Origin of the sequence: Sphingomonas sp. (genome assembly GCF_050725575.1) — a bacterium.
Lineage (GTDB): Bacteria > Pseudomonadota > Alphaproteobacteria > Sphingomonadales > Sphingomonadaceae > Sphingomonas.
Genome location: NZ_JBOHHW010000039.1, coordinates 1 through 52,868 on the forward strand (window position 1 = coordinate 1; position 52,868 = coordinate 52,868).

Below are 52,868 nucleotides of genomic sequence, written 5' to 3' on the forward strand. Positions count from 1 at the left end.
AGGCTGGTGAAGATATCGCCCGGGCGCCAGCCGGCAGATGTCGCGGCGAGCGGCAGTTGCGCACCTTTGCGGGCCATGAACGCCCGCAGGTTCGGCACCCGGCGATGGTCGATGTTGCGATCCGGCCTGCGCAGTCCCCAGCGCTTCGGATAGGCGCCGAAATGCGCGCGCATATCGGCATTGACCAGCGCCTGCAGATCGACGCCGAACGCATCGCGATAGGCGCGGATCAGGACGTCGGTGCACACGCCCTTGGCACGCGATACGTCGCCATTGGGAAAGGCCAGCACGCTATAGGCGGGATCATAGGCCAAAGTGACGCCGACCTGGCGCCGCGCCGCCGCGATCAGCGCCGCCGCCGTCCTGCGCGTCGCCTGCGCCTGGAGCGGCCAGGCCGCACAGGCCGACAGGCCCAGCAGAACGGCGCGACGATCGAGTTCAACCACGGCGCGGGGAAAGGTGGGGCGGGTCAGCGCGGTTCGTCATCGCGCGAAGACTCGCCGGCGCGGTAGCCGTCATAAGACTGGCAGGCATTGGGATCCTTGCGGCACGCCTTCTCCGCCTTTTGCCGCTCGCGGCCTTCGCGTTCTTCCTGCTTGCGCATCTTGCGGCCGTAATTGCGGTCGGCCTCGCTCTGGCTGGTGGTCGACCAGTCGACTGCCTTGCCCGCAACCTTGACCGGCGCAGTGACGACACTCGCGACGGTACGAACGCAACCGCCCGACAGGAGCGGAAGCAGGGCGATGGACGCGATGATCAGCTTGCGCATTGTCTGCCTCATGGTTGGTGCGGACGCTTGCTCGCATCGCGCGCTTCGGCGCCGATCTGGGGAAAATCCGTGAAGAACCCGTCGACGCCGTCATTGATATACAACGCGATTTCGTCCGAAAGACGGCCATGTGTTGCAGGGTTGACACCGTTCTTCAGGCTCGGCGGGAGGAAGAAATTCTCCGCGCGGAAGGTCCAGGGATGGACGCGCAGCCCCGCCCGGTGCGCATCCGCGATCAAACTGCTCGGTGCCGCATCGCCATTGCGGATCATCGCCTTGGACGGGCCGATGCCATAGGCATAGGCGGCGACCGCCTTCAGCCCCGCCGGCGTCACCATCTCCTTATAGCTCGCCACCGCCTTGTCGGCCGGGCCACCGGCGGCATCCATCAACTGGATCAGGCGGATGCCGGTCAGTTTGTGCAGCCGCTTGAGATTATCGACCTCGAAGGACTGGATGAACACCGGTGCATCGGCACCGCCCCAGCCGGCGGCTTTCAGCTCGGTGGCGAGCTTTTCTTCCATCGGCAGGCCGATCGATGCGAAATAGCTCGGATGCTTTGTTTCGGGATAGATGCCGATTGTCCGGCCAGTCGTCTTTGACCGCGCCTTGGCCAGCGCAATAATCTCGGCCAGGGTCGGAATCTCGAACTGGCCGTCATATTTGGCATTGTCCGGGCGCAGCTGCGGCAGGCGTTCCTTGGCACGCAGCGTCTTCAGTTCGGCAAGCGTGAAGTCCTCGGTGAACCAGCCGCTATGGCTTTCGCCATCGATCACCTTGACCTTCTTGCGATCGGCGAACTCGGGATGTGTCGCAACGTCGGTCGTGCCGGTGATGTCATTCTCGTGCCGCGCAACGAAGACATTGTCCCTGGTCAGCACCAGATCGGGCTCGATGAAGTCGGCGCCTTGCTCGATCGCCAGCGTGTAGGACGCGATGGTGTGTTCGGGACGCAACCCGCTCGCGCCGCGGTGGGCGATGATGATGGGCGCGCTGTGATCCTTGGCCATGGCCTTATCCTGCATGGTCGTAACGCCCATGGCCAGCACGACCATAGCGGAAGCGACGAGACGAGTAACTGTGGCGGTGGTGAAATATGTCATTGCGCTGCCAATCCCGGATACCGATTTCATCAAAGGCGTTGCCCCTGCCTCACGCCCGGGCTCATGCAGCAGGATGATGACATATTGACGATAAGCAAGTTGCCGCCGGCCGGGCTCGCCGCAATATATCCTGTCCTGTGTTGCGGAGTGCCTGCGTGCGGCGTGAATGTCACGATGCGCAATCCATTTGAATCACGAGATATCATTGATGGCCGATAACGATACCGTCCTTGCCGCCGCCACCGCCTGGAAAGGCGCGCCGATGGCGCTTGCCACGGTTGTCTCGACCTGGGGCTCCGCGCCGCGCCCCAAGGGCAGTCATATGCTCGTCCATGCCGATGGCCGGTTCGAGGGGTCGGTGTCGGGCGGGTGCGTCGAGAGCGACATCCTGACCACTGCTGCCGAGGTGATCGCGGGCGCGCCGTTCGTGATGAAACAATACGGCGTGGAGGATGCCGCCGCCTGGGAAGTCGGCCTGCCGTGCGGCGGGCAGATCGCGGTGATGGTGCAGCCGGTCTCCGCGGCCGGCTTCGATCCGGAGCTGTTCGATCGCATCGCCGAAGCGCGCGACACAGGCCAGGCGCTGAGCGTCGCGACCGATCTCGGCAGCGGCACGAGTTCGCTGCGCGAGATCGAGGGCGCGGCGTTCGTCAATCGCTACGATCCGCCGCGCCGCCTGCTGATCATCGGCGCGGTGCAGATCGCCCAGGCGCTGGCAGGCCTCGCGCGTGAGCTTGGCATTGACACGGTGGTGATCGATCCCCGCGCGCGTTTCCTGACCGCGGAACGCTTCCCGGGCGTCACGCTTGACGATCGCTGGCCCGACGAAGCGGTGGCGGCCTATGCCCCGGGACCATCGACCGCGGTGGTGACGCTCAGCCATGACACCAAGATCGACGACCCGGCGCTGATCGCGGCACTGGCGACCAAAGCCGCCTATGTCGGCGCGCTCGGATCGCGGCGGAGCCATGCCGCGCGGCGCGAGCGGCTCGCGGCAGCGGGGCTGGGCGAGGCGGATCTCGACCGCATCGATGCACCGGTCGGGCTGGATATCGGCGCGATCGGGCCGGCCGAGATTGCCCTGTCGATCGCCGCCGCGATGGTCGGAGCCTTCAACGCGCCGCGGCGTTAGAACCGGCAGGAGAAGCCGATGATCGCCGTCAACCGCACTGTCCTGATCCTGCTCGCCGCCGGCCGATCGGTGCGGTTCGGCGACAAGGACAAGCTGGAGCAGGAGTTCCTGCACAAACCGCTCGCCTTTCATGTCGTGACCGCGCTGGAGGGCATGCCGTTCCTTGGTCGCATCGCGGTCACCAGCAACACCCGGCTCGACTTCGCGGCGCGCGGCTACCGCGTCATTCCCAACGATACGCCGAAGGGCAATCTGTCGAGCTCGATCCGCCTCGGCGTCGCCGCGGCGCGCGAGCTGGATCCCGATGCGGTGCTGTTCGCGCTCGCTGATATGCCGCGCGTCACCGCGTCGCTGGTCCATAGCCTGCTCGACACGGCCGACGGCCCCGACTCGGTGGTCGCATCGAGCGACGGCCGGCATCCGCGCCCGCCCGCCGTGTTCGGCATCGACCAGTGCGAGGCGCTGCTGGCGCTGCAGGGCGATTATGGCGCGCGCGAAATGGTTCGCGCCGGCAAGCATGTCGTCGCACCGGTCAATGAGTTGATCGATATCGACACGCCCGAAGACCTGGAGCGGCTGCGCGCCCTGGTCCGGCCTATTCGTGGCGTAAAGCGTCAATCGGATTGAGGCTCGCCGCGCGCCGCGCCGGGAAATAGCCGAACACCACGCCGATCACCGCCGAGATGCCGAAAGCGATCAGGTTGATCTGGGGCACGAAGAGATAATCGACCTTCATCACCGGCGCGAGCGAGACCACCGCGATCTGCGCGATGACCAGCCCGATCAGCCCGCCGAGCATCGACAGCGCGACCGCCTCGACCAGGAATTGCAGCAGCACCTCGTTCGCCACCGCGCCGATCGCGAGGCGGATGCCGATCTCGCGCGTCCGCTCGGTCACCGACACCAGCATGATGTTCATGATGCCGATTCCGCCGACGATCAGGCTGATCGCGGCAACCGCCGTCACGATGCTGGTGAGCAGGGTGGTGGTGCCGGTCAGCGTATCGGAAATCTGTTTGGTGTCGAAGATGTTGAAGTCGTCATCCTTGCTGCCGGTGATGTTGCGCCGTTCGCGCAGCAGGTCGGTGATCGAGGACTGCACCGCCGTGGTCGAATAGGCCTGGTCGACCCCGACCAGCATCAGCCGGATGTCGCGATTGCCCGTAAAGCGGCGCTGCACCGCCTTGATCGGCATGATCACGACATCGTCCTGATCGCCGCCAAAGCCGGCCTGGCCACGGGTCGAGAGGATGCCGATCACATCGCACGAGATGCCGCCAAGCCGGATGCGTTCCCCGACCGCCGCGCCGCCCCGGAACAGGTTGGTGCGCACGGTGCTGCCGATGATGCACACTGCCTTGCCTGCCTGCTCCTCAGCCCGCGTGAAGGTACGTCCCGAGGTCAGCGGCCAGGGCTGAACCTGGAAATAGGCCCCGGTCGTGCCGTTGATCGTGGTCGACCAGTTGGCGCCTTCATAGATCGCAGTGGCGGTCGACTGGGCTTGCGGCGCGACGGCACTGACGCCGGCGATCTGGCGCGAGATCGCATCGACATCCTCCTGCTTGAAATCGGGCGGCCTCGGCCCGCCGCCGCCGCGGCCGAAACCCTGGCCGGGGCGGATTTGCAGGATGTTGGTGCCGAGCGCCGAGATCTGCTTCTGCACCGCAGCCGTGGTCGCCTGGCCGAGCGTGACCATGGTCACCACCGCCGCGACGCCGATGATGATGCCGAGCGCAGTCAGGATCGAGCGCAGCTTGTGCCGCAGGATCGACCGGATCGCGAGGAGGAAGGTGGTGCCGAGCATCAGATCGTCACTTTCTCGCCCTGATGGTGTTGCGCCTCGATCCGCTCGACCAGCCCGTCCTTGAAATGCACCACGGTGCGGGCGAAGGCGGCCATGTCGGGTTCGTGGGTGACCATCAGCACGGTGATGCCATTCTCGCGGTTGAGGTCGCTGAGCAGTTCCATGATCTCGACCGAGCGTTCGGAATCGAGGTTACCGGTTGGCTCGTCGGCGAGAAGGACGTCAGGCGAGGTGACGATCGCGCGGGCAATGGCGACGCGCTGCTGCTGACCGCCGGACAGTTCGGCCGGGGTATGATCCCACCACTGCGCCAGCCCGACCTTGTCGAGCGCGGCCATCGCCGCATCGTGACGCTGTTTCTTGGGGTCGCCGCGATAGAGCAACGGCAGTTCGACATTCTCGAGCGCAGTGGTGCGCGCGAGCAGGTTGAAGCCCTGGAACACGAAGCCGAGATATTTGCGGCGCAGCAGCGCGCGCTGGTCGCGGCCGAGCGTTTCGACATGATGGCCGCGAAATTCGAAGGTGCCCCCGGTCGGCACGTCGAGACAGCCAAGGATGTTCATCGTCGTCGACTTGCCCGATCCCGACGCGCCCATCACCGCGACGAAATCGCCCGCCTGGATGTCGAGGTCGATGCCCTTCAGCGCCTGGAACGCGGTCGCCCCTTCGCCATAGGTCTTGGTGACGCCGCGCAGCCGGATCAGCGGTTCGGTGTTACTGGCCACTGCGCTGCCCACCGCCGCCGCCAGCACCGCCCCCGCCGCCCGAGCGCCGGCGCTGACCGCCGCCCGAGGAAGCCTTGTCGCCCGATGCGAGCTGGCCGGTGATCACGTCCATGCCCGGCTTCAGGTTGCCACCGGTCACTTCGGTGACCGAGCCATTGGTCTCGCCAGTGGTGATGTCGATCGCCTTGGGCGTGCCGTCGGTGTCCTTGATATAGACCGTCTGATGCCCGCCGCGGCCGATCGTCGCGGTGCGCTCTCCACCCCCGCCGCCGCCACGGCCACCACGGCGCGGCCGGGTCGGGACAAGCGCGCCGGCGATGCCGCCACTCGGACTGGCACTGGGCCCGGACGTGTCGGGCTTGAAGCGCAAGGCGGCGTTGGGAACGAGCAGGACATTGTTCTTGGCCGTGGTCACGATATCGGCGGTCGCGGTCATGCCCGGGCGCAGATCGAGCTTGGGGTTCGCCACGGTCAGCGTCGCGCCATAGGAGACGACCTGCGCAGTGGTCGTGCTGGCGGTCGTGGTGGTGGTCTGCGCGCTCAGATTGGAGCCGAGGTCAACGCGCGTGATGTCGGCGGGAAAGGTCTGGCCCGGAAAGGCATCGACGGTGAAGCTGGCCTTCTGGCCTTGCTTGACTGACCCGACATCGGCCTCGTCGATCGCGACCTCAAGCTTCATTGCCGACAGATCCTCGGCGATGACGAACAGAGTCGGCGTGCTGAACGACGCAGCGACGGTCTGGCCCGGCTCGATCTGGCGCGCGAGCACCACGCCATTGACCGGTGAGCGGATCACGGTCTTCACCAGCTGAGTCGCGTTGGACGACAGCGTCGCCTGGGCCGACTGGACATTGGCCTGGGCCGCGCGGAGGTTCGCCACGGCGCGCGAGCGATCGGCGATCGCCTGCTCCATCTCGGTCTTGGCCGGGACGCGGCCACCCGACAACCGGCTGACTTCCTGCAGCCGCTGAAGCTGCGCGCCCGACTGGGCAAGCGTTGCCTGCGCCTGAGCCACGGCGGCGACATTGGCGGCAAGCGCGGCCTTGCTCTGGTTGACGGTGTCCTGGAAGCGCGACGGATCGACCAGCGCCAGCGGCTGCCCGACCACGACACGGTCGTTGACGTCGACCACCACCTTGGTAACCAGACCCGACAATTCCGAGCCGACCTGGACCTGATTGGTCGGGGCAAGCTTGCCGGTCGCCGAGACGGTGACCTGGAACGAACCCTGCGCGGCCTTTTCGGTGGTATATTCGACCGGCGCCGTTCCCGCCAGCCAGCTCCTGAGCAGCAGCGCGAGCAGCACCACGCCGACCGCGATCAGCACCCATTTCAGGTAGCGGCGCCAGGCCGGCTGCTGCTTCACACCGAGGAACTCGTCGAGATTGGTGTCGGCCATGGCTTATTCCTGAATCTTGTCGGCTTGCGGGGTTTCGGCGCTGTTCCAGCCGCCACCCAGTGCGAGATAAAGCTGCACGAGCGCCTGGGCCTGGTCCGCCTTGGCGCCAGCCAACCCGTTCTGCGCCGAGAGCAGCGAGCTCTCCGACGTGTTGAGTGTGGTGATGTCGGTCAGGCCGGCACGATATTGGCTGCGCGCGAGGATCGCGGCATTGTTCGACGCGTCGAGCTGGATCGCGAATTCGCGCTGGCGCGCCTTCGCCGTGTCGAGCGCGGTCAGCGCATTCTCGACATCCTCGAGCGCGGTCAGCACAGTCGATTTATAGGCGGCAAAGGCGCCGTCGGCCGCGGCCTTGTTGGCGCGCACCACCGAGCGGTTGCGCCCGCCGTCGAAGATCGTCTGAGCGATCGTCGCGAACAGCCGGCCAGTGATGACATCGGCAAGCGAACTGAACAGTCCCGCATTGGTGCTGATGCTGCCGCCAATGCTGAGCGCGGGATAGAGCTGTGCCTCGGCCACGCCGATCCGCGCGGTCGCCGCGGCGAGGTTGCGTTCCGCCGAACGCACATCGGGACGCTGGCGGATGATGTCGGCGGGGACGCCGACCGGCACCGCGGACGGGCCGGCGGGGATCGGCGCGACGGCGGCAAGCTCAGCCTTCAGCGCGCCCGGCGCCTGCCCGGTGAGCACACCGAGCCGGTTGGCGGCCTGTTGGTAATTCTGTTCGAGCGTGGGGATCTGCGCGGCGGTCTGGGCACGCTGCGCACGCGCTTGTTCACTGTCGAGCGACGAGACCAGCCCGGCCTGGACGCGGAAGCCGGCGATTTCGAGATTATCGTCCTGGATGGTGAGCGATCCGCGCGCGATGGCCAAGCTGGCCTGGGCGGCCCGCGCGAGAACATAGTTGCGCGCCACTTCGGAGGCGATCGAGGTCTGCACCGAGGCGAGATCGAAGCCGCTCGCCTCATAGGCGCCGCGCGATGCCTCGACCGAGCGCCGCACCCCGCCGAAGATATCGGCCTGGTAGGACACATCGCCCGAGATGGAATAATTCTGGTTGACGATCCCGGCATTGGTCACGCTGCCGAAGCTCTGCCCCTTCAGATTGAAGTTGCGTGAATAGCCCGCCGACGCATCGACGCTGGGCAGCAGATCGGCACGCGACTGGACCAGCGACTCCCGCGCCTGGCGCAACCGCGCCACGGCCTGGGCGATGTCGAGATTGTCGCGCCGCGCCCGCTCAACGATCGAGTTGAGCAGCGGATCGTTGAGATTGGTCCACCAGGTCGCGATGTCAGGCAGCGCACCCGCCGGCGCCGGGGTCGAATAGGCATCCGGCACGCCGAGCGACGCGCTGGCCGGCGGCGTATAGTTCGGGCCGACCGCGCACGCCTGAAGCGGCAGGGCGATGACGAGCAGCAGAGAGATGCGCGAACTAAGCATGGTGTTCAAATGGTCGCCGTGTTGCCTTTGGTCCATCGATTTATTGTCGCAATTTGTCGCTTGCGCGAGTGTGAACGGTTTCGGCCGCCGCTTCGGCAGCCCGATCATGCAGGCATTTTTTTGCTGTTCATGCTGTTATTTTCCACGAGATTTTTTCCATGCTGTTAAGTTGGATTTTCAGCGAAAAATTTCCGTTTATTTTCAATAGTATAGTGCGGACCCATGCTGTTATTTAATAACAGCATGGGAACAGCGCATAACAGCATGAAAACAGCATGCTGTTTCTGCCGGAACAGCAGGCCGATTGTTCCAATTCCGTACAGTTCAAAAGGCACCTTCGGCGTCAGCCTACCTTGTTTGATAAAGCTATTGAATCGACGCCACGTGAACGGCAGTGCGGGACGACAACTGGCATGCTGGCCGGCAATCATGGGGGCGGTTGAACATGATCCTGACTGTATTGGCGATGCTTGTGTTGCAGCAGGACGTGTCGGCAAAGCCAGTCACGCAGCCCTCACCAGCCGCCGCCGTTGCACCCGACACTTGCGGCTCGATCCTCGCAGGCACGGCGCTTCAGATCGAAGTTGTGGATGCCATAGGGTCGAAGACCGCGAAGATCGGAGACTTCTTCAAAATCCGCCTGGCCGAACCGCTGATCCTCGATGGCAAGACGATCCTGACGGCCGGAATACAAGGCGTTGGCGAAATCATCCACGCGTCGCATCCCCGCTTCATGACCAACAAGGTTGGTGAATTGATCGTTGCGGCGCGATACCTTGATCTCGGTGACAAGCGGTTGCCTTTGCGCGGCTTTCGCATCGATCGAGCCGGGGCCTATCATATCACCATTCTATCTCGTATCGGCCCGATCCCAAATGCTCAGAATGTAGATATTCCCGCTGGCAGCATAGCCACGGCGAAGGTAGCGGGCAGCTGTATCCCACTGCCTCGTATCAATGAACAACAGGAGGTTCCCAAATGAGATTCAAGCCGATCGTGATTTCGCTTCTCATACCCTTAACGCCGGTGCTTGCGCAGAATCCGGACACAGCAACGCCAGCGCAATCGACGGCCGCGAATGCATCAACTCAACCTCCGGCAGGATCGGCCGGCATGTTCGGCGCCCCGCCCGCAAACCAGGGCCAGATCATCTTCTACCGTCCCGGGGGCCTGCTTATGGCGCCGGGTTGCATGGTCCGCGAAGGAGAGGGGTCCAGCGAGGTGCGCCTCTCAAAACTGACCCAGAACCGGTATTTCGTCCATTACGCAGATCCCGGCACTCACCGGTACTGGGCGAAGAACCTGTCAAAGGACGCCGTCAATCTGGAGATCGAAGCAGGCGAAACCTATTTTGTGAGATGCGAGATCGCGGTGGGACTCATGTCGGGTAACCCCAACCTTGCTCCGTCGAACGCCGCCGAATTCGACAGTTACAAGGACAAGCTCAAACCAATGGACAAAAAAGGCGGTTAAGGCCTGCGCCCGGCCGATGCTCCGGGCAAAGCTGTCCTGGACGATGGGATGATTTTAGTCGGACAACCGGGTGCAATCATTCCATCTCCAGAATAATCTCGTCCACCGCCAGGCTGTCGCCGGGCTTGGCATTGACCGATTTCACCGTGCCGGCCTTTTCCGCACGCAGGATATTTTCCATCTTCATTGCCTCGACCACGGCGAGCGGCTGGCCGGCCTCGACCTTGTCGCCGGCCGCGACGTCGAGCCGCATGAGCAGGCCGGGCATCGGGCAAAGCAGGAATTTCGACAGATCGGGCGGGATCTTCTCGATCAGATGCTCGGCATAGGGCGCGACATGCGCAGGCAGGACGCGGGCGATGTGCGCCGCGCCGCGCGTGGTCAGTTTGAAGCCACCGCGAGTCTTCGCGATCCGCACCGACAGATCCTCATCGCCGATCTCGGCATGCACGACGCGGTCGCCGGGGGTATATTCCAGCGCGATGTCGAGATCTTCGCCGTCAACCGTGACGCCATCGGTCGAGATCGACACGATATGCTCCGCGCCATCGATCTTCACTGACCAGTCGGCCGGCGGGCGGAGACGCTTGCCGAGCTGGCCGTCGATGCGGCGCGCGCGATCCGCTTCCGCCGTGGCGGCAAAGGCAGCGATCGCCGACAGGTCGCGCAACAGTTCGGTGTCGGCAGGCGCGCCGTGGAAGCCGTCGGGATATTCCTCGGCAATGAAGCCGGTGGTGATATTACCCTCACGGAAGCGCGGATGCTGCATCAATGCCGAGACGAAATCGATATTATTGCCCGGCCCGTCGATCTCGAACGCGTCGAGCGCAGCGATCTGCTGGTCGATCGCTTCGATCCGGGTCGGTGCCCAGGTGATCAGCTTGGCGATCATCGGGTCGTAGAACATCGATACCTCGCCGCCCTCGCGCACGCCGTCATCGACCCGGATATAGGCCGGGCCGTCCGCATCGACCGGGCCATAAGCCGGCCGGGCATCCTCGGGCGGATTATACCGCACCAGCCGCCCGATCGAGGGCAGGAAGCCGCGATAGGGATCCTCGGCATAGATGCGGTTCTCGATCGCCCAGCCGGTCAGCGTCACATCGTCCTGGGTGAAGCCGAGCGGCTCACCGGCGGCGACGCGGATCATCAGCTCGACCAGGTCGAGGCCAGTGATCGCTTCGGTCACCGGGTGTTCGACTTGCAAACGCGTGTTCATTTCGAGGAAGTAGAAGCCCTGGCCGGTCGTATCGGCGCCCGAGACGATCAGTTCGACCGTACCGGCGGAGAAATAGCCGACTGCGCGTGCCAGCGCGACCGCCTGTTCGCCCATCGCCTTGCGCATCTCGGGCGTGACGAAGGGTGACGGCGCCTCCTCGACCACTTTCTGGTGGCGGCGCTGAATCGAGCATTCGCGCTCGCCGAGATAGACGATGTTGCCGTGTTGATCGCCCATCACCTGGATTTCGATGTGGCGCGGGCTTTCGATGAATTTCTCAATGAACACGCGGTCGTCGCCGAAGCTGGCGAGCCCCTCGCGCTTGGTCGCCTCGAACCCTTCGCGCACATCCTGTTCGCTATAGGCCAGCCGCATGCCCTTGCCGCCGCCGCCGGCCGAGGCCTTCATCATCACCGGATAGCCGATCTCGGCGGCAATCTTCACCGCTTCGTCGGTGTCGGCGATTTCACCCAGGAAACCGGGCACGACATTGACGCCGGCCGCCTTGGCGAGCTTCTTGGATTCGATCTTGTCGCCCATCGCGGCGATCGCGTTGGGCGGTGGGCCGACAAAGGCGATGCCGGCCTCGGCACAGGCTTTGGCGAAGCTCTCGCGCTCGGACAGGAAGCCGTAGCCGGGATGGATGCAGTCCGCGCCGGTTTCCTTCGCGGCGAGCAGGATCAGGTCGGCGAGCAGATAGCTTTCGCCCGCCGGCGGCGGCCCGAGCCGGACCGCTTCATCCGCCATCAGCACATGCGGCGCGCGCGCATCGGCGTCGGAATAGACCGCGACGGTGGCGATGCCCATTTTCTTGGCGGTACGCATGACGCGGCAAGCAATTTCGCCACGATTGGCGACCAGGATTTTCTTGAACACTAGCGTAATCTTTCCCGAAATAGCCGCATCGCAATCCAAATATACGACAGAACAGCAATTGAAATCACAACCAGAGATGGGCCGCTATCGGAGCCGGGCCGCATAAAAAAGGCCCCCGACAAAAGACCCCAAGCCATAAAAAACCCAAAGAACCATATCACGGCCAATATGCCGAGCCCGACAAGCAGCGCACCGACTCTGGCGGCTTTCTGCAATTGCCTCACATCGCCGCCCATGTTCGGACTGCAACATGCGGGTTACTGCCGGTAAAGAGCGGGTTCGCCCTCACTTCCAGATCAACTCGCGCAATTGCGCCGTCCGCGCCTCGCTCAACCGCGCCTTGCACTGCGCCTGCGCCATGGGCTGCGCCGAGCCGCCAGCGAACTGGCCGCCCTCGATCACGCATTGGGTGTCGCGAAACTTGAGCCAGGCGCGCTGGCTGGCGAGCAGCGCCGGGGCATAGCCGAAACCGCCGCCGCGCGACGTGTTCTGCGCGTCGCGCCGCTTCATATAGGCATAGGTGGCATTCCACTGCCGCGTCATCTCGGCATCGGCGCGCTGCGCGGCGGCGCCGGCGCATTGCGTCATATCCGCCTGAGTTTGCGGATCGGCGCAATTGAGGGGAGCCGCGGCGAGCAGCAGGGTGATCAGCAGCATGTCTTTTCCAATCGCATGGGTTCAACGCCCTCCATCGACCGAATGCCCAGCTTGGCGAATAGCGCCACGGTGACACGCATGACACGGCAGGCCATGTCGTCGCGGTTGGCGATCGGCATCCTCTTGACCATCAACTCTTCCTGGACCGTAAGGTCAGCAGATAGGCAAAGACCACGGCAAGTTCGATCGCCAGCCACCGCCACCAGATGACCCCGATTTCTGCATCCCGAAGTACGGAGCAGCCGTCGTCGCGACACTCGCCCAGGGTTTGGCCCATGAACAACAGGAATGACCAGCCGCCCCACACAATCGTGACGATCGCGAGCAATATGGCGGCCAGGGATTTGCTCATGGTGCTGTCTCGATACCGCCGGCACGCATCGGCTCTTCACCGACCATCGGTTTCAGTCCCAGCTTGCTGAACAGCGCCGCATCGGCATCGTCGCCGGCATTGCCGGTGGTGAGCAGCTTGTCGCCGGTGAAGATCGAATTGGCGCCGGCCATGAAGCACAGGGCCTGGGTCGCGTCGGACATGCTTTCGCGGCCGGCCGACAGGCGCACCATGCTCATCGGCATGGTGATGCGCGCGACCGCAACGGTGCGGACGAATTCGATGTCATCGATCTTCGCGAGCGGCGTATCGGCCAGCATATTGCCGAGCACCGTGCCCTTGACCGGCACCAGCGCATTGACCGGCACGCTTTCGGGATGACGCGGCAAGGTCGCGAGCGCATGGATGAAGCCGACCCGGTCGCTGCGGGTTTCGCCCATGCCGACGATGCCGCCGCAGCACACGTTGATCCCGGCTTCACGCACATTTTCCAGCGTGTCGAGCCGGTCCTGGAAGGTGCGCGTGGTGATGATATCGCCGTATTTTTCCGGCGCGGTATCGATATTGTGGTTGTAGTAATCGAGTCCCGCTTCGGCGAGCTGCTGCGCCTGATGCGGCTCGAGCATGCCAAGCGTCATGCAGGTTTCCAGGCCCATCTGGCGCACGCCCTTCACCATTTCGATGATCGCGGGCATGTCGCGGTCCTTGGGATTGCGCCAGGCGGCGCCCATGCAGAAACGCTGCGATCCGGCATCGCGTGCCTGCGCCGCCGATTGCAGCACGGCGCGGACATCCATCAGCTTGGTCGCCTTGAGGTCGGTCTCGGCACTGGCGGACTGATTGCAATAGCCGCAATCCTCCGGGCAGCCACCGGTCTTGATCGACAGGAGGGTGCAGAGCTGGACCTCGCCCGGTGCGTGATGCGCGGCATGGACCTGGGCGGCGCGCATCACCAGTTCAGTGAAGGGCAGATCGAACAGCGCGGCGATGTCTTCGCGAGTCCAGTCGGTGCGAGTGCCGTCACCCCGGACTTGTTCCGGGGTCCACTCCTCCTCTTGAGAGGCCATGAATTGTTGCACGGTGGTGTTCGAGCGAGATTGCACGCCCCGCGTGCAATCTTGGCTTGCCGGGGGCAAGCCAACGCTCGAACACGGAACAAGTCCGGGGTGACGAAGGGTATCACTCATTCTGCTGCGTCCTCTATCGGGGGCATATTGTGCCCGAGCAGCCGGAGCACTTCGCCGGCTGCGTTGACCAGGTTGGTGCCCGGCCCGAAAATTCCCTGCACGCCCGCGTCGCGCAGATATTGATAATCCTGCGCCGGGATCACCCCGCCCGCGATCACCTTGATATCGCTGCGGCCCGCATCGCGCAGATGCCCGATCAGTTCGGGAATCAGCGTCTTGTGCCCTGCCGCCAGCGACGAAGCGCCGACCACGTCAACGTCCGAACTGATCGCAAGATCGGCGGCTTCCTTGGGCGTCTGGAACAGCGGGCCGGGCACGACCTCGAACCCGAGATCGCCGAATGCCGAGCTGACCAGATTGGCGCCGCGGTCATGGCCGTCCTGGCCCATTTTCGCGACGAGCAGGCGCGGCCGGCGGCCCTTGCGCTGCGTGAGCGAGCCGACCCCGTCGAGCAGGCCCTGCCAGCGCTTGTCGAATTCATGCGCGCCGCCATAAATGCCCGAGACCGGGGTCGGCTTGGTGCCATAACGGCCGAACACATCTTCCATCGCCTGGCTGATCTCACCCAGCGTCGCGCGCTGGCGGGCGCAGTCGACGGCGAGGCCAAGGACGTTCTCGGTACCGCGCGCGCCTTCGCGCAACGCATCGAGCGCGGCGCGGCATTTATCCTCGTCGCGGCCCGCCTTGGATGTCTTGATGCGGGCGATCTGCGATTCTCGCACCGCCACATTATCGACGTCGAGAATGTCGATCGCATCCTCCTCGGCCAGCTTGTACTTGTTGACGCCAACGATCACGTCCTCGCCCATATCGACGCGCGCGGCGCGACCGGCCGAGGCTTCCTCGATCATCGCCTTGGGCCAGCCGGCGGCGACCGCCTTGGCCATGCCGCCTTCGCTCTCGACGCGCTCGATGATTTCCCAAGCCTTGTCGTAGAGCTCCTGCGTCAGGCTCTCGATGTAATAGGAGCCGCCGAGCGGATCGACGACCTTGGTCATGCCCGTCTCTTCCTGGATCACGATCTGCGTGTTGCGCGCGATGCGGGCGGAGAAATCGGTCGGCAGCGCGATCGCTTCGTCAAGCGCATTGGTGTGCAGCGACTGCGTGCCGCCAAGCATTGCCGCCATCGCCTCGATCGTGGTGCGGATGACATTGTTGTACGGATCCTGCTCGGTCAGCGACACGCCCGAGGTCTGGCAGTGCGTGCGCAGCATCTTCGAGCGCTCGTCCTTGGCGCCGAGATCCGTCATTACGCGGTGCCACAGCTTGCGCGCGGCGCGCAGTTTGGCGACCTCCATGAAGAAGTTCATGCCGATCGCGAAGAAGAAGGACAGCCGTCCGGCAAAGGCATCGAGATCGAGCCCCGAGGCCATTGCGGCCTTGGCGTATTCGCGCCCGTCGGCAATGGTGAAAGCGAGTTCCTGCAGCTGCGTCGCCCCGGCTTCCTGCATGTGATAGCCGGAGATCGAGATCGAGTTGAACTTCGGCATGTGCCGCGAGGTATAGCCGATAATGTCCGAGATGATCCGCATGCTCGGCTCGGGCGGGTAGATGTAGGTGTTGCGGACCATGAACTCCTTGAGGATGTCGTTCTGGATCGTGCCGTCGAGCAGCTCCTGCGGCACGCCCTGTTCCTCGCCCGCGACGATGAAGAAAGCGAGGATCGGGATCACCGCGCCGTTCATGGTCATCGACACGCTCATCTTGTCGAGCGGGATGCCGTCGAACAGGATCTTCATGTCGTCGATCGTGTCGATCGCCACACCGGCCTTGCCCACATCGCCGGTGACGCGCGGATGGTCGCTGTCATAGCCGCGATGCGTGGCGAGATCGAACGCGACCGACAGGCCCTTCTGCCCGGCGGCGAGGTTGCGGCGGTAAAAGGCGTTCGACGCCTCGGCGGTGGAGAAGCCGGCATATTGCCGGATCGTCCAGGGCCGGCCGGCATACATCGATGCGCGCACGCCGCGGGTGAACGGCGCAAAACCGGGCAGGCCGGGATCGATCTCCGCTACATCCTCCGCGGTGTAGAGCGGCTTGACCGTGATGCCCTCGGGCGTCGGCCAGTTGAGATCCTTGCCCTTCACTTCCTTGGCGGCTGCGGCCTGCCATTGTTCGAGCGTCGGCCCGGCTGTCGATTTGTCGGTCATTGCAGATCTTCCATTGCCGTCCAGCCGAAGCGCGACGCCGAGAGATCCGCTTCGAACGCATGGACATTGCCGCCGCCGGGATGGCCGCCCGCCGCCGCCTGATCATGGCGCCGGTCGATCGGATCGCCGGCGATGGCGCATTTCAGCAGCGTGCCGACGCCGCCATGGCCGACGAACAACACTGTCTCGTCATCGGCGCGGTCGGCCAGGCTGCGCCGGACGGCGCGCGCGATCCGTGCCTGCGCGTCGATCGCGCGCTCCCAGCCGCGAACCGACTGGGCGGGTTGCGCGAAGAACTGGTTCGCGGTCGCTTCGAACTCGTCGGGCGGCAGGAAGCCGGTCGCGCTGCGGTCATTCTCGTGCATGGCGGCGACCAGTTCCACCGTCGCGCCGGTCAGCGGCGCGAGAATCTCCGCCGTTTCGATCGCCTTGCGCTCGCCGCTCGAGACGATGCGGCGGACGCTCGCCAGCCATTCGCGACCGGCGAGCGCGGACAGCCGTTCGCGGCCAGCGTCCGACAATCCCCAATCGGGGACCGGGATGGCCGGATCGACCCTGACCTGCGGGTGGGAAAGATAATAGGCGATCGCCACGGCCGGTTCTCAGGCGCCTTTGAAGATGGGTTTGCGCTTCTGGAGGAAGGACATGCCGCCCTCCATCGCATCGGCGCTGCCCCCGGCGATACGCTGGCCATTGGCCTCTCTGGTCAGCGCCTCGGCATAGGTGCCGTCCATTGCGGCGGCGATGTTGCGGCGCATGATGCCGAGTGCGAGCGTCGGACCGGCGGCAAGACGGTCGGCCAACGCCAGCGCTTCGTCGAGCAGCACCGCGTCGTCGACGCATTTATGGATCAGACCCCAGCTTTCCGCCTTCTCCGCGCCGACCTTCTCGCCGAGCAGCATCATCTCGGTCGCGCGCGCCTTGCCGACCAGCCGGGTCAGCATCCAGGACGCGCCGCCATCCGGCACCAGCCCGATATTGACGAACGCCTGAAGGAAATAGGCCGAGCGCCCCGCCAGCACGAAATCAGCGCACAGGGCGATCGAACAGCCGATGCCGGCGGCCGGCCCGTTGACCGCGCTGACGATCGGCACGTCGAGTTCGGCCAGCTTGATCATGGTCGGGTTATAATGACGGGTGAGCGCGGCATAGGATCCGCGCCCGCTGTCGATCGATCCCTCGCCCCGCGCCTGCAGGTCAGCGCCGGAGCAGAAAGCGCGGCCGGCGCCAGTGATGACGATCGCGCGCGCGCCATCGAGATGGTCGAGCGCCACGCCGATCTCATCCGCCATTTGCGGCGGCGCGGCATTGAGCCGCTCGGGCCGGTTGAGCGTGATCTGCATCACGTTGCCGCGCCGCTCGGTCAGGATCGTTTCGAAATCGGGCACTCTTTTCTCCGTCTCAATGACCGCCAGAAGGCGCTTCCATCAACTCGACCAGCAGGCCGCCAAAATCCTTGGGATGGACGAACACGATCGGCGTGCCGTGCGCACCGATGCGCGGTTCGCCCAGCACGGTTGCGCCCTTCGCCTTCAGATCGGCGACCGCCTGATCGATATCGGGCACCTCGAAACAGACATGGTGCTGGCCGCCGGCCGGGTTCTTCTTCAGAAATCCGGCGATCGGCGAATTGTCGTCATAAGGTTCGATCAATTCGATCTGTGTGTTGGGCGTGTCGATGAAACACACTTTCACGCCCTGTGCGGGCAGATCGAACGGCGCGCCGATCACGGTCGCGCCGAGCAGGGTGCGATAGGTCTCGACCGATTTCTCGATCGAGGGCGTCGCGACCCCGACATGGTTGAGACGGCCGATCGTCATGCGCTGCGCCTCACTTCTTGGCCGGCGGTGCGGGTGGCGGTACCGTGCCAAGCGTATAGCCACAGGCGGTCAGCACTTGCCGGACCGGCGCATCGGTCGCCGGACCATCAAAGGTCGCGGAGAAGGCGAAGTTTGCCGAGTTGGTGGTTTCGACCGTGACTGTCTTGGCCTTGGCCAGCCCGGTGGTCAGCGCGGTGACCGGGGTCGCACCGGCAATGAAGGCCGCGGTGCCGCGGAACTGCCAGTCGTCGGCAACCGCCGGGCCACCATTGAAGCGCATCGCCACCTGCTTGTCGGCGAACTCGCCGGTGTCACCTGCCATCTGCAGCACCTGTTTGGTGATGAATTGCACCGAGACGATCGATTCGGTTCCCCGGTCGCACTTCACGATCAGGCGCGACGATCCGTCACGCGCGGTGGCCGATGTCGTGGTGGTGGTCACACCATTCGCGGCGTCGGGGCGCTCGCGCACTGCCCAGGGAGCAGGGGCCGGCGCTGCCGGTGGGGCGGGTGGTGGGGGCGCCGCGACAGGAGCCGGTGCGGCCGCCTGCAGGGCGAGAAGAAAGAGTGGGAGCATGGTTTACCTCGGCGAATGGCGGGGACAAGATTACAGGGGAATATTGTCGTGCTTCTTCCACGGGTTCTCGAGCGCTTTGCCCCGCAGCTTGCGCAACCCTAGCGCAACGCGCCGCCGGGTCGAGTGCGGCTGGATCACCTCATCGATAAAGCCCTTCGACGCGGCGACGAACGGATTGGCGAAGCGCGCCTCATATTCGGCGGTGCGCGCGGCGATCTCTTCCGGCGTCTTGCCGCGGAAGATGATCTCGACCGCGCCCTTCGCACCCATCACGGCGATCTCGGCGGTCGGCCAGGCATAGTTGAGGTCGCCGCGCAGATGCTTCGACGCCATGACGTCATAGGCGCCGCCATAGGCCTTGCGCGTGATCACGGTGATCTTGGGAACGGTCGCCTCGGCATAGGCGAAGAGCAGCTTCGCCCCATGCTTGATGATACCGTTCAGTTCCTGGCTGGTGCCGGGCAGGAAGCCGGGCACATCGACAAAGGTCACGATCGGAATGTCGAACGCATCGCAGAAGCGTACGAAGCGCGCGGCTTTCTTGGACGAATTGATGTCGAGGCAACCGGCCAGCACCATTGGCTGGTTGGCAACGAAGCCGACCGTGCGGCCCTCGATCCGACCGAAGCCGATGATGATGTTGGCGGCATGAGTCGGCTGGACCTCGAAGAAGTCGCCCTCGTCGACCGTTTTCCGGATCAGCTCGTGCATGTCATAGGGCTGGTTGGCGCTGGCCGGGATCAGCGTGTCGAGGCTATCCTCGACCCGGTCCCAAGGATCCGAACTTGGCCGCTCGGGCGGAGTTTCACGGTTCGAGGCGGGCAGGAAATCGATGAAATCGCGCGCCGCGAGCAGCGCCTCGATGTCATTCTCGAATGCGACATCGGCCACGCCCGACTTGGTCGTGTGCGTTACCGCGCCGCCAAGCTCCTCCTGCGTGACGATTTCGTTGGTGACGGTCTTCACCACGTCAGGACCCGTGACGAACATGTAGGAGCTGTCCTTCACCATGAAGATGAAGTCGGTCATGGCGGGCGAATAGACCGCGCCGCCCGCGCACGGGCCCATGATCAGCGAAATCTGCGGCACCACGCCCGATGCAAGCACATTGCGCTGGAACACCTCGGCATAGCCGCCCAGGCTGGCAACGCCTTCCTGGATGCGTGCGCCGCCGGAATCGTTGATGCCGATGACCGGCGCGCCGACCTTCATCGCCATATCCATGACCTTGCAGATCTTCTGCGCATGGCGCTCGCTCAGGCTGCCGCCGAACACGGTAAAGTCCTGGCTGAACACGAACACCAGCCGGCCATTGACCGTGCCCGACCCGGTGACCACGCCATCGCCGGGGACGATCTGGTCCTGCATCCCGAAATCGACGCAATTATGCTCGACATACATGTCGAGCTCCTCGAACGAATCCTGGTCGAGCAGCACGTCGAGCCGCTCGCGCGCGGTGAGTTTGCCCTTGGCGTGCTGCGCCGCGATGCGCTTTTCGCCCCCGCCCATACGCGCCGCCTGGCGCTTGCGTTCGAGTTCGGCGATGGTCGACGACATGCGGCTCTCCGGCAAAGTACGGCCGCCTCTCTTTCAAGGTGTCGGGGGTTTTGCAAATGTGAACTTGCGAAGTTGTGAAGGATGAGTTTGCGAACTAAGCTCGCAAACGCCGATGCCTCGCCCCCAACGCCTTTTCGCCGGAGAGCAGCTCCGAGCGCTGCGCCAGTCGGTGGGGCTGAACCAGGCGGCGATGGCGACGCGGCTGGGGCTGTCGGTCAGCTATTTGTCGCAGCTCGAAAGCGGTGTCCGGCCACTGACTCCGGCGGTCACCGCGACACTCCGGCGCAACCACCCCAATGCGCTCGCCGCGATCGAGGACAGCGCGCCGGCAATGCGCATCGCCTCGCTCGCCGAGGCGCTGGCCGATCCGTTGCTGCCCCCCGCGCCGGCGCCGGACGCGATCGCGCGGCTGGCCGAGGAGCGGCCGGAAATCGCCGACCGGATCATTGCGCTGCACGGTGCGGTACGTGCGGCGGAGGAGCGGCTGCAGATGGTCGAGGAGACGATTTCCTCGGGCGTGGGCGGGCGCATGCCATGGGAGTCGGTGCGCGACTGGTTTCATGCGGCGGGCAATTATGTCGATCCGCTCGATCGCGCGGCCGAGGCGCTGGCAAGCGCGCTCGGGCCCGGCGAGGCGGCGATGATCGCCGGACTGGCGCGGCACGGCATTGCGATCGAGACCGCGCCGGGCGATCCCGCCCCGATCCGCGCGTTCGACCGCGCACGCGGACTGCTCACATTAGGCGGTGCGCTGCCGCCCGAGAGCCGCCGCTTCCTGATCGCACACCAGCTTGCCGCGACCGAATTCGACACGGAAATCGAAGCGATCGTCGCCGGCGCCCCGCTGGCGAGCGATGCGGCGCGCAACCTGCTGCGCATCGGGCTCGCCAATTATGCCGCGGGGGCACTGATGATGCCTTATGCTGCGTTCCGGTCGGCGGCACGCGCCGCGCGGCATGATATCGACCGGCTGTGCCGCAGTTTCGGGGTGAGCTTCGAACAGGCCTGTCACCGGCTGTCGACGCTGCAGCGGCCCGGCGCGGAGGGCATCCCCTTTTATTTCTGCCGTGTCGACATGGCCGGGAACATCACCAAGCGGCACAGCGCGACGCGCTTCCAGTTCGCGCGCTTCGGCGGCGCCTGCCCGTTATGGATCGTGCATGAGGCAGCGGCGATTCCCGACCGCATCGTCGTGCAGCATGCCGAGACGCCCGACGGGGTGCGCTATGTCTCAATGGCCAAGGGGCTGGTCAAGCCGTCGGGCAGCTTCACGCGCACGCCGCGCCGCTATGCCGTGACGCTTGGCTGCGAAGCGGAGCATGCCGCCGATTTCGTCTATGCCGATGCGCTCGACCGCAGCGCGCCGGCGACGCCGATCGGCATTTCGTGCCGGCTGTGCCCACGCGACGATTGCGACCAGCGCGCCTTTCCGCCGGCGGACCGGAGCATTGCGGTCGACCCGGACTTGCGGGGAACGGTACCGTATCGGGTAGTCTGACCACTCCTCCCCGGCACGGGGAGGAACTAAACTCAAACTTTCACAATACCGTGATCGATCAGGCTGCGCGCGGTATCGACGATCGAGTCCCCAGCCGGCCGCGTCTTCCAGCCGAGCACCTCCAGCGCATGGCTCGAATCGACAGCACGCACCCGCCCCAGTTCGCCGATGACCTGGCGCAGGCCACCGTCGAACAATGCGATGATCCTGACCAGGAAATCGGGGATCACGCGGTTGGGGACTTTCTTCGCGTCTGGCCCAAGCCGGTCGCGCAGTATTTGGCCGACTTCCTTCATCATCATGAACGGCCCGGCCGCGATGAAGCGCTCATTGGCGATCCCGGGCGTGGTGAGCGCGCGGACATGAAGGTCGGCGAGATCGCGGACATCAACCACCGCGAAGCCGAGCCGTGGAAAACCGGGCACGGAGCCGTCGATCGCACGCTTCACGAACTCGATCGAGGCGGAATAATCGTTGCTCAGAACCGGGCCGAGTACCGCCGCCGGATTGACCGAGCAATATTCCATCGCCCCGCCATCAGCGGCGATCCAGTCGCGCGCCGCGCGTTCGGCGATCGTCTTCGACTTCGGATAGGCGGCCACTTTAGGCGAGGTGACGTCGGTCCAGTCCGCCTCGGTAAAGGGTCGCGTCAGATCGTCGCGGCCATAGGCGATGGCGGCAACCGAAGAGGTCTGCACGAAGCGCTGCACGCCCGCCTCCTTGGCGAAGCGCAGCGCACGGAGCGCGCCCTCGCGGGCGGGAACGATCAGCTCATCCTCATGCTTGACCGCGCCGACCGGAAAAGGCGACGCGACATGCGCGACATGGGTGCAGCCGGCCATCGCCTCGGCCCAACCGGCATCGTTCATCAGGTCGGCGGCGAAGAATTTGAGTTCCGGCCCCGGGATGCCGAGCGTCGCACGCACCTCCGCCTCGCGTTCGAGCGAGCGGATCGTGGTGTGAACCGTCCAGCCCTCCCGGACCAGCTGCTGGATGAGGTAGCCGCCGATATAGCCGCTGCCGCCCGTCACTAAAACCGTGCCTGACATCGATCTGCTCCGTCTGCGATGAATCAAGTTTTATATTGAAACCTAACTTATGGCAAGCAGGGCCTTGCATTCGCCCGTCTCCCCCCGGCAAATGGGCCTGCAGGAGAGCGTTACATGGCCGATCAGTTACTCTACCCCGTCACCCCCGAATGGGCGAAGCGCGCGCGGTTCGATGCGGCGGGATATGAGCAACTTTACGGCCGGTCGCTCGCCGACCCGGGGAGCTTCTGGCTTGAACAGGCGCGCCGGCTCGACTGGATCAAGCGGCCGGAAATCGCCGGCGACTGGTCGTTCGACGAAGCGGATTTCCGGATCCAATGGTTCGCCGACGGGCGGCTGAATGTCGCGGCGAACTGCCTCGACCGGCATTTGACCTGGCGTGGCGATCAGGTCGCGCTGATCTGGGAGCCCGATGCACCGGAAGAGGAACCCCGGCGCTTTACCTATCGCCAGCTTCATGCCGAAGTGTGCCGCTTCGCCAATGTGCTGAAAAGCCAGGGTGCGAAGAAGGGCGACCGCGTCACCATTTACATGCCGATGATCCCCGAGGCGGCGTTCGCGATCCTTGCCTGTGCGCGGATCGGGGCGATCCATTCGGTGGTGTTCGGCGGCTTCTCGCCCGAGGCGCTGGCGGGACGGATTACCGATTGCGATTCGACCATTGTCGTCACCGCCGACGAGGGGCGCCGCGGCGGCAAGAGGATCCCGCTAAAGGCCAATGTCGATGCCGCCGCCGAGCGCGCGCCGGCACTGCAGACGGTGATCGTGGTTCGGGCGACCGGCGGTGATGTGACGATGCGCGAGGGGCGCGACGTCTGGTATCACGACGCGGCGGCGGATCAGGCAACCACCTGCCCGCCCGAGCCGATGGGCGCGGAGGACCCGCTGTTCATCCTCTACACCAGCGGCTCGACCGGCCAGCCCAAGGGCGTGCTGCACAGCAGCGGCGGCTATCTGCTGTGGGCGAGCCTGACGCATGAGCTCGCCTTCGACTATCGCCCCGGCGATGTGTGGTGGTGCGCGGCCGATATCGGCTGGGTCACCGGGCACAGCTACATCCTTTATGGCCCGCTTGCCAATGGCGCGACCACGCTGATGTATGAAGGCCTGCCCAACTGGCCCGATGCGAGCCGCATCTGGCAAGTGGTCGACCGGCACAAGGTCCACACCATCTTCACCGCGCCGACTGCGCTCCGCGCGCTGATGAAGGATGGCGACGCGTTCGTCGCGAAGACCGATCGCTCGTCGCTCAAACTGCTTGGCACGGTCGGCGAACCGATCAATCCGGAAGCCTGGCGCTGGTATCACGACGTGGTCGGCGAAGGCCGCTGCCCGATCATCGATACCTGGTGGCAGACCGAGACCGGCGGTGCGATGATCGCGCCGATGCCCGGCGCGACCGACCTGAAGCCAGGCAGCGCGACGCGGCCCATGCCCGGGGTCGACCCGCAACTGGTCAATGCCGAGGGCGAAGTGCTGAACGGCGCGACCGAAGGCAATCTCGTCATCGCGCGGAGCTGGCCGGGGCAGATGCGCACTGTGTGGGGCGATCATGCGCGCTTCTTCCAGACCTATTTCACCACCTATCCGGGCAAATATTTCACCGGCGACGGCGCACGCCGCGACGAGGATGGCTATTGGTGGATCACCGGGCGGGTCGACGATGTGATCAACGTGTCGGGCCACCGCATGGGCACCGCCGAGGTCGAATCCGCACTGGTGCTCCATGCCAAGGTCGCCGAGGCGGCAGTGGTCGGCATGCCGCACGACATCAAGGGCCAGGGCATCTATGCCTATGTCACGCTCAATTCGGGCGAGACGGCGTCGGATGCATTGCGCGCAGAGCTGATCAAATGGGTGCGCAGCGAAATCGGCCCGATCGCCGCTCCCGACAAGCTGCAATTCGCGCCGGGCCTGCCCAAGACAAGGTCGGGCAAGATCATGCGCCGCATCCTGCGCAAGATCGCCGAGGGCGACGTCTCGTCACTCGGCGACACCAGCACGCTGGCCGACCCGGCGGTGGTTGATGACCTGGTCGCCAACCGCGTGGCATGAACGACCGCCTCCAGCTGCTGCAGACCGACATCACCAAATTGAAGGTCGATGCGATCGTCAATGCGGCGAATTCGTCGCTGCTTGGCGGTGGTGGGGTCGATGGCGCCATCCACCGCGCCGCCGGCCCAGAACTGCTCGACGAATGCCGCAAGCTGCGCAGCCTGGGCGGGTGCAAGACCGGTGATGCAAAGCTGACGCGCGGTTATCGTCTGCCCGCCGGGCATATCATCCATACCGTTGGGCCGGTCTGGCAGGACGGATTGCATCGCGAGCCCGAATTGCTCGCCAGCTGCTATCGGCGCTGCTTTGCGATCGCGCGCGAGCAGGGCTTCACCAGCCTTGCCTTTCCGGCGATCAGTTGCGGCGTCTATCGCTTCCCGCCGGATCGGGCGGCGGCAATCGCGGTGGCAGAATGCCGCGCCGAACTCGCCGTCAATCCGGCACTCGGGCAGATTATCCTCGTTACCTTCGATGAAGCGGTGAGGCGCGCTTATGGGCGGGCGATAGCCGGTGAGTAATTGGGTTTCAGCTGCGTTTATCGCTCTGGCCACAGCGGCCCCTGCCTCCGACCCACCGAAATCCACGACTCCCCTCGGCAGCGATGCGAGGATTCCAGTCCTGATCGTCTCCGGCAGTGACAGGTTTCACGACTGGCGACGGACGACGCCACAGTTGCGGTCAATGCTCGAAGCGACCGGTCGCTTCGACGTGCGCGTGGTCGAGGATGTCGCCGCGCTGGAATCGCGAGCTGTCACTGATCGCTATCGCACGATCATCCTGAACGGACAGGCCGATCGGTCGATGCCGGGCCTGCGCCGAAACCTTACCCGCTACGTGCATCGCGGCGGCGGCCTGGTCGCCATTCATTGGGCGATCGACAATTTCCACGACTGGCCGGGCTTCTCGAACCTGCTCGGCCGATCCTGGCAGGAAGGAGTGTCCGCGGAGGAGCATGGCGCATTCGAGATCGCTCCGACGCCGCTGCAAAACCCGATCACCACCAATCTCGTCCCCTGGACGACGCCGGCCGGCGAAGCAGTCCATTACCGCCTCAAAGGGCGTGCGCCGATCAGCATATTGGCGACGACGCACACTGCCCTGGGCGGCGATCAGATTCCTGTGGCATTCATTCACATGGCCGGTCGAGGACGTGCCTTCTTCACGCCATTGGGCCATAGTTTCGCCACGCGCGCCGACCCGAATTTCCAGATACTGATCGCCCGGGCGGTGGAATGGTCAGCGACCGGCACCGTGAGGTGAGAAAGCGGCACAATCTGCGGCAATGCTGTTTTCGACACTAAGAAAGAGCGTGCGCGGTATCAGTCCGGCAAGCGGTGACATGCCCGATGCTGCGTAATGGTTGAATCGCCGTGGGGGACCGGCTGCGGGAGATATGGGACACCATATGTTCCGTATCTCGGGCCATCGCCTCAGCGAGAGAATTGAGGTAATATCGTTATATATCAGATACTAAATGACAAACTGAGCTGGGGTCGGCATGGGACATCAAGAGCGCGGAAATTTCGGCTCGTCGAGCTTCAGCGATCGCTGATCAAAACAGCATGACAAGCATCGCCACCAGCAACGCCGGCAGGCCGAGCATCAGCGCGACGCGCGAACGCCAGGACATGAGCAACACCAGCACCGCCCCCGCCACGCAGAGCTGCCCGATCCAACCGACCACGCCCTGAGCGACGCCGAAGCGCAGCATGGCCGTCAGCACGGAAAGTAGCAGCAGCAGCACGCCGAGCTTCCGCGCAACAGCGGGTGAAGCCATCAACAATAGTGGCGACATCGGCCGGTGCTTCGGGCGCGCCAGCGCGAGATTGGCAAGCGCGGCATAGGCAATCAGGCCGGACTCAAGCGGCATCGGCCATCTCCCGTTCGACCCGCGCGGGCGCGGATCGGCGCGGCCGCACAGGCGCTCGCTTCGGCCGGCCGGCGCGCCAAGCGCCGAAGCCAAGCAGCAACGCGATGGCGAACATCGCAAGATCGAAGGCGAGAAACAGCGTGTCGCCGGTGCGGATGCTGTGGATCAAGCCGCGATCGGTGGTCAGCGCGTTGACGACCGGCAATGCCGCAAAGGCAACCGCCGCGATCGCCAGCGTTTCCGGCCAGGCACGGTGCGCCGGGCGCAGCAGCGATAGCGCCGCGAGCCCGAACCACACCCAGAACATCGTCGCCACCTCCATGTCGGCGCGTTTCGGCAGGCCTGCCGGGATCAGGCGATTGGCGAGGAGATAGGCCGCCATGCCCGCCGGCAGACAGGCGATCGCGCCGATGTTCAGCCGTTCGACCAGCCGGAAACCGAAAAACGGCCTGGCGCCGGGCTTGCGCCGCTTGGCGGTCCACAGCAGCAAGCCAGTACCGACCATTGCCGCGCCGGTCAGCCCGAGCAGGAAATAGGTCCAGCGCAACACTGGTCCCGCGAACGAACCGAGATGGAGACCAAGCATCACCCCCGCCGTGACGATCGCCGGCCCGGGCGGGTCGGAGGCAGTCAGGCGATGGCCATCCGCGCCCGAATAGCTGATCGATGCGCTGCGGGCATTGAGCCGATCTGCGCCGCTGCGGTAGATCGTGACGACCGCGGCGGAGTCATTGGGATTGCGGATGACCACCCGATCGGGCCGTCCACCCTGCCATTCGCGGGCCGCGGCGTTGACCAGCGGGCCGATCGCCGTCAGCGGCACAGCACGCCCCGTCGCCTCCCGCTCGGGCTCCGTGCCATAGGCCTCGGTGGCGAAGACCGCCGGCGACCTGTAATTGGCGGCGATCGGCCAGGGCATGTACATCACGACCAATGTGATCAGGCCGGTGTAGGTGATCATCGCGTGAAAGGGCAGCGCGAGCACCGCCGAGACATTGTGCGCATCGAGCCAGCTGCGCTGCCCCTTGCCCCAGCGCAGCGTGAAGAAATCGATGAAGATCCGCTTGTGCGTCACGACGCCCGAAATGATCGCCGCCAGCATGAAGATCGCGCACAGGCCCGCCAGCCACCGTCCCCAGGGATGCGGCAGCTGCAGCTGGAAATGAAAGCGGTAGAAATGCTCGCCGCCGCGCGTATCGCGCGCCGCGAGTTCGGCGCCCGTCGCCGGATCAAGCTTGATTTCGGCGCGGCGCGGCGCCGGTGGCGCCTTCGGATCGGGATTGGGTTTCGCGCGCGCAAAGATGCGGGTTTCGGTGGTCCGCTCGTCGGGCAGATAGATATACCATTGCTCGTCATGCGGTGACGTGGCCTGCATATGCGCGACTGCGGTCTCCGCCGCGCGCGCCGGCATCACCGCCTTCAGGTCGAGTTCGGGCTGCATCCAGCGGGTGATTTCCGGGCGGAAATAGCTCGCGGTGCCGGTCAGGAACATGGCGAACAGGATCCAGCCCGCCAACAGGCCAAGCCAGGTGTGGATCCACGCCATCGCCTGGCGCACCCCCCTTGCCGTCTCGACGCCCGATGTCATGCACGGACGCCCAGCAGCCAGAGCGCGCCGATGGTCAGGATGGCAGTCCCCCAGATGATTCCCGTCACGCGCGCGAGCCGCGGTTCATAAAAGGCCCATAGCCCGAGCAGCGCGAAAAACAGGAAGGACAGGATCATCCCCCATGCGGTCGCTTCGGCACGCGCAATGGGCAGGAGTCGCGCCAGCAGCGAGGCCAGCCCGGCCGCCGCGACATAGCCGCCCACCAGCGCCGTGAAGCTGCGCACAGCCATTTGCAGGCCGCGCAATCCACCCCTTTTGCTTCCCGAGAGTTCACCGACCGACACGCCATTCCCTTTCAAGTCGTGGCTTGCCTCTACGCGGAAGCTTCCCTAACGGCAATTGCGAATCGTTAGCAATTACGAACAAAGGGACAGAAAATGAGCGTTCAGCGGCCTCGGCAATCCGGCAGATTCGGCGTTTCTTCGGCGGCATTGGGCGCCCTGCTGGCCATCGCTCCGGCCGTCGCTCATGCCGAAAATGCCGCAGCCGCCGACGAGGCCCCCGTTTCCGATATCGTCGCCGACAGCACTGACGATGACGCCGCGCGCGAGGAGATCATCGTCACCGGCCTCAGGCTCAAACAGGCGGGATCGGGCACCAAGACCGACACGCCGCTGATGATCACGCCGCAAAGCATCACCGTGATCGACAATGAGGAACTGACGCGGCGCAACGCACTGTCGATCAACCAGGCGCTCGGCTATGTCGCCGGCGTGTCGCCCAACCAGCGCGGCGCGATGGTCACGCGCTACGACCAGCTGATCCTGCGTGGCTTCGCGCCGGGCGTGTTCCTCGACGGCATGCGGCTGATCGCCGGCCCCTATTCCACGCCGCAGATCGACTTCAACCGGGTCGATCATATCGATGTGGTCAAAGGGCCGGCGTCGGTTCTTTATGGCAGCTCGACGCCGGGCGGGCTGGTCAACCTGACCAGCAAGGTGCCGGAGGCCAACGCCTTCGGACGGATCGAGGCGCAGCTCGGCAATTACGACACACGGCGCGGCGCGATCGATATCAACCAGCCGCTCACCAGCGACGGCAAGCTGCTGGGTCGCGTCGTCGCCGGCTGGCAGAAGGGCGACGGCCTGACCAAGGGCACGTTCAGCGAGCGCTATCATGTCAGCCCGATGCTGACCTTCGCACCAGGGCCCGACACCAGCCTGACGTTGATCGCCACCTATCAGCACGCACCGAGCGGTGGCGGCTATTCCGGCGTGCCGGCTTATGGGACGGTGTTGCCTACCCCCAAGGGCGTGCTGCCGCGCAACATCAATACCGGCGACCCGGGCTATGAGCGCTACAATCACAAGGCGAAATCGATTGCGGCATTGTTCCGCCACGATTTCAACGAGCATCTCACCTTCCGCTCGAACTTCCGGTTCCAGAACAATAAATTATCCTACCGCCAGCTCTATGTTGCCGGCTTCGCCACGACCGGGACCGGGCTGGCGCGCAACAGCAATTTCGGCATCATCACGCGCGGTGGCGGCGGTGCGGACGAAGATTTCGATACGCTGACGATGGACAACAGCCTGAATGCCAAGTTCGAGACCGCGGGAATCCAGCACAATCTGCTTGTCGGCATCGATTATCAGCATATCGCCGGCGAGAATGTCCAGCAGTTCAACACTGGCGAGACGGCGAATCCGCTGACCAGCATTCCCAATCTCAACCTGTTCGCGCCGACCTATCGCGGCGCCCTGCCCAGCTTCGACCTGACCAAGCTGTCGCCCAATTATGTCAACACCTATGGCAAGCGCGACCAGACCGGCGTCTATATCCAGGACCAGATCAGCATTGGCCGGCTGCAGCTGATCGCGAGCGGCCGCTTCGACAGCTATGACCAGATCACGCTGAACAAGAATCCGGTCACGCCCGCCGCTCGCCTCGCGCCGGTCACCAAGCTTTCGCAGAACGCCTTCACCATGCGATTGGGCGCGCTCTACGAGTTCGAGTTCGGCGTCTCGCCCTATTTCAGCTATTCGGAATCGTTCGAGCCGCAATCGGGCACGAACTATCTGGGCATACCCTTTGAGCCGGTCACGGGGCGGCAATATGAAGGCGGGATCAAATTCCAGCCCAGGGGCACCAATGCGATCTTCACTGTGTCGGTCTATGATCTGCGCCGCCAGAAGGTACCCGCATCGCATCCCGACGCCGGCAGAGACCCTGCCATCCCCCTTAACGCCCAGATCCAGATCGGCGAGGTCCGGGTCCGCGGCGTCGAGTTCGAGGGCCGCGGTCAGGTCTTCCCCGGTTTCGACGTGGTCGCCGCGGCAAGCTATACCGACGCCATCATCACCCAGGGCATCCGCGCAAGCGCGCCCACCGCGACCGACAGCGGCACACCGACCACCACCGGCACGCGCCAGCTCGGCACGCCAAAATATATGGCTTCGACCTTCCTGTCCTATGACCTGGGCAAGGGCGGCAAAGTAGCCGGCCCCTTGTCGGGCCTCAGCATTGGCGGCGGCGTGCGCTATGTCGCGGGGTCGGATGGCACCACCACCTATGCCGTGATCAACAATGTCACGACCTTCCAGCGCTTCCATACCAAAGGTTTCGTGCTGGTCGATGCGCTGATCGGCTACGACCTGGGCCAGGCGTCGCCCGCGCTGCGCGGCTGGGGGCTGGCGGTCAACGCCGCCAATCTGTTCGACAAGACGCACATCAGCGCCTGCCCGTTCAGCAACAGCTGCTATTACGGCGCGCCGCGCACCGTGATCGGATCGCTCCGCTATAATTGGTAAACCAATGCGGCGGCCTGAAAGGGCCGCCGCCCTACTGCTTATACCGGCACATCGCCCTTGATCGTCACCCGGTTGCCGTAACGCCGCGCCGGCCAGTAATCCCAGATCGCATGGTGCTGGGCGCAGCGATTGTCCCAAAAGGCGAGCGTGCCCGGCGTCCAGCGGAAGCGGCACTGGAACATCGGGTGCGCCAGATGGTCGAACAGATGGCGCAGCACCGCTGCGCTTTCATGCGGCGCGGCACCGACCAGCCCGGTTGTGAAGCCGGAATTGACGAACAGCGCCTTGCGCCCTGTCACCGGATGAGTGCGCACCACCGGATGGATCGAGCGCGGATATTTCGGCCGGTCCGCCACGCCGAGATCGGCATACAGGCCGCGATAGACATGCTCGCCGTCATGTACCGCGCGCAGATCCGCGAGATAGGCCTTCATCCGGTCCGACAGCGCGTCATAGGCGGCATACATATTGGCGAACAATGTATCGCCGCCAACCGGGGGGCATTCGCGAATATAGAGCATGGAGCCGAGCGGCGGTTCGGCATCGCATGACACGTCGCTGTGCCAGCCCTCGCCATTGGCGCGCACGCTGTTCTCATCCGCCGCGATGACCATCAGTTCGGGATGGCCGGGCTCGCTCGGCGCGGCGGGATGAATGTGGAGATCACCGAACATCCGCCCAAAGGCGATGTGCCGTTCAGCCGACAAATGCTGGTCGCGAAAGAATATCACCAGATGGTCGGCAAAGGCGCGCTCGATCTCGGCAAAGACTTCCGGTGCGATGTCGGCGTTGAGATCGACGCCCGAAATCTCCGCGCCGATCGCCGGGGTCAGTTTGTCGACGCGGATATGGTCATAGGATTGCTGCGGCGCGCGCGCGAAGATTTCGACATGATCGGGGCGCTGCAGCCCGGGCTTCGCCATGGTCGTCGCGTCCTGCATCATCACTCTCCCATCTTGCCCGGCCCCATCTCGCCTGGCCCAAGCGCGCGGCCCGCGCGGTAGAATGCCGTCGCCGACAGGCCGTTGACCAGAAACAATCCGGCCAGTGCAATGCCCAGCGCACCCGCACCGAATTCCGGCGTCAGCAGATCGCTCGCGAAACCGACACAGGCCGGGCCCAGGCCGAGGCCGATCAGATTCTGGATGAAGATCATCAGCGCGGCCGCACTTGCCCGTTCGCCCGCGCCGGCAACGCCCTGAACCAGCGCATAGGTCGATGGCTGATACAGCGCATTGAGGAAGGTCGCGGCGGCGAGCCCAAGCAGCGCCAGAGTCAGCGACTCGGTCAGCAATGCCGGCACGCCGAACGCCGCCGCGGCCAGCACCGTGACCGCCGGCCACCAGCCGAGCCAGCGCCGGTCGCTCCGCGCGAGGCGATCGCCGATCGCGCCGCCCGCCAGACTGCCGATCAGCCCCGCCGCCGCACCGATCGTGCCGAGCAGCAACCCAGCCCTGGCCGGGCCGATACCATGGCTGCGTTCGAGCCAGGGCACGGCCCAGACCAGCCCATAGGTCACCATCAGATGCAGAGCCGATCCCGCCACGCACCGGCGGAACGGTGCGCTGCCGAGCAACCGCTTGTAGGCCGGCCAGGGCGAGCCGCCCGGCATGGTCGTTCTCACCGGCTCCCTGATCAGCAGCCGGACGAGGATCGCGACCAGCACGCCGGGCGCGCCGATCGCGATAAAAGCGGTGCGCCAGCCATAATGCTGAGTCAGCCAGCCGCCGCCGACCATGGCGATGAAGGTCCCGGCGGAAATCCCGGCGACCAGCACGGCAAAGGCGCTCGACCGGCGTTCCGGCGCGATCGTGTCGGCGATCAGCGAATGGCTGGTCGGGGCATAGCCCGCCTCCCCCGCCGCCACGCCGATCCGCGACAGCAACAGCCCGAGCGGGGCCGTGACGAAGCCGCACAGCATCGTCGCCGCACTCCACCAGGCCAGGCACCAGGCGAGCAGGTTGCGCCGGTTGAACCGGTCCGCGACCCAGGCCAGCGGCAGGCCGAGCGGCGGATAGACCAGTGCGAAGGCCGTTCCGCCAAGCAGGCCGATCATCGTGTCGGACAAGCCGAATTCGCGCTTGATTGGCTGAGCGGCGATGCCGATCAGCTGGCGATCCGCCATGTTGAGCGACGAGACGAGGAACATCAGCAGCAGGAACAGCAGCACCGAACGCGTGCGCGTCGGCGAATCTGCCTCGTTCTTCGGATCGATCGATGCCATCGCAAGCGACGCTATCAAAATTATCGATAATTACAAACGGCTCTTTTATGCTGTGAGCGGCACGCCCTGCCGATTGCCTCATATCCGGCTCACCGCTATGCCACGGCAATACACCTTAAGAGGGGCACCCCATGCGCATTTCCGTTCTCGTTCGTCTCACCGCGGCCACCGCCGCCATCGCCCTCGCGATCCCTGCGCTGTCCAAGGATGCGGCAACGAAAGCGGCGCGCTACGGTACATTCGGCATCGACCAAACCGCCCGCCAAGCCGGGGTAAAGCCGGGCGACGATTTCTGGACCTATGCCAATGGCGGCTGGGCCGCGAAGACCGAGATCGCAGCCGACAAGGGCTCGGCCGGCTTCGGATCGATCCTGTCCGATGAAGCGGAAGTCAATGTCCGCAAGATCCTCGACGACATGGCCGCCAACCCAGCGCAATATGGCGCGACCGGCAAGCAGGTCGGCGATTTCTACGCCAGCTGGATGGATTCCGCCGGGATCGAGGCGAAGGGCACGGCGCCGCTGAAGCCCTATCTCGCGAAGATCGCCGCGGTGAATGATCTGACCGGGCTGCAGACTTTGTTCGCGACCGTGGGCTATGCCTCGCCGGTCGAGATCGGCATCATCCCCGACCTGGCCGATCCAACGCGCTACACCGCGGCTGCGGGTCAGGGTGGCCTGGGCATGGCGCGCGACAATTATCTGCTGCCGGGCGAGAAATATGACGGCTATCGCAAGGCCTACCGCGCCTATATCCAGCAGATCCAGGAACTGGCCGGCATCCCCGACGCCAGCGCCAAGGCCGATGCGATCATGGCGCTCGAAACCGCCATGGCCAAGGAGCAATGGTCGCCCGAGCAAAGCCGCGACATCGCCAAGCTGAACGATCCGCAGCCGCTGGCCGGACTGGAGAAAAAGGCGCCGGAGTTCGACTGGGCGTTGCTGCTGAAAACCTCAGGCCTCGATGCATCGCCGACCGTGCTGATGACACAGAACACCGCGCTGACCGCGATGGGCAAGCTGCTGGTGGCGACGCCGCTGCAAACCTGGAAGGATTATATGGCGTTCCACTTCGTCAGCGACCACGCGACCTTCCTGCCCAAGGCGTTCGACGACGCGCAGTTCAATTTCTTTTCCAAGACCCTGTCCGGCGTGCAGGTGCAGCGCGATCGCTGGAAGCGCGGCATCCAGCTGATGAACGGGTCGCTCGGCGAAGCGGTCGGCCAGATCTATGTCGCGAAATATTTCCCGCCTGCGGCCGAAGCGCAGATGGGCGAGCTGATCGAGAATCTGCGTGAGGCCTATCAGCAGCGCATTGCCGGATCGACCTGGATGGACGATGCGACCCGCAAGGCGGCGCTGGTCAAGCTGGCGGCGTTCGAGCCGCGCATCGGTCATCCGGTCCGTTATGTCGATTATTCGGCATTGAAAGTGGAGCGCGGCGATCTGCTCGGCAATGCGATGCGTTCGGGCGAGTTCGAGCATCAGCTGCAGCTGTCGCGCTTCCCTAAGCCGGTCGATCGCAGCCTGTGGGACATGACGCCGCAGACGGTGAACGCCTATTACAATCCGCTGTCGAACCAGATCACCTTCCCGGCGGCAATCCTGCAGCCGCCCTATTTCGATCCCAATGCCGATCCGGCGGTCAATTACGGTGCGATCGGCGCGATCATTGGCCATGAAATGGGCCATGGCTTCGACGATCAGGGCAGCCAGTTCGGACCGACCGGCAAGTTCGAGAATTGGTGGACGCCGGCCGCGACCGCCGCCTTCAAGAGCAGCACCGGCGCGCTGGCCGCGCAATATGACCAGTATGAGCCGGTCCCCGGCACCAAGATCAACGGCAAGCTGACCCTGGGCGAGAATATCGGCGATCTGGGCGGGGTCGAAGCGGCTTATACCGCTTACAAGATCTATCAGCAGAAGCACGGCAAGGCGCCAGTGATCGGCGGGCTGACGGGCGATCAGCGCTTCTTCCTTTCTTTTGCCCAGGCATGGCAGAGCAAGCGGCGCGAGGCTCTGGCGCGGCAATTGCTGCTCACCGATCCGCACTCGCCGGCGATGTTCCGGGTCAACGGCATCCTGCGCAATGTCGATGCCTGGTATGCGGCGTTCGACGTAAAGCCGGGCGACAAGCTGTATTTGCCGCCCGAGCAGCGCGTTCACATCTGGTAAGCTGAGGGAGCTCTCCTCCCGGTTCGCCCTGAGCCTGTCGAAGAGCCGCTCTTCTTTCTCTGATATCGGAGAAGAAAGACGGTGCTTCGACAAGCTCAGTACGATCGGTTTTTTTGCTAGGCCGTGCGCAACCCGAGCCAGCGGCGCGCGGGCGGCACGCGCCGCAGCGCCAGCCGCTCGATCGCCAGCACGGCGATCAGCGAGGCGCCGAACAGCGGCAGCAGGATGCCAAGCAACGCCACGACGCCAATCAGCACCGGCCCGAAACGCGGTCGGGATAGCGGGATCGGCGCGCCGATCAGGCCGATTGGCCGCCGGCGCCACCACAGCACCGTCCCCGACACCGCGAGCGTCACCAGCAGCAAGGCGGCGAGCGTGCCGAGCAGCTGGTTGGCGATACCGAACAACGCCCCCTCATGCGCGGCGATGCCGTACCCGACCGCGCGGTCAACCCAGTGGCGCTGGCCGAAATCGCGCCGGCTGAGAATCTCTCCACTGCGGCCATCGACGGTCAGTTGCGTGCGCAGCGGACGATTGTCCGCATCCGAGGTAACGGTCCAGACCTGCGCCCCGTCCGCCGGCGGCGCGACCAGCACGGGCGGTGCGATGCGCAGCGGAACGATGGTGCGCACCACGCGGTCGAGATCACCCGGACGCGGCGCGAGGTGCGCCATCGACATGCCCATATGCTCGGCATGCTCATCGAGCATCGCGCGTTCGCCGGGTGGGGTGGCTGCAGGCGTGGTGCCGGTCGGCCAGTCGACCGGGCCATCGGCAGTGCCGGTCACGGCGCGGACTTCCTTGAAATAGCTTCCCCAGGCCTTGGCCCAGGGCAGCCCGGTGGTGATCAGGCCAAGCGCCAGCAATGATACCCAGATCCCCGACACCGCATGGATATCGCGCCAGAACAAACGGCGCCCCTGGCGCAAGCGCGGATAGAGTATCCCGCCCAACCCCACCGCGCCGCGCGGCCACCACAGATACAGACCGGTCAGGATCATCACGATCGCCCAACAGGCGGCGAGCTCGACCAGATAGCTGCCCGCATTGCCCACCATCAATTCACCGTGCAGGCGGAAGACGTAGCGCATGAAACGCTCCTCCTCGCCGACCTGTTTCAGCACACGGAGCGTTGCCGGATCGACATAGACGCGAGTCTGCACCTTGCCGGCACTGACGATCACGCGCGCGGCATGGCCGGGCCCTGCGGGCAGCTCATATTTGTGCAGTCGGGCGCCCGGTACCGCCGCAAGCGCGGCGGCGACCTGCGCCTCGACGCTGGCCGCCGGCGCGACCGACAGCGTGTCATAGGGCCGGTCGATCCATCCCTCGATCTGTGGCTTCCAGGTGTAGACCGTGCCGGTCAGCGCGAGCCAGATGACGAACGGCACGCACAGCAGGGCGGCATAGAAATGCCAGCGCCACACGGCATTGTACCAGCGGGTTCCGGGCAGCTTGACGCTCATAGCTTGATCCCCGCTTCGATGACGAAGGTGCGTTGCGGATAAGGGTGGAAGACCCAGGCGCTGTCATTGGTGAGATTATTGACCCCGGCCGACAGACGCAGGTTGCGCGCCAGATCGACATTGGCCTTCACGTCGAGCGCGAAGAGTTCGGAGGTATAACCATAAGCGTCACCGCGCTGCAGGCCGTCGAGATCGGTATTGGGTCGGCTGGCATAACGGACGCCGACCACCGCCTGCAGTGACGGCAACAGCCGCCAGCGCAGATTGCCGTTGAAGCGCCAGCTCGGGATGCGCGGGAATTGTACCCCTTCCGAGGCGCGATCGGCGCGGTTGCGCACGGTCTCGGCATCGATCCAGGCGGCATTGGCGTCAATATCGAACCCACGTGCCGGCCAGTTACGGACCTCGGCGATCAGCTCCGCGCCATATTGTCGGGTCACATCGATATTCTTGAAGTTGGAGGTCGACACGCCGGCCTGATTGAAGCCGACATAACTGAAGATCGCATCGCGGATGCGCTGATAGAACAGGCTGCCGGTCAGCGTGACCGGTCCGAAACGCTTGCGCAGCAGGAAATTCGCGTCACTGCTCTTCTCCGGCTTCAGGTTCGGATCGAAACTGTTCCGGTTGAAGCTGCCATCGCCATTGAGCGATCCCTGAAACAGCTCCCCCACGGTCGGGAACCGCGTTGCAAGCGCAAGGCTGAGTTCGGCCGCCCAGCCATCGCCCAGGCCGCGCTTGAGCGCGAGCTTGGGGCTGAATGCGGCTTCGGTACGCGCGGCATAACGCTGCATGACCAACTGCCCGGCCTGCGCGCCACTGGTCGCGCGTGCCGTCAGGCCACCATCATAGGCACGCCACCAATCCGCGCGCAGGCCAAGGGTCAGCAGCGTATCGGCATCGAGAGCGATCGCGTCCTCGGCGAAAACGCCGATCGTGCGCGTCCGGCCAAAGGTGCGGGTGCGCTGAGTCCGGCCGCTGGCGGCGCGCCAGTTGGTCGTGTCGAACACCGACTGATCGGTTTCGTAGATATTGCCGTTCACCCCGAACGCGATGTCATGGCTGCCGAGTGTCCGGGTGACGAGCAGGTCGCCAGTGTACCAGCCGGTCGGCCCCTGCTCGGTCACTTGCCCTGCGCCATTGGCGATGCCGGCGGCATAGCCGTTCGAGCTGCGGCTTTCCTGCCGGTCGAAGCGCAGGGTCGAGAGATTGGCGCGCACGTCGAAGCCGGCGACCGGTCCCTCCAGCTTCAGCCCGGCCAGCCATTCGTCCTTGGCAGCGAGGCCGAGGCGGAAATTGGTCGCGGGATTGAGCGTGTAGGTGTGACCGTCGAAGCTCGCCCGCTGTGTCGCGTCGCCATAAAAGGGATTGCCCGCCGCATCGCGCAGATAGGTTTTCGGGTGGAGCGTCTCTTCGCGGTTCCACCAATAAGTGAACAAGGCTTCGGCATGGAACTCGCCCTGATCGAAGCGCAATTGGGCACGCACCTGATCCTGTCGCGTCGCGACCGAGCTGTAATCACCGATCACCGGGGCGACCAATTTGGTCCCGGCGACCGGAATCAGTGCCGGATCGGCATAGGCACCGGTGACCGGCGTGCCGTCATTGGGTCTGTCGTACAGCGCAGCGGAATAGCCGAACTGATAATATTGCATCGGCTGGCTGTCGTTGCGCAGCCGCCGCACCGAGGCGCGAAAGCCGAAGGGGCTGTTGTCGCCATTCAGCGCGAAGCCGGCCTCGGCGGCATAGCCGTAGAAATCGTCGCGCGTGCCATATTGGCGATAGGGCTGGACGAAGGCCTGTACGGTGCCGAACGCTTCGTTGCGGTCGGGCGCGCGGGTGGTGATGTTGACGATGCCGCCCATCGAATTGCCCGGATAGCGCGCCGAATAGGGGCCGTAGACAATGTCGAACTGCTTGACTTCGGTCGGGCTGACAATGCCCCAGGCGGGCGGAAAGCCGAACGAATTGCCGAGAAAGTTGGAGACGACGAAGCCGTCGACCATCACCAGCGACCGGGCGCTCTGTGCGCTGTGCGTGCCGCGAAAGCCGGGCACGGCGTTATTGTCGCCGATATAACGGGTGCGCACGAAGAAATCGGGCGCATATTTGATCAGATCCTCGGTGTTGAAGGCATTGACGCCGTCGAACTGATCCTGGCCCAGGCTGACCGAGAGGCCGCGCGGCTCGATCGAGATCGGGGCGTCTTTTTGCCCAACGACAAGGATATCATCCTTGTTCTGATCGTCATCGGCGGCATGGGCGGGGAGCGCGATCGCGGCAGCGACCACATAGAATGACGCGCGCAACACGGCGCGCACGGTGAATGGCATTGAAATTTTCCTGTCCGAACGGGTGCGCCCTCAGGCGCGTAAGGGTTCAGACGAGGAGCGGTGGTCCGGTTTGCGGCGGCGGCGGCGCGGCGAGGCCGCGGCCGATCGACACCAGCTGAGGCGTCAGCGGCGGTTCGGCGAAGTCCGCCGGCAACGGAACCGGCATCGCCACCGGATCGGCGGCGGCAAAGGCCTGGCCCAGCCCGGCAAAGGTACAGGGATGATCGGTCGCGCCGTCATGCTTGACCGGCGCCTTTTCGTGCAGCGTGCCGTCGGGCGCGAGCACCATCTCGACCGCGCCCATGCCGGTGCACATCGAAATGACGATGCCGCCATTGGCGCCCATCGTCGGCATCCATCCCGCCGGAACCAGCGCACGCACCAGAATCGCGCACGCGAAGATCGCGAGGATCAGGCTGCGCCGTGCGGCGCTGATGGAATGACGGCCCCCCATTGCCGCGCGGGTTTGGATCAGCCGCGGCGGATCGGCAAGTGGACATTTGGTCCATCGTGGCGGCTAATGGTATTCAGCCCCCGGGTATATCGGGCTTCTCCGTCCGGCACCCCGGCGGCGTTAAGCCACCTCGCTCACCTTGGCGTAGATGCTGTTGATCGGGCGCGACATCACCCGACCGACCATCGGCTCGAAGAACTCAAGCGGCGCGCTGTCGTAATTGGGGTCGAACGCGGACTGGTCGTATTTCTCGCAGAATTCGGCGCAGGCCTCGAAATGCGGATGGCCGCGATACTGCTCGCGCATGTCGCGGTCGCCGCCGATATAATGGAAGAAATAATAGCCCTGGAACACGCCGTGGGTATTGGCGATCCAGTGCACTTCCTCCGAGACGAACGGGCGCAGCATCGCCGCGCCGATCTCCGGATGATTGAACGACCCGAGCGTGTCGCCGATATCGTGGAGCAGCGCCATCACCACATAGGCCTCGTCACGGCCGTCACGGTGCGCGCGCGTCGCGGTCTGCAGCGAATGTTCCAGGCGATCGACCGGAAAGCCGCCATAATCGCCGTCAAGCAGCTTCAGATGGGTGAGAACGCGCGCCGGCAACCCCTTTGAAAATTCGCGAAAATGGCTGCCGATCAGGCTCCAGTCTTCCTGTGTCCCTTCGGTCATGGCGGTGAACTGGGCGCGATCTGGGGTCACGTTCATGGCGTCTCTCCTACGGCACTTGTCATACACAGTTTTGCACTGGCATCCCAGCCATAGTAAGACAGGTCGAATGTCAGCCCTTCCCATCCCGGCGATTCCGGCGCTGAAAAAGCCCGATATCTTCTCGCGTCCTTTTTTCGAGGAGAAAAGCCGCGCCTTCTGGACCCTGCAGGCGGCGGGCTGGACCGGCTATCTGATCCTGCGCAGCGTCTCGAGCATTTCCAACGGACCGTCGCTCGACGTGCTCATCCCGGTGATCATCGAATCGATCGTCGGCTATTGCATCACGCTGCTGCTTTCCACGCTCTACGGCTATTTCCGCGGGCTGCGGCGGATCAGCGGGATCCTGCTCACCATCGTGACGCTGGTGATCGCGACCCTGCTCTATTCGGTGCTCGACGCTTTCTCTTTCTCGTTCATCAAGCTCGCCAATCCCGGGCTTAATCTCAACCTCGTGCTTGGCACGGTATTCCTCAACTTCACCGTGCTGGCGGGCTGGTCGGCGCTTTATTTCGGGATCAATTTCTACCTGATCGTCGAGGAACAGATCGACCAGCTTGAAGCCTTGGGCAATCAAGCCTCGTCGGCGCAGCTCGCCATGCTGCGCTATCAGCTCAACCCGCATTTCCTGTTCAACACGCTCAATTCGATCTCGACCCTGGTGCTGCTGAAACAGACCGAACGGGCGAATGCGATGCTCAGCCGCCTGTCCTCCTTCCTGCGCTATACTCTGGCCAATGAGCCGACCGCGCATGTCACCATCGCGCAGGAGGTCGAGACGCTGAAACTCTATCTCGAAATCGAGAAGATGCGCTTCGAGGACCGGCTGCGGCCGAATTTCGAGATCGATCCGCGCGTCGCAATGGCGCGACTGCCTTCTTTGCTACTCCAGCCGTTGGTCGAAAACGCGATCAAATATGCCGTCACGCCGAAGGAAGAGGGCGCCGAAATCGCCGTGGTGGCGCGGCTCGCCGGGGATCGGGTGCAGATCGCCGTATCCGACACCGGACCGGGGTTGAATGAAATGAAAGCACGTCCAAGCCTTTCAACCGGGGTTGGCCTTGCCAATATCAGGGAGCGGCTGGTGCAGGCTTTTGGCCCCGACCACCGTTTCGAGACCGGGTCCCTGCCCACCGGCGGGTTCAAGGTCGAGATCGAAATACCGTTCCAGCTCGGTGAGCCGGCGCGAGAACCTAGAGAGGTCGCATGACGATTAGAACGATTTTGGTCGATGACGAGCCACTGGCAATCCAGGGCCTCGAACTTCGACTGCAGGCGCACGATGATGTCGAGATCATCGACAAATGCCAGAATGGCCGCGAAGCGATCCGCGCGATCAAGACGCACAAGCCCGACCTGGTGTTTCTCGACATCCAGATGCCCGGATTCGACGGCTTTTCCGTCGTGCAGGGATTGATGGAGGTCGAACCGCCGCTGTTCGTGTTCGTCACCGCCTTTTCCGATCACGCCGTGAAGGCGTTCGAGGCGCAGGCAGTCGATTATCTGATGAAGCCGGTCGAGGAGAGCCGGCTTGCCGACACGCTGGACCGGGTGCGTCAGCGCCTGACCGAGAAGCGCGGCGTCGAGGAAGTCGATCGGCTGAAGGAAGTGCTGGCCGAGGTTGCACCGGATTCGGTCGAAAATCTCACCGATGGTGGCGACCAGGTATCGTCGAACCGTTTCGAGAAGCTGATCAACATCAAGGATCGCGGCCAGATCTTCCGCGTCGATGTCGATACGATCGAGCGTATCGACGCGGCCGGCGACTATATGTGCATCTATACCGGCGACAACACGCTGATCCTGCGCGAAACGATGAAGGATCTGGAAAAGCGCCTCGACCCGCGCCGTTTCCAGCGCGTGCACCGCTCGACCATCGTCAATCTCGACCTGGTCAAGGAAGTGAAGCCGCACACCAATGGCGAATGCTTCCTGGTGCTCGGATCCGGCGCACAGGTTAAGGTCAGCCGCAGTTATCGCGACGTGGTCGCGCGGTTCGTCCACTAAGGGCTTGTCTGAACATGCGCTCCGGCGCATTTTGCGCGGCGTCGGTCCGCTCCCCCTCCCGGCCACTCGTTCAGGATATTCTGTGGGTAGCCGGGAGGGAGAGCGGGCCGGCGCCGCCTTTTTAAATTCGCCCTTTTCGCGAATTTTCAAACGGCTGAGCGCACGCGACGGAGAGAAATACCGATGTCCAAGGCACTGACCTTTGCCGCCCTGCATGTCGCTGGCGACCCGCTGATCCTGTACAATGCATGGGATGTGGGCAGCGCGCGGGCCGTGGCGGGGGCCGGCGCCAAGGCGATCGCGACCGGCAGCTGGTCGGTTGCCGCGGCGCAGGGCTTCGACGATGGCGAGGCCTTTCCGCTGGAGCTCGCCCTGGCCGGCGCGGCGCGGATCTCAGGCGCAGTCTCACTGCCGGTGACGATCGATTTCGAAGGCGGCTATGCCGTCGAACCCGAGGATGTCGCCGCCAATATCGCGCGGCTTGCCGCGACCGGCGCGGTCGGCTGCAATTTCGAGGACCAGGTGGTCGGCGAGAACAGCCTGCACCCGATCCCGGTGCAGGTCAGCCGCATCGCTGCGGCACGGGTCGGCGCGGGCACGGATTTCTTCATCAATGCGCGCACCGACATCTTCCTGCAGGCAGCGCAGGACACCCATGACAAGGCGATGGTCGATACCGCGATCAAGCGCGCGGCTGCCTATGCGGCGGCGGGCGCGAGCGGCTTTTTCGCGCCGGGCCTCGCCGATGCCAAGCTGATCGCGCGGCTGTGCGACGCGGTCGAACTGCCGGTCAACATCATGGCGTTCCCCGGCGTGCCCTCGACCGCGGCGCTGGCCGATGCCGGGGTGTCGCGGATCAGCTATGGGCCGGGCCCTTACCGGTCGGCGATGAAATCGATCGAGACCGACGCGCAGGCGGTGTTCGCCTGGCGGTGACGCCAACCCGACCCGGCTGACGACAGGCGAAGCCCCTGCGCCGGCGGCGCTGTGGCTATGCTGTTCTCGACACTAAGAAAGAGCGCGCCGGCGTCAGTCCGGCAAGGCATGTCATGCCCGATCCTGCGTGATGGTTGAATCGCGTCGGTGGCGCGGCTGCCGGGAGACGGCGAGAGATATGGGACACCCTATTGTGCCATATTCCGGCGCGGGGCGGGCGAGGCACGCTGTCAATCGTGCCAAATCCCATGATTATCATGGTATAGCAATGGGTTAGACCGTAGTACAGCGATTCCTGGTATAAATGGCATTGATAGGAATCGCCTTCTGCTATCCATGAAATGGATAGCTGGGCGGCCGATGTACCGAATTTCCCTGTTGCCAGCGGGGATTCCGGCGTCGGATGACGCCAGATCGGACCAGGAACCGTTCGTCGGGAGCGCCCTACCCAGTCTCAATGATGAGCTATTTCTCCAACCCTTTCCCCTTCTGGGAACGATTTCGTCCGGGAGTATTCCAGGAGTTTGATCACGCTAATGTGCGGAAGGGCCGGACTGTGGACAGGCAGGTTTCGGAAACGCGGACAACAATGTTTGCCGTCTGCCGACATGGCTGACTTTCCCGAAAGCGATCCCCAATAGGAAGACCGCCGGCCCCCAGCATGGCCCTAGATTGTAGGGAAGTGATGGCGGTGATAAGTGAGAGCAGTGATTACAATCCGCCCTGCTATCCCCGAGGATGCGGCGGCACTGACCGAACTGATGCACGCTTCGGCCGCCTATCGCGGAAGCTATGCGAGTATCCTCGACGACTACGCGATCACGCCCTCGCAGATAGAGCAGGACGTTTTCCACATCGCCGAGCGAGATGGTGAAACATGCGGCTTCTATAGCTTGACCCTCGGAGGAGAGCCGGAGCTGGACCTGATGTTCGTAGCGGATAGCGCGCAGGGCAGTGGCTTGGGCTTGATGCTCTTCCGGCACATGACAGGCGAAGCGAAGCGACGGGGAATCGTTGCCATCAAGATCGTTTCCCACCCGCCGTCGGTCGGCTTCTATCAGGCGATGGGCGCGATCGTCACCGGCACAAAAGCCCCGACGATCAAGGCGACGTGGAGCCGGCCGATCCTGACGCTGACGATCTAGTCGCCTTCCCACTCCTCGACCAAGAAACGAGAAGGCCACACGCGGAAGGAACGCCTCGTCGCCGGCCGCTGCTTACCCCGTCCGCACCAGTTGCAAAGACATATCCAGTTTGAAGATCATGCTATCGCGATCCGGGAAGTCATAGCCTTCCGGTAGTTCGGAGCGGTCCACAATGCGGAATCCCCGGCGCTGGTAGAAGGCATGCGAGCGCGTCGCGACCGACGGGGTATCCAAAAAAATCGCGTTGAGGCCGTGCATCGCAGCCCATTTGGCCGCTTTGTCGTACAAAGCATGGGACGCACCACCCGGTCCGCGATGGTCGTGCCGAACGAACAGTTTCTTCAGTACGCCGCTTTCCCCATAGCGCATCATCCCGATCGTGCCGACGATCTCGCCACCAGCTATAGCGATCCAAAACCCACCGTCGCGGTAAGCACGCCCGATATCAAGAAGTTCAGGCTGCTCCTCGATCGGAACATGGAGTCCAACGTCAACGCGCTGGATCGTCAGAATGAGCGCGGCAACCTCGGCATCGCGTCCGCCTTGATAATCGAATATCTCGTAGCTGGACATGCTTCCCCCCCGCTCATTTGCGATGCTGCCTCTATGGCCGCTAACGAGGTTGCGGAATACTGCGCATGAGGATGAACCGTTGAACCTTCACAAATGAACGTCCGGGGCATTTCGGTGACATACCCTCCAGGCAGCGTCGTCGGCGGAGTTTCTTCCAGTCCTTAGCGACGAGCACTGCCCGCCTGCGTCCAAAGCGCCTGCATGTTCCGGCCGACGAAGACCTGCGGCTCGGATGGGGTCAGATGATCCCCGGCTTCCCAGCCTAGTATCGTGCGCCGCGCGGCCTCGAACGCGTCACGCAACGAGACACTCTGTGCCAGAGGTCCCTTCAGGAAGGCCTCGCCGAAATACGTCACGGAGCGCCTATCGTCGCAACCGAAGGAGCTACGGTCCTTCCGCGCCGCAGTGATCACGATCGTATCGTCATTCGCCAGCGCAGGGATCCAGCTGCCCGAAAAACAGGCCGATACGATAATGATGCGCCGCCTGATCCCCGCACGCGCCAGTGCGTCGGCGACCGAGGCGGCAGAGATCGGGGTCAGATCGTCATAGGTCGGAAGGACGGTCGCGAGTTCGGCGTCTTGCGATCCGTGCGAGGCCAGATAGACGAACGCAATGTCGCGGACGGGATCGATCCTGCGTCCAAGGCCGCGGGCTGCCGCTGCCATATTGTCCTGGGTTGCGAACGGCGCATGGAGGACATCAGCCACGCCATTGGAGAGCAGCACACCGCCGCGATACTCCCCGCCATAGCGCGTCGCAGCGACCCGCAGCGCAAGATGAGCCTCCCGCGAGAAGAGCTGTTGCTGTCCATCCCCGGCGACGGCGATGGCGTAGACGTTGGATCGGCCGGGAATGCGAGGCGACAGGCCCTCAACCGCCTTCTCCACCAGCCCCGGCTGCGCGCCCCACAGGCGATCGACGGGGATGTCGCGCATCGCGGCGATGCTCTCGTCAGTCGCGTTTTCCTGCTCGGAGGGGCCGAAGCCTAGTAGCGATCGCGCCTGCGCCGAGGCACGGTAGAAGGTCAGGTCCGCCTGGGAAAACCAGGCGGCGATGGCGATCGTGGCGATCAGGAGGCCGGTGGCAGCCCCGGCTCGTTTTGCATTGCTGTGCGAGAAGCGCAGCCAGACTGGCAGGATCGCGACCAGGGTCATCGCGCCGGCCAGGGGAGCGAAGAACCCGTCCTCCTGGCCCTGTGGCACGACGAATTTGGAGAGCAGCCATTCTCCCTGGAAGACGATCGCGATGGCAAGGAAGATCGCGGCAAGCCCCAGCGTCGCGGAGCGTAGTCGCAGGACCCAACCAGCCAGCAAGGCGGCAAGGACGGGCGCGCCGGACAGGAACAGTATCCCACTGACCGCGCCGCCGCGATTGGGGAAGATGATGGTGTCAATGATCGTGAGGAAAGCAAGGATTACCCACAGCAACGCTACCCGGCCGGGATTGGACCAGGCCGCGATCCCCCACCGACGGATCCGTGCTTTCTCTGCGTCAGCCTGGCTCGGGCGTACCCGGCTGGCGGCCACTTTGGCTCCCCTTCTCGGCAGGCCGCTCCGGACAAGCGTCTCTTCAAGGTCGGTCCATTGCGTGTCGGTAAAGCAGCGGCGCGGCAGGACGTAACAATTATAGTCACTGAGATAAATCAGATATCCTGATGTTTCCTGCCCCCAACTGTGGAAGTCGCTCCACGCCATGACGGCCGTAACCGCCGCGCTGCGAAGGTCCAATCCTTCGTCGGTCCAGCTCGTCCGATATTCCTCACGAAGAGTGCGCTGCTGCCGGAAGAGCCGCCGCGCCTGATATCCGGCCAGGCCGTACCCCATAAACATCAGCAGCAATAAGGGTACGACGATCGCCGCGCAAAAGATTGAGGCAGAGCGCGCCGCATCTGCCCATGTCGCGTCTTCCAGCAGGTTGATTGCGAATCCGCCCAGCCAAAGGATCGCGAGGGCGAGAGTCTTATGGCCCAGAGATCGGCGGGAGCTGGCGCGGCGTCCATATTGCGCGCGTTGCGCGACGACGACGTCCTGCTCGTTCAACGTATAGGTAATCGTTCCCGACATTCGGCCTCCTGCCAGATCCGGCTAGCGGGCAGAAGTTGATGAATCGTGCCTTTGCAGAAACTGATCCAGCGTCACTTTCTCGCCCGCCTTCAAGTGCCGTCGCGCGCCTTGGGACCCAGGCACAATGAAGATGCTTGCCGATCCTCCCGTGCACTCTCGGAGGCAGGAAACAAGATCTCAGGGAGGCATCCCCGAGCTGGTCGGTGACGCCGCGCCCAGGGGCAACGGCGTCACCTCATACCGGCCTCGATCTCCCCCGTCAGAACCCCTTGCGGACGGTCAGCCCGATCGTCCGTGGCTGGCCGACGGCAAAGCCGAGCCGTGCACGGCCACCACGCTCGCGGTCGAACGACAGCAGCGGGTTTTCGTCGAGCAGATTGTTGACATAGACCGACACGCCCAGGTCGTTGGGCAGGTTGACGCCTGCACTCAGGCCGACGAGTTCATATTCCGGTAGCTCCAGATCGACCACCGTGGTGGCATTCGCCGGCGCGCCGCCAAAGGGCAGCCCGTGCACGAAGCTGCGCGGATTATTCTCCTGGTCGCCAGGCTGGGTGAAGCGGCTGCCGACATGCTGGAACGATGCCCCGATATAGCCTTCAGTGTCCGCACCCAGCGGGAAGTTATAGGTCGCACTGGCGGAGATCTGGAACTTCGGTACCGAGGGCAAGCGATTACCGTCCCGGATTCCCTCGATCACCGAGCCATCGGGCCGGGTCAGCGTGGAATCGAATTCGGACTGAAGCAGGCTGCCCGAAATCGACAGATCCAGGCCCTGGGCCGGGGTCAGCGAGAATTCCGCCTCGATACCCATGGTATGCGCCTTGGGCACGTTGAACACGACGCGCGAGGAGCAGCTTCCGGCATCCGCCGTGACCTGCAGATTCGTGATCTTGGTATAGAAAGCCGCAGCGTTGAAGGTGATGCCGCCAAAGTGCGTCTTGACCCCGCCTTCATAGTTCCACAGCGATTCATCGTCATAGCGCGGCCGATTGCCGAAGGTGCGAGCATCGGGGCCGGTCGCACCACCACTGCACAGCGGCAGATTGAGCGGATCGTTCACCCCGCCGAGCCGGAAGCCCTTGGAGACCTGCGCGTTGAACGTGACGTTCTGGGACGCCTTGAAGCTCAACAGGGCGCGTGGCGAGAAGCCTTCGGACGACGTCTTGTCGCGATTATTGTCGAGATTGGTGAAGAAGCCACCCGAGTGGAACACGCGTTCCTCGTTGAAGGTATAATAGCGGCCGCCCAGCGTCGCCTTCAGCGCCTCGGTCAGTTCGTAGCTCGCTTCGCCGAAGATCGAGAGCTGTTTCAGTTTATAGGGAATATCGGCGTTGTACGGCGAATCCGCCCCAAATCCGTTGCGCTGCGACAGGGAGAAACCGGCGCCGAACCGCGCATCGGCAAACGCATCGGTGCCGGGCGTTGGCAGACGCTGCGAATATTTGCGATCCACCGACGAATAGAAGCCACCGACAAGCCATTGGAATGGACCGGTATCGGCCGACGCGAACCGCAGTTCCTGGGTAAATTGCTTCACCTTGGTGGTATCGACCAGATTGGCCGGCAGTGCCTGGCCCGCAGGCGCAAAACCGACATCGATGAACACGCTGTTGGTGAGTGCGCTGGCATCGCGGCTGACCAGGATGTTGCGATCGGTATAGCTGGTGACCGAGGTGACCGTGACCGGCCCATGCGTGGCCTCGATCGTCAGGTCGCCGAGCAGAATCTCGTCCTCGAACTTCTCGTCGAGCATCAGATATTGCTGGCGCTTATCCAGCGTCACCGGCGGACGGCCCGCAGCGGTCGTGGTATAGGGGTTGGCGAACAGGTTATAGACTTCCTGCCGGTTGAACCCGTTGACGTGGATTTTCTGATACACCACGCGCGGGGTGATCTTGAGGTCGTCCACCGGCTCCAGCAGCAGTGAGACACGCCCGCCGGCCCGCCAGCCGTCATTGATATTCTCGTCGACCTTGCCGCCCGGCCGCCGTGCATCGATGAAGCCGGCATAGCGGGTATAATAGCCGACCGCGCGCAGCGCCGCCTTGTCCGACAAGGGCAGGTTGATCATGCCCTTGATCGAACCGCCGACATCGCCCTCATCGACGATGTTCACATTACCCTCGACCTGGCCCTCGACCCGGTCGGTGCGCGGCTGATTGGTGATGTAGCGCAACGTGCCGCCAACCGACCCGGATCCGAACAGCGTGCCCTGTGGCCCGCGCAGCGTTTCGATGCGGTTGAGATCGAACAGGTCGAGATCGGGAGTGAAGAGCGATAGCGAAATCACCGATTCATCGAGATAGACGCCGACCTGCTCCTTCACGCCGGGCTGGTCGCGCGCGACCTGGCCGGCGGAAACGCCGCGGATCGCCACCTGGCTCTGGCCCGGCCCGAGATTCTGCACCGCGAGACCGGCGACATTGCGCGACACATCCTCAAGCGAGTTGGCATGAGCGCGCTCGATATCCTCGGCGGTCTGGGCATTGATCGAGAAAGGCACGTTCTGGATCGTCGTCGACCGCTTGGTCGCGGTGACGATGATGTCGCTGCTGTCCTCGGGCGCCTCCTGTGCATAGCTTGGGCTAGCAAGTATAACAATTGCGGCGGCACTAACAGTTAACCGCACTTTCAGTCTATTTCCCGATCGACCGATCATGTTATTTCCTCTCCTGAAACGCATACTATCTTCGTGATGAAGCGTCAGAATGGAGAGCGTAAAAGGACCGGGAATAAGTGGCAACTTCGCCAGGCGCGATTTCGTTACGGGCGTGGCTATTTTGCATCAACCACGACATATCGCGGCTGATCACGGCCAGAAACCCAACAGAATGATTGTCGAACGCGGTGCGGCCGCAAGCGGCGCGCAGGCCCGGCGGAACTACGCCCCGGGCGTTTCCTCTGCGCCCTCGGCGGGGCGCTCAAACCAGGCCTCGACCGGGCCGCTATATTTCAGCGTCAGCGGATTGCCCTTGCGATCGACCTTCTTGCCGAGCGCGACGCGGATCCAGCCTTCGGAAATGCAATATTCCTCGACGTCATGGCGTTCGCGCTCCTTGAAGCGGATGCCAATGCCGCGCGACAGCTTTTCCTCATCGAAGAACGGGCTGCGCGGGTTGGAGGACAGGCGGTCGGGAGGTGTATCGGTCATAGCGGCGCGCTTTGACGCAAAATCGCGCCGGATGCCAGCCCATATGAAAGCGGCGCGGGTGTTAACCGCGCCGCCGTTCGTATCGGTCTTTTCCGGATCAGTAGCAGACCCGCACCCGTACCGGCTGGCGGTAATAGGGGTCCCAGCGCCGTTCGATATGGCAGCTGGCATAGCGGTCGCGGTAGCGCCAGGCATAATAGCCGTCGTTCGGGTAGTAACCGCGCTCACGATAATAGTTATCGTCATAATAGGGGTCATAGCCCCGGTCGCGATAATAGATGTCGCGGTCGCGGCTGCGGCGGCCGTCGGATGCAATGGCCGCACCGATCGCCAGACCGGCTATACCGGCAACGACAGCGACACCGGCGTCGTTGCCGCGGTGGTAATGGCGGCGATAACGCTGCGCATCGGCAGGCGCTGCGGCCGTCAGCGCGGTTGCGGCAAGCGTCGCCCCGAGCACGGCCTTTTTCATCATATTCTTCATGTCGACCTCCTCAAGTCGGGAAAACAAATTCGCTGGTGCCGAAACGCGGGACCATGCCAGCTTGTTTCACACAATATTCGAGTCGGGCTGAACTGAGCCGGAATGACATGTTAAGCGGGCGTTTAGCTTACCGCAAACCACTGGAGGATCGCATGGCGTACTGGCTGCTCAAGTCCGAACCCGAAAGCTACAGCTGGAACGACCTGCTCGCCGAGCGGCAGACGGAATGGACCGGCGTGCGCAATCCGGCGGCCGCCTTGCACCTCAAGGCCATGGCGGTCGGCGACCGCGCCTTCTTCTATCATTCGGGCAAGGACAAGGCTGCGGTCGGCACAGTCGAGGTGACGCGCACCGCACAACAGGATGGCGAGGAAGCGCGCTGGGTATCGGTCGCGGTCAAGCCGCTCGAACCACTGGCCAAGCCAGTGACGCTGGCGGCGATGAAGGCCGAGCCGAAACTGGCGGGTATGGAAATGCTGCGCCAGTCGCGGCTCTCCGTCTCACCGGTGTCCGATGCGCAATGGGCGGCGATCCTGGCAATGGGCCGCTGATCACGGAGGCGCGTCGCAAGCCGGAACGGCTTCGAGCTGAACTGATGCCCCCTTCCGTTCGCCCTGAGCCTGTCGAAGGGCCGTTCTTCTCTTTCCGGCGGAAGAGAAGAAGGACGGTGCTTCGACAGGCTCAGCACGAACGGGGGAAGGTAATTCCACTCAACCCGGCGCCGCTCTATCCAGCCCCGCCCGGCAACATCGTACGCAGGTCAATCTCGTCAAGCGGCCGGCCGGTCGCGCGGTCGACCACAACCGGGTCGATGGTGCGGCCGGTATCAGCCTCAACCAGTCGCGACACACCGCCTTCACCAAAGTAGCGCGCACCCCACGCGCCGAGCGCGGACAGGATCGGCAAATAGTCGCGCCCACACTCGGTCAGCACATATTCGTCGCGTGGCGGCCGCTCGCTATAGCGCCGCCGTTCGAACACCCCGTCGCGCACCAGTGCCGCGAGCCGCCGCGTCAGGATGTTGGGCGCGATGCCCAGGCTGCGCTGGAATTCGTCGAAGCGGGTCAGGCCAAGCGCTGCGTCGCGCAGGATCAGCATGCTCCACGCATCGCCCGTCCGGGCCAGGCCGCGCCCGACCGGGCAGGTGCCTTCGCTCATTTTTTTCGTGTCCATTGCAAAAGAATAGTGACTTACTATCTAAATGCAAGTGACTAGGCATCGGGCCGGTCCGGGAGACGAAGAATGTCATCGACTATTAAGGGAACCGCGCTGATCACCGGCGCATCAACGGGCATCGGCGCCGTCTATGCCGACCGGATTGCGCATCGCGGCTATGACCTGATCCTGGTCGCGCGTGATGCGGGGCGGATGGACATGTTGGCCACGCGGCTGCGCGCCGAAACCGGGCGCACCATCGAGGTGGTTCGCGCCGACCTGACCGACCGCGCCGATGTCGCGGCGATCGAGGCACGGCTTGCCGACGATGCCGCGATCTCGCTGCTGGTCAACAATGCCGGCATGTCGCTCAACGGGACGCTGCTCGACAATGAACCTGATCAGATCGAGCGGCTGATCGCACTCAACATCACCGCCCCCACCCGCCTCGCCGGCGCGGCGGCCAAGGCTTTCGTCGCGCGCAAAGCGGGCGCGATCGTCAACATCGCTTCGGTCCTGGCGCTCGCGCCCGAAATGTTCGACGGCGTCTATAGCGGCTCCAAGGCGCATCTGCTCAACCTCAGCCAGTCGCTCGCCAACCAGCTCGCCCCCGAAGGCGTCTATGTCCAGGCCGTATTGCCCGGCGCGACGCGGACCGAGATCTGGGAGCGTTCCGGCAAGGATGTCGACGCCTTCCCGGCGGAGATGGTGATGGAGGCCGGCGATCTGGTCGACGCGGCGCTGACCGGGTTCGACCGGCGCGAAACCGTGACGATCCCGCCGCTCGCCGATGAAGGCCAATGGTCGGCGCTGAACGCACAGCGCCTGGCGATGCAAGGCGACCTCAGCCGCCGCGATGTGGCAGAGCGCTACCGCGAGCCGGTGGCAGCGTGATCGGTGCGGCGCGGGCGACACCGCTTGCGGTCGTCGCC

The 52,868-nt window shown here is 64.2% G+C and carries 50 protein-coding genes; 16 read left to right on the plus strand and 34 right to left on the minus strand.

The window, feature by feature from the left end:
- The 3 genes from ACRECS_RS20615 to ACRECS_RS20625 all read right to left on the minus strand — a co-directional run.
- Positions 1 to 446 (minus strand): DUF1287 domain-containing protein (locus ACRECS_RS20615; RefSeq protein WP_431584833.1); only part of this gene is annotated, 446 nt, incomplete at its 3' end.
- Positions 447 to 469: 23 nt separating this feature from the next.
- The gene (locus ACRECS_RS20620) at positions 470 to 769 is read right to left on the minus strand and encodes a hypothetical protein (protein ID WP_431584834.1); all 300 of its coding nucleotides are present in this window, start codon (positions 767 to 769) and stop codon (positions 470 to 472) included.
- 8 nt (positions 770 to 777) lie between these two features.
- Positions 778 to 1,809, minus strand: a complete 1,032-nt coding sequence (locus tag ACRECS_RS20625) for a glycerophosphodiester phosphodiesterase (protein ID WP_431584881.1) — start codon at positions 1,807 to 1,809, stop codon at positions 778 to 780.
- Positions 1,810 to 2,080: 271 nt separating this feature from the next.
- On the opposite strand from ACRECS_RS20625, the gene ACRECS_RS20630 reads away from it, so the two are divergent.
- Both ACRECS_RS20630 and ACRECS_RS20635 read left to right on the plus strand, forming a co-directional pair.
- Positions 2,081 to 3,004 (plus strand): XdhC family protein, encoded by a 924-nt coding sequence (locus ACRECS_RS20630; RefSeq protein ID WP_431584835.1) that lies wholly within the window; start codon positions 2,081 to 2,083, stop codon positions 3,002 to 3,004.
- A gap of 18 nt (positions 3,005 to 3,022) precedes the next feature.
- Positions 3,023 to 3,631: a nucleotidyltransferase family protein gene (locus ACRECS_RS20635; protein WP_431584836.1), complete on the plus strand. Its 609-nt coding sequence runs from the start codon at positions 3,023 to 3,025 to the stop codon at positions 3,629 to 3,631.
- Here the strand turns inward: ACRECS_RS20635 and ACRECS_RS20640 are convergent.
- Genes ACRECS_RS20640 through ACRECS_RS20655 form a run of 4 tightly spaced genes read right to left on the minus strand, consistent with a single transcriptional unit; the run spans position 3,600 to position 8,375 of the window.
- On the minus strand, positions 3,600 to 4,808 hold the full coding sequence (locus ACRECS_RS20640) for an ABC transporter permease (RefSeq protein ID WP_431584837.1): 1,209 nt from the start codon (positions 4,806 to 4,808) through the stop codon (positions 3,600 to 3,602). The two genes, ACRECS_RS20635 and ACRECS_RS20640, sit on opposite strands and share 32 nt — an antisense overlap.
- Positions 4,808 to 5,545 carry an ABC transporter ATP-binding protein gene (locus ACRECS_RS20645; protein ID WP_431584838.1) on the minus strand — a complete coding sequence of 246 codons (738 nt, stop codon included), beginning with the start codon at positions 5,543 to 5,545 and terminating at the stop codon, positions 4,808 to 4,810. The genes ACRECS_RS20640 and ACRECS_RS20645 overlap by 1 nt, the downstream gene beginning before the upstream one ends.
- Positions 5,523 to 6,932, minus strand: a complete 1,410-nt coding sequence (locus tag ACRECS_RS20650; protein ID WP_431584839.1) for an efflux RND transporter periplasmic adaptor subunit — start codon at positions 6,930 to 6,932, stop codon at positions 5,523 to 5,525. The genes ACRECS_RS20645 and ACRECS_RS20650 overlap by 23 nt, the downstream gene beginning before the upstream one ends.
- 3 nt (positions 6,933 to 6,935) lie before the next feature.
- Positions 6,936 to 8,375: an efflux transporter outer membrane subunit gene (locus tag ACRECS_RS20655; RefSeq protein WP_431584882.1), complete on the minus strand. Its 1,440-nt coding sequence runs from the start codon at positions 8,373 to 8,375 to the stop codon at positions 6,936 to 6,938.
- Positions 8,376 to 8,820: 445 nt separating this feature from the next.
- Between ACRECS_RS20655 and ACRECS_RS20660 the strand changes: the two genes are divergently transcribed.
- Both ACRECS_RS20660 and ACRECS_RS20665 read left to right on the plus strand, forming a co-directional pair.
- A complete protein-coding gene (locus tag ACRECS_RS20660) occupies positions 8,821 to 9,357 on the plus strand; it encodes a hypothetical protein (RefSeq protein WP_431584840.1) in 537 nt (178 codons plus the stop codon).
- Complete coding sequence (locus ACRECS_RS20665; RefSeq protein ID WP_431584841.1) at positions 9,354 to 9,848, plus strand: hypothetical protein; 495 nt, start codon at positions 9,354 to 9,356, stop codon at positions 9,846 to 9,848. The genes ACRECS_RS20660 and ACRECS_RS20665 overlap by 4 nt, the downstream gene beginning before the upstream one ends.
- A gap of 76 nt (positions 9,849 to 9,924) precedes the next feature.
- Here ACRECS_RS20665 and ACRECS_RS20670 read toward each other — a convergent pair whose 3' ends face one another.
- From ACRECS_RS20670 to ACRECS_RS20720, 11 genes are all read right to left on the minus strand, one after another.
- Positions 9,925 to 11,943: a biotin carboxylase N-terminal domain-containing protein gene (locus tag ACRECS_RS20670; RefSeq protein ID WP_431584842.1), complete on the minus strand. Its 2,019-nt coding sequence runs from the start codon at positions 11,941 to 11,943 to the stop codon at positions 9,925 to 9,927.
- Between the two features lie 285 nt (positions 11,944 to 12,228).
- Entirely contained in the window at positions 12,229 to 12,600 is a 372-nt protein-coding gene (locus ACRECS_RS20675; RefSeq protein ID WP_431584843.1) for a lysozyme inhibitor LprI family protein, read from the minus strand.
- Positions 12,591 to 12,731, minus strand: a complete 141-nt coding sequence (locus ACRECS_RS20680) for a hypothetical protein (protein WP_431584844.1) — start codon at positions 12,729 to 12,731, stop codon at positions 12,591 to 12,593. Before ACRECS_RS20680 ends, ACRECS_RS20675 begins: the two co-directional genes overlap by 10 nt.
- Positions 12,731 to 12,952, minus strand: a complete 222-nt coding sequence (locus ACRECS_RS20685) for a hypothetical protein (protein ID WP_431584845.1) — start codon at positions 12,950 to 12,952, stop codon at positions 12,731 to 12,733. The genes ACRECS_RS20680 and ACRECS_RS20685 overlap by 1 nt, the downstream gene beginning before the upstream one ends.
- Positions 12,949 to 13,998: a biotin synthase BioB gene (gene bioB / locus ACRECS_RS20690; protein WP_431584846.1), complete on the minus strand. Its 1,050-nt coding sequence runs from the start codon at positions 13,996 to 13,998 to the stop codon at positions 12,949 to 12,951. The genes ACRECS_RS20685 and bioB overlap by 4 nt, the downstream gene beginning before the upstream one ends.
- Before the next feature lie 116 nt (positions 13,999 to 14,114).
- Positions 14,115 to 16,268: a methylmalonyl-CoA mutase gene (scpA, locus tag ACRECS_RS20695; protein ID WP_431584847.1), complete on the minus strand. Its 2,154-nt coding sequence runs from the start codon at positions 16,266 to 16,268 to the stop codon at positions 14,115 to 14,117.
- A complete protein-coding gene (locus ACRECS_RS20700; RefSeq protein WP_431584848.1) occupies positions 16,265 to 16,861 on the minus strand; it encodes a histidine phosphatase family protein in 597 nt (198 codons plus the stop codon). Before ACRECS_RS20700 ends, scpA begins: the two co-directional genes overlap by 4 nt.
- Before the next feature lie 9 nt (positions 16,862 to 16,870).
- The gene (locus tag ACRECS_RS20705) at positions 16,871 to 17,656 is read right to left on the minus strand and encodes an enoyl-CoA hydratase-related protein (protein ID WP_431584849.1); all 786 of its coding nucleotides are present in this window, start codon (positions 17,654 to 17,656) and stop codon (positions 16,871 to 16,873) included.
- 13 nt (positions 17,657 to 17,669) lie between these two features.
- Positions 17,670 to 18,089, minus strand: a complete 420-nt coding sequence (gene mce / locus ACRECS_RS20710) for a methylmalonyl-CoA epimerase (RefSeq protein WP_431584850.1) — start codon at positions 18,087 to 18,089, stop codon at positions 17,670 to 17,672.
- Positions 18,090 to 18,099: 10 nt separating this feature from the next.
- Positions 18,100 to 18,666, minus strand: coding sequence for a hypothetical protein (locus tag ACRECS_RS20715; RefSeq protein ID WP_431584851.1), 567 nt, complete (start codon positions 18,664 to 18,666; stop codon positions 18,100 to 18,102).
- Positions 18,667 to 18,696: 30 nt separating this feature from the next.
- On the minus strand, positions 18,697 to 20,223 hold the full coding sequence (locus tag ACRECS_RS20720) for an acyl-CoA carboxylase subunit beta (RefSeq protein ID WP_431584852.1): 1,527 nt from the start codon (positions 20,221 to 20,223) through the stop codon (positions 18,697 to 18,699).
- A 112-nt stretch (positions 20,224 to 20,335) separates the two neighbouring features.
- On the opposite strand from ACRECS_RS20720, the gene ACRECS_RS20725 reads away from it, so the two are divergent.
- Positions 20,336 to 21,721, plus strand: coding sequence for a helix-turn-helix domain-containing protein (locus ACRECS_RS20725; RefSeq protein ID WP_431584853.1), 1,386 nt, complete (start codon positions 20,336 to 20,338; stop codon positions 21,719 to 21,721).
- A 32-nt stretch (positions 21,722 to 21,753) separates the two neighbouring features.
- Here the strand turns inward: ACRECS_RS20725 and ACRECS_RS20730 are convergent, their stop codons facing one another.
- Positions 21,754 to 22,770: an SDR family oxidoreductase gene (locus ACRECS_RS20730; protein WP_431584854.1), complete on the minus strand. Its 1,017-nt coding sequence runs from the start codon at positions 22,768 to 22,770 to the stop codon at positions 21,754 to 21,756.
- Positions 22,771 to 22,884: 114 nt separating this feature from the next.
- Between ACRECS_RS20730 and acs the strand changes: the two genes are divergently transcribed.
- Genes acs through ACRECS_RS20745 form a run of 3 tightly spaced genes read left to right on the plus strand, consistent with a single transcriptional unit; the run spans position 22,885 to position 26,085 of the window.
- A complete protein-coding gene (gene acs, locus ACRECS_RS20735) occupies positions 22,885 to 24,825 on the plus strand; it encodes an acetate--CoA ligase (RefSeq protein ID WP_431584855.1) in 1,941 nt (646 codons plus the stop codon).
- Positions 24,822 to 25,343 carry an O-acetyl-ADP-ribose deacetylase gene (locus tag ACRECS_RS20740; protein WP_431584856.1) on the plus strand — a complete coding sequence of 174 codons (522 nt, stop codon included), beginning with the start codon at positions 24,822 to 24,824 and terminating at the stop codon, positions 25,341 to 25,343. The genes acs and ACRECS_RS20740 overlap by 4 nt, the downstream gene beginning before the upstream one ends.
- On the plus strand, positions 25,336 to 26,085 hold the full coding sequence (locus ACRECS_RS20745) for a ThuA domain-containing protein (protein WP_431584857.1): 750 nt from the start codon (positions 25,336 to 25,338) through the stop codon (positions 26,083 to 26,085). The genes ACRECS_RS20740 and ACRECS_RS20745 overlap by 8 nt, the downstream gene beginning before the upstream one ends.
- Positions 26,086 to 26,377: 292 nt before the next feature.
- Here the strand turns inward: ACRECS_RS20745 and ACRECS_RS20750 are convergent, their stop codons facing one another.
- From ACRECS_RS20750 to ACRECS_RS20760, 3 genes are read right to left on the minus strand one after another with little or no spacing between them, the layout of a single operon-like run.
- Positions 26,378 to 26,695, minus strand: coding sequence for a DUF3325 family protein (locus ACRECS_RS20750; RefSeq protein WP_431584858.1), 318 nt, complete (start codon positions 26,693 to 26,695; stop codon positions 26,378 to 26,380).
- The gene (locus tag ACRECS_RS20755; RefSeq protein ID WP_431584859.1) at positions 26,685 to 28,283 is read right to left on the minus strand and encodes a PepSY domain-containing protein; all 1,599 of its coding nucleotides are present in this window, start codon (positions 28,281 to 28,283) and stop codon (positions 26,685 to 26,687) included. The genes ACRECS_RS20750 and ACRECS_RS20755 overlap by 11 nt, the downstream gene beginning before the upstream one ends.
- Positions 28,280 to 28,549, minus strand: a complete 270-nt coding sequence (locus ACRECS_RS20760; RefSeq protein ID WP_431584860.1) for a hypothetical protein — start codon at positions 28,547 to 28,549, stop codon at positions 28,280 to 28,282. The genes ACRECS_RS20755 and ACRECS_RS20760 overlap by 4 nt, the downstream gene beginning before the upstream one ends.
- Positions 28,550 to 28,681: 132 nt before the next feature.
- On the opposite strand from ACRECS_RS20760, the gene ACRECS_RS20765 reads away from it, so the two are divergent.
- Entirely contained in the window at positions 28,682 to 31,054 is a 2,373-nt protein-coding gene (locus ACRECS_RS20765; RefSeq protein ID WP_431584861.1) for a TonB-dependent siderophore receptor, read from the plus strand.
- A gap of 38 nt (positions 31,055 to 31,092) precedes the next feature.
- Here ACRECS_RS20765 and ACRECS_RS20770 read toward each other — a convergent pair whose 3' ends face one another.
- Together ACRECS_RS20770 and ACRECS_RS20775 are read right to left on the minus strand one after the other, a co-directional pair.
- Positions 31,093 to 31,995, minus strand: a complete 903-nt coding sequence (locus ACRECS_RS20770) for a TauD/TfdA dioxygenase family protein (protein ID WP_431584862.1) — start codon at positions 31,993 to 31,995, stop codon at positions 31,093 to 31,095.
- A 2-nt stretch (positions 31,996 to 31,997) separates the two neighbouring features.
- Positions 31,998 to 33,278: a spinster family MFS transporter gene (locus ACRECS_RS20775; protein ID WP_431584863.1), complete on the minus strand. Its 1,281-nt coding sequence runs from the start codon at positions 33,276 to 33,278 to the stop codon at positions 31,998 to 32,000.
- A gap of 131 nt (positions 33,279 to 33,409) precedes the next feature.
- Here ACRECS_RS20775 and ACRECS_RS20780 point away from each other — a divergent pair, with 131 nt between their 5' ends.
- Entirely contained in the window at positions 33,410 to 35,452 is a 2,043-nt protein-coding gene (locus tag ACRECS_RS20780; RefSeq protein ID WP_431584864.1) for a M13 family metallopeptidase, read from the plus strand.
- A 116-nt stretch (positions 35,453 to 35,568) separates the two neighbouring features.
- Here the strand turns inward: ACRECS_RS20780 and ACRECS_RS20785 are convergent, their stop codons facing one another.
- The 4 genes from ACRECS_RS20785 to ACRECS_RS20800 all read right to left on the minus strand — a co-directional run bounded on the left by ACRECS_RS20785 (position 35,569) and on the right by ACRECS_RS20800 (position 40,416).
- Entirely contained in the window at positions 35,569 to 36,918 is a 1,350-nt protein-coding gene (locus tag ACRECS_RS20785; RefSeq protein WP_431584865.1) for a PepSY-associated TM helix domain-containing protein, read from the minus strand.
- Positions 36,915 to 39,251 carry a TonB-dependent receptor gene (locus ACRECS_RS20790; protein WP_431584866.1) on the minus strand — a complete coding sequence of 779 codons (2,337 nt, stop codon included), beginning with the start codon at positions 39,249 to 39,251 and terminating at the stop codon, positions 36,915 to 36,917. Before ACRECS_RS20790 ends, ACRECS_RS20785 begins: the two co-directional genes overlap by 4 nt.
- A gap of 46 nt (positions 39,252 to 39,297) precedes the next feature.
- Positions 39,298 to 39,705, minus strand: coding sequence for a hypothetical protein (locus ACRECS_RS20795; protein ID WP_431584867.1), 408 nt, complete (start codon positions 39,703 to 39,705; stop codon positions 39,298 to 39,300).
- A 120-nt stretch (positions 39,706 to 39,825) separates the two neighbouring features.
- Positions 39,826 to 40,416, minus strand: coding sequence for an HD domain-containing protein (locus tag ACRECS_RS20800; RefSeq protein ID WP_431584868.1), 591 nt, complete (start codon positions 40,414 to 40,416; stop codon positions 39,826 to 39,828).
- 70 nt (positions 40,417 to 40,486) lie between these two features.
- Here ACRECS_RS20800 and ACRECS_RS20805 point away from each other — a divergent pair, with 70 nt between their 5' ends.
- From ACRECS_RS20805 to ACRECS_RS20820, 4 genes are all read left to right on the plus strand, one after another.
- Complete coding sequence (locus tag ACRECS_RS20805; RefSeq protein ID WP_431584869.1) at positions 40,487 to 41,626, plus strand: sensor histidine kinase; 1,140 nt, start codon at positions 40,487 to 40,489, stop codon at positions 41,624 to 41,626.
- Positions 41,623 to 42,423 carry a LytR/AlgR family response regulator transcription factor gene (locus tag ACRECS_RS20810; RefSeq protein ID WP_431584870.1) on the plus strand — a complete coding sequence of 267 codons (801 nt, stop codon included), beginning with the start codon at positions 41,623 to 41,625 and terminating at the stop codon, positions 42,421 to 42,423. The genes ACRECS_RS20805 and ACRECS_RS20810 overlap by 4 nt, the downstream gene beginning before the upstream one ends.
- Before the next feature lie 183 nt (positions 42,424 to 42,606).
- A complete protein-coding gene (locus ACRECS_RS20815; protein WP_431584871.1) occupies positions 42,607 to 43,359 on the plus strand; it encodes an isocitrate lyase/PEP mutase family protein in 753 nt (250 codons plus the stop codon).
- Between the two features lie 698 nt (positions 43,360 to 44,057).
- Entirely contained in the window at positions 44,058 to 44,504 is a 447-nt protein-coding gene (locus ACRECS_RS20820; RefSeq protein WP_431584872.1) for a GNAT family N-acetyltransferase, read from the plus strand.
- A 72-nt stretch (positions 44,505 to 44,576) separates the two neighbouring features.
- Here the strand turns inward: ACRECS_RS20820 and ACRECS_RS20825 are convergent, their stop codons facing one another.
- The 5 genes from ACRECS_RS20825 to ACRECS_RS20845 form a co-directional block, all read right to left on the minus strand.
- Positions 44,577 to 45,077: a GNAT family N-acetyltransferase gene (locus ACRECS_RS20825; RefSeq protein ID WP_431584873.1), complete on the minus strand. Its 501-nt coding sequence runs from the start codon at positions 45,075 to 45,077 to the stop codon at positions 44,577 to 44,579.
- A gap of 161 nt (positions 45,078 to 45,238) precedes the next feature.
- Entirely contained in the window at positions 45,239 to 47,143 is a 1,905-nt protein-coding gene (locus tag ACRECS_RS20830) for a C13 family peptidase (RefSeq protein ID WP_431584874.1), read from the minus strand.
- A gap of 259 nt (positions 47,144 to 47,402) precedes the next feature.
- Complete coding sequence (locus tag ACRECS_RS20835; RefSeq protein ID WP_431584875.1) at positions 47,403 to 49,805, minus strand: TonB-dependent receptor; 2,403 nt, start codon at positions 49,803 to 49,805, stop codon at positions 47,403 to 47,405.
- Between the two features lie 222 nt (positions 49,806 to 50,027).
- Positions 50,028 to 50,297 (minus strand): DUF3297 family protein, encoded by a 270-nt coding sequence (locus ACRECS_RS20840; RefSeq protein WP_431584876.1) that lies wholly within the window; start codon positions 50,295 to 50,297, stop codon positions 50,028 to 50,030.
- 97 nt (positions 50,298 to 50,394) lie between these two features.
- Positions 50,395 to 50,781: a hypothetical protein gene (locus tag ACRECS_RS20845; RefSeq protein ID WP_431584877.1), complete on the minus strand. Its 387-nt coding sequence runs from the start codon at positions 50,779 to 50,781 to the stop codon at positions 50,395 to 50,397.
- A 152-nt stretch (positions 50,782 to 50,933) separates the two neighbouring features.
- Here ACRECS_RS20845 and ACRECS_RS20850 point away from each other — a divergent pair, with 152 nt between their 5' ends.
- Entirely contained in the window at positions 50,934 to 51,332 is a 399-nt protein-coding gene (locus ACRECS_RS20850) for an EVE domain-containing protein (protein WP_431584878.1), read from the plus strand.
- Between the two features lie 175 nt (positions 51,333 to 51,507).
- On the opposite strand, the gene ACRECS_RS20855 is transcribed toward ACRECS_RS20850, so the two are convergent.
- Positions 51,508 to 51,939 carry a winged helix-turn-helix transcriptional regulator gene (locus ACRECS_RS20855; protein ID WP_431584879.1) on the minus strand — a complete coding sequence of 144 codons (432 nt, stop codon included), beginning with the start codon at positions 51,937 to 51,939 and terminating at the stop codon, positions 51,508 to 51,510.
- Between the two features lie 84 nt (positions 51,940 to 52,023).
- Here ACRECS_RS20855 and ACRECS_RS20860 point away from each other — a divergent pair, with 84 nt between their 5' ends.
- Entirely contained in the window at positions 52,024 to 52,830 is an 807-nt protein-coding gene (locus ACRECS_RS20860; protein ID WP_431584880.1) for an SDR family NAD(P)-dependent oxidoreductase, read from the plus strand.
- Positions 52,831 to 52,868 lie beyond the last annotated feature (38 nt).

Excerpts from the sequence above, each read along its gene's own strand:
- ACRECS_RS20620 (WP_431584834.1), bottom strand. The coding sequence starts at position 769 with ATGCGCAAGCTGATCATCGCGTCCATCGCCCTGCTTCCGCTCCTGTCG.
- ACRECS_RS20625 (WP_431584881.1), bottom strand. The coding sequence starts at position 1,809 with ATGGGCGTTACGACCATGCAGGATAAGGCCATGGCCAAGGATCACAGC.
- ACRECS_RS20630 (WP_431584835.1), top strand. The coding sequence starts at position 2,081 with ATGGCCGATAACGATACCGTCCTTGCCGCCGCCACCGCCTGGAAAGGC.
- ACRECS_RS20635 (WP_431584836.1), top strand. The coding sequence starts at position 3,023 with ATGATCGCCGTCAACCGCACTGTCCTGATCCTGCTCGCCGCCGGCCGA.
- ACRECS_RS20640 (WP_431584837.1), bottom strand. The coding sequence starts at position 4,808 with ATGCTCGGCACCACCTTCCTCCTCGCGATCCGGTCGATCCTGCGGCAC.
- ACRECS_RS20650 (WP_431584839.1), bottom strand. The coding sequence starts at position 6,932 with ATGGCCGACACCAATCTCGACGAGTTCCTCGGTGTGAAGCAGCAGCCG.
- ACRECS_RS20655 (WP_431584882.1), bottom strand. The coding sequence starts at position 8,375 with ATGCTTAGTTCGCGCATCTCTCTGCTGCTCGTCATCGCCCTGCCGCTT.
- ACRECS_RS20660 (WP_431584840.1), top strand. The coding sequence starts at position 8,821 with ATGATCCTGACTGTATTGGCGATGCTTGTGTTGCAGCAGGACGTGTCG.
- ACRECS_RS20665 (WP_431584841.1), top strand. The coding sequence starts at position 9,354 with ATGAGATTCAAGCCGATCGTGATTTCGCTTCTCATACCCTTAACGCCG.
- ACRECS_RS20675 (WP_431584843.1), bottom strand. The coding sequence starts at position 12,600 with ATGCTGCTGATCACCCTGCTGCTCGCCGCGGCTCCCCTCAATTGCGCC.
- ACRECS_RS20680 (WP_431584844.1), bottom strand. The coding sequence starts at position 12,731 with ATGGTCAAGAGGATGCCGATCGCCAACCGCGACGACATGGCCTGCCGT.
- ACRECS_RS20685 (WP_431584845.1), bottom strand. The coding sequence starts at position 12,952 with ATGAGCAAATCCCTGGCCGCCATATTGCTCGCGATCGTCACGATTGTG.
- bioB (WP_431584846.1), bottom strand. The coding sequence starts at position 13,998 with ATGGCCTCTCAAGAGGAGGAGTGGACCCCGGAACAAGTCCGGGGTGAC.
- scpA (WP_431584847.1), bottom strand. The coding sequence starts at position 16,268 with ATGACCGACAAATCGACAGCCGGGCCGACGCTCGAACAATGGCAGGCC.
- mce (WP_431584850.1), bottom strand. The coding sequence starts at position 18,089 with ATGACGATCGGCCGTCTCAACCATGTCGGGGTCGCGACGCCCTCGATC.
- ACRECS_RS20715 (WP_431584851.1), bottom strand. The coding sequence starts at position 18,666 with ATGCTCCCACTCTTTCTTCTCGCCCTGCAGGCGGCCGCACCGGCTCCT.
- ACRECS_RS20720 (WP_431584852.1), bottom strand. The coding sequence starts at position 20,223 with ATGTCGTCGACCATCGCCGAACTCGAACGCAAGCGCCAGGCGGCGCGT.
- ACRECS_RS20725 (WP_431584853.1), top strand. The coding sequence starts at position 20,336 with ATGCCTCGCCCCCAACGCCTTTTCGCCGGAGAGCAGCTCCGAGCGCTG.
- ACRECS_RS20730 (WP_431584854.1), bottom strand. The coding sequence starts at position 22,770 with ATGTCAGGCACGGTTTTAGTGACGGGCGGCAGCGGCTATATCGGCGGC.
- acs (WP_431584855.1), top strand. The coding sequence starts at position 22,885 with ATGGCCGATCAGTTACTCTACCCCGTCACCCCCGAATGGGCGAAGCGC.
- ACRECS_RS20740 (WP_431584856.1), top strand. The coding sequence starts at position 24,822 with ATGAACGACCGCCTCCAGCTGCTGCAGACCGACATCACCAAATTGAAG.
- ACRECS_RS20750 (WP_431584858.1), bottom strand. The coding sequence starts at position 26,695 with ATGCCGCTTGAGTCCGGCCTGATTGCCTATGCCGCGCTTGCCAATCTC.
- ACRECS_RS20755 (WP_431584859.1), bottom strand. The coding sequence starts at position 28,283 with ATGACATCGGGCGTCGAGACGGCAAGGGGGGTGCGCCAGGCGATGGCG.
- ACRECS_RS20765 (WP_431584861.1), top strand. The coding sequence starts at position 28,682 with ATGAGCGTTCAGCGGCCTCGGCAATCCGGCAGATTCGGCGTTTCTTCG.
- ACRECS_RS20770 (WP_431584862.1), bottom strand. The coding sequence starts at position 31,995 with ATGCAGGACGCGACGACCATGGCGAAGCCCGGGCTGCAGCGCCCCGAT.
- ACRECS_RS20775 (WP_431584863.1), bottom strand. The coding sequence starts at position 33,278 with ATGGCATCGATCGATCCGAAGAACGAGGCAGATTCGCCGACGCGCACG.
- ACRECS_RS20780 (WP_431584864.1), top strand. The coding sequence starts at position 33,410 with ATGCGCATTTCCGTTCTCGTTCGTCTCACCGCGGCCACCGCCGCCATC.
- ACRECS_RS20785 (WP_431584865.1), bottom strand. The coding sequence starts at position 36,918 with ATGAGCGTCAAGCTGCCCGGAACCCGCTGGTACAATGCCGTGTGGCGC.
- ACRECS_RS20790 (WP_431584866.1), bottom strand. The coding sequence starts at position 39,251 with ATGCCATTCACCGTGCGCGCCGTGTTGCGCGCGTCATTCTATGTGGTC.
- ACRECS_RS20795 (WP_431584867.1), bottom strand. The coding sequence starts at position 39,705 with ATGGGGGGCCGTCATTCCATCAGCGCCGCACGGCGCAGCCTGATCCTC.
- ACRECS_RS20800 (WP_431584868.1), bottom strand. The coding sequence starts at position 40,416 with ATGAACGTGACCCCAGATCGCGCCCAGTTCACCGCCATGACCGAAGGG.
- ACRECS_RS20805 (WP_431584869.1), top strand. The coding sequence starts at position 40,487 with ATGTCAGCCCTTCCCATCCCGGCGATTCCGGCGCTGAAAAAGCCCGAT.
- ACRECS_RS20810 (WP_431584870.1), top strand. The coding sequence starts at position 41,623 with ATGACGATTAGAACGATTTTGGTCGATGACGAGCCACTGGCAATCCAG.
- ACRECS_RS20815 (WP_431584871.1), top strand. The coding sequence starts at position 42,607 with ATGTCCAAGGCACTGACCTTTGCCGCCCTGCATGTCGCTGGCGACCCG.
- ACRECS_RS20825 (WP_431584873.1), bottom strand. The coding sequence starts at position 45,077 with ATGTCCAGCTACGAGATATTCGATTATCAAGGCGGACGCGATGCCGAG.
- ACRECS_RS20830 (WP_431584874.1), bottom strand. The coding sequence starts at position 47,143 with ATGTCGGGAACGATTACCTATACGTTGAACGAGCAGGACGTCGTCGTC.
- ACRECS_RS20835 (WP_431584875.1), bottom strand. The coding sequence starts at position 49,805 with ATGATCGGTCGATCGGGAAATAGACTGAAAGTGCGGTTAACTGTTAGT.
- ACRECS_RS20840 (WP_431584876.1), bottom strand. The coding sequence starts at position 50,297 with ATGACCGATACACCTCCCGACCGCCTGTCCTCCAACCCGCGCAGCCCG.
- ACRECS_RS20845 (WP_431584877.1), bottom strand. The coding sequence starts at position 50,781 with ATGAAGAATATGATGAAAAAGGCCGTGCTCGGGGCGACGCTTGCCGCA.
- ACRECS_RS20850 (WP_431584878.1), top strand. The coding sequence starts at position 50,934 with ATGGCGTACTGGCTGCTCAAGTCCGAACCCGAAAGCTACAGCTGGAAC.
- ACRECS_RS20855 (WP_431584879.1), bottom strand. The coding sequence starts at position 51,939 with ATGAGCGAAGGCACCTGCCCGGTCGGGCGCGGCCTGGCCCGGACGGGC.
- ACRECS_RS20860 (WP_431584880.1), top strand. The coding sequence starts at position 52,024 with ATGTCATCGACTATTAAGGGAACCGCGCTGATCACCGGCGCATCAACG.